We start from the raw sequence: 57142 nt of genomic DNA on the forward strand, positions 1-57142 counted from the left end.
GCTCGCCGACCGCTACCGCGCCGGAGTCGTCCTGGCCTCGCTGATCCTCTGGCTCCGCGAAACCAGTCCGTGATCATTTGTCAGACACTGCCTAGGCCCTTCAGGAGGCCTACTTCAAGGACAGCGGCCGAGGTGCCGACGAGCGTTTCGTCGAGTTCACTGACATCGACTACCTCGACGTCGGTTACTGAGTACAACGCCGAGAGGGCTCGGATGTCCGGAGGAATCGAGCCGAAGCACGATAGCTGACACAAAGGCAGGCTTGTTGTCACCTGCGCGGTGCGGCGCCGGAAGGTCGTTCCCTCAACTCTTGACGACCTCTGTGATCTCCTGGGCGGCCTGGGCGGCCTGGGCGGGGGTGAGGTGCGTGGTGTCGGTGACCTCGGCCTCGGAGTGCAACCGCGGGCGGGCCGCCTCGGCGTAGGGATCGGGGTATTGGAGACGCGACAGCGGCTCCGGGCGACTGCGGGCGCTGCCCGCCGACGGGGCGTTCGAGCGGGTGGGCCGCTCGTGGCTGGGGCCGCCGGCCGCTTTCCGTTACGGCGGCCCGCTGCCTCCTGGATGGGCAGCGTCATTCGTCTGCGCCGCAGCGCCGGGGGACCGCCCGGATACGACAACTCGGCGAACCAACAACACACCGGGCCAGCCGCCGCTCCGTACACCAACATTCCCCTCCAAGCGTTAGATCCCCCCTCCGAGCGTCGGACCGAATCCCAACTGCTCAATGTCGATGAACTCCGCTTTCCACAGACTGTGCTGCAAAACCCGCTCCGATCCGTCTCCCAGGAGATTCTCCCAGTACAGCCGGGCTTTTCTGGCCCCGACATCGTGACCTGAAATTATCTAGACATGAAATCGTGATGGCGTAGATTCGTGTTGCACGCACGACTCCCTTGGGTATAAGGAGATTTCATGCGTTTCAAGCAAGTCGGTGCCACTCTGGTGGGTGCCGCCGCGGTCACCATGCTCGCCGCAGGCCCCGCCCTCGCCGCTACCACCACCTTTGAAGTTTCCTCCGGCCTGGGCACACACTCGGCCCGGGGCAGCTTCACCTGGCTCAATCGCTCCGTTCAGGTCCAAGGAGAGGTGAAGAACATCGGCGGCGCGGGAACACAAGTAGGCTTCGAAGCATGGGCTGGCAGCGTGCTGGTTGACTCCCAAAACCGCCCCACTCAGGGGAAGTTCGCAGTCAATGAGACCGTGCCTTACAACTTCGCCCTCGATGGTTCGGCATATCCGGGGGGTATTACAAAGGTCGGAGTCTGGCTCTACAACGCTCATAATGCCTCGTGGTCAGGCCCCACAGAGTATTTCCGGCCGTAATTGCACATCGTCACGGCGGATCCCATTGGCCCCAGACGTCACAAACGCTGAGGGCCAATGGTCATGGAGCGTCCAGCGCGCGGCGGGCGGGGGAGGCCTGCCCCGCGCCTCACGCCGGCGTTCACCATCGCGGCGCGCTCCATAACGGCGGGAATGCAGGTCCTGCACCCACCCGTCTGGTCACCCGAAAGGGTGGACGACGCCGCGCCCGCATTGACGTCGGGTCCGTCGGCTGAGCTGTGCAGGAGGCAAGCGGCCGGGCGTGCTCCTCCAAGAGGGCGGGCGTTTCTTGTGCCCAGCGTGCGGCGGCCGGCCGGTACTGCCTGCCCCGGCTCCATGACCGGGGCGAGCGGCTCGGTGCGCCTATCAAGGTCAAGCCCACATCGCCGATGGGAGCTTGTCGCATTCCCGCTCACGCGGGTAGATGCATGCCTTCCAGGGCGTGTCCTGTCGATCTGACTGGCTGAGTAAAACCAGGTGCGGCCGGTCGCCGCGATGTTGTGAGATGCGGGACGTGACGATCGTTCTGAACGAGCCCGGCGTCGGTGGGCTGACCGGGGTCGTGGATGCCCTCCGCGTATGGCAGGACGACCGCACGCCGCTGCAACTCCATCCGGGAGACCTCGGCTGGGCCTGGGCGCTGGGCGCGGAGAGGCTGGCCGCGGCCGTCCGCACCTGGAGCGTGGACGGACGGATCATTGCCGTCGGATACCTGGACGACCCTGATGTCCTGCGTCTGACGACCGCGCCGGATCTGCGACCGGACGGCGATCTGGCGCGCCAGCTGCTGGCGGACCTCGATGATCCGGAGCGCGGGGTCCTGCCGCCCGGGAAGGTCGGCCTCGAAATCCCCAACGCCGCCCTGCTCCACGAGGTCCTCTTGGAGGCGAGCTGGATTCTGGACGAGCCGTGGACGCCGCTGCGCCACGACCTCGCCGGGCCGGTGAAGGACTCCGGCCTGCGGATCGAGGTAGCCGGTCCGGAGACTGCGGGGGTGTGGACCGCAGTGCATCGCTCGGCGTGCAGCAGCCCGGCGTTCACCGAGGAGATGTGGCACGTCCTCGCAGCCGGGCCGGTCCATGCCGTCGCCCGCTGCCTGATCGGCTACGACGACCAGGACAACGCGGTGGCTGCGGCGACGGTCTGGTCGGCCGGGCCCGGCAAGCCCGGCCTGCTGGTGCCGGCGGGCGTGCACGCCGACCATCGCGGTCGCGGCTACGGGACAGCGATCAGCGTCGCCGCTGCGGCGGTGCTGCGGCAACTGGGTGCATCAAGCGCACTCGTCAGCACCCCGACCTCGAACGCTGCTGCCGTCGCCGCCTACAGGGCAGCCGGGTACGAGCCGTCGGCCGAACGGCTGGACGTCAGTCGAGCTGCCTGAGAATGATCAGGCGGCGGTATCGGACAGGCTGCGTCGCGTCGCTGACCCTGGCTGGCCCGACCGCCGTTCGAGGAGATGGGGTAGGTCGGGGTTCGATGATGGCTGGATGATTCGCCGTGGTGAGTTGACCGATGCGGCCTGGGCGCGGATCGTGCCGCTCTTGCCGCGCTCCGACTGGCGTAGTGGCCGGTGACGGGATCATCGCCAGGTCATTGACGCGCTCTCGTAATCTCGTCGCGATCGCGCGGTACTGCTTGAGGCGTGCGAAGCATTCGACCACGTTGCGGTCGCGGTAGAGCTCCTTGTCGTAGGCGTGCGGTCGGCCGCCGAGGCGCCCTCGGCGTCGACGGTTGGCTGTTTGGTCGCGGCGCTCAGGGATCGTGACTGCGATGCCCGACGCCGCAGCAGATGCCGGATCACTCGGCTGGAGTAGGCCTTGTCGCCCAGGACTCGGGTCGGTTTCGTGCGTGGGCGGTCGGTGTCGGCTCGCGGAACGCGGAGCCCGTCGAGCACCTGACCGAATACGGTGGCGCCGTTGACGTTGCCGGGCGTGAGCATGATGGACGGCGGCAGTCCGCGGCCATCGACGGCGAGGTGGACGTTGGTGGTCAGCCCGCCTCGGGACCGGCCGAGGGCCTGGCGCGTCTGCGAGCCGACCGGATCTTCCAGTTCGTCCCCGTCCGCAGCCCCCCTTTTACGTGCGCCGGCGCGTGCTGGTGAGCACGGTTGATCGTGGAGTCGACGGCGGCGGTCCACTCCACCCGGCCCTCCGTGTCGTCGCGGACCTGCACATGCTCCAACAGCCTTGCCCACGTGCCGTCCGCCCCCAGCGGGCAAACCGCTCATAGACGGTCTGCCACGGCCCATACCGCTCGGGCAGGTCACGCCACGGAGCCCCGGTCGTCCGCAACCGCCACAGCACTCCATTGACCACCTGCCGGTGATCACGCCACGGCCGACCACGCCCATCCACCTGCGGCAACAAGGGCTCTATCCACTCCCATGCCGCCTCCGTCAACTCACCTCGACCTGCCGCAAGATCAAATTGTCAGACAGGCCTTAGCATGGGCACGCCATCCCCCCGTGCCGTGTCCAGCCGACGAAAGACACCCATGCGCCTCCAGCGGATATCCGCCGCTACCGCGGCCCTCGCCGCGCTCACCACCCTTGCCACCGCCTGCGAGGACTCCCCCAAGCCGGGTCCACCCGCCGCGAGCCCCTCCGTGAGCGCTCGGGGCGCCGCCCCCGCCTCCCCCACGGCTGCCGGCGCCGGCGCCACGCCCGCCACGCTGGCCGGGGCGCAGGCCCACGTACAGCAGTACACGTCCTGCGAAAACCTCAGCACCGACCCGAACGACAGCCGGGTGCCGCTGAGCGGGTTCATCGGCGCCGGGGACTGGGGCATTACGGAGCGCGGCGTCTGCACGGACGATAAGGCGCGGGGCGAGATCGTCCTCTTCCTGACTCCGGACATGAAGGTCTTCCAGCAGGCCGCTAAGGACAACGCCGCGAAGTTGCTCGCCGAGGGCCGGGACAACACCGACCTCGCCAGCCGCACGGTCGTGGGCAAGACCTTCGCCCTGACCGCGCTCAAGACCGCCACCGCCGTGTCCCTGGTCGACCCGCCAAATTCCGATTTGCGCATCCTGAGCTGCAACCCCGACGTCTTCGTCCCGGAGGGGTTCAAGAAGGAGAAGGCCCTGGTCGAGGGCTGCTTCCTCACCGACTACGTCAACAGCCCCGACGGCCAGGGCAGCCCCCACCGCGGGGCCGTCCGCGACCCCTCCACCGAGGGAGCCGCGAAGCCGGGCCAGCCGTCCACTGGCAGCCGGGGCCTGCCGAGCGCCGGCAGCATCGCCGAGCTGACGAAGCTCGTCAGCCCGCACACGGTCGACTGCACGAGCATGAAGGTCACCGACGAGCAGGTACAGTCGATCGACTACATGCCGGTCGTCGACGGCCCCGCGAGCGCTTGGGGCGTCCAGCAGCGAGCGGTCTGCGGCCAGCTCGGCGGGGAGCAGCGTGCGCACAACCTGAACTGGCTGGACACCGTCTCCGACATGAAGACCCTCCAGACCAAGGCCAAGGCGGCGCAGCTGGCCGACCTGAAGGACGACGGGCGCCTCAAGGCCACTGCGAGCAAGCTACTGGTCGGCACGAACATCGCGGTGGAGACCAACAACGCGAACGTCCGCCGCGGGCTGTACCAGCTCCAGTTCCTGTACCTGAACTGCGAGGCCGGCTTCACCGCGCCGGCCGGCTACCGGCTGGAGAAGGCCCAGGTCGAGGGCTGCGTTCTGACCAACTACGAGCGCCCGAGCTGACACACGGCCCTCCGGGGCGTGCGCGGCGCGCCCTGGGGGGTATCGACCGGGGTGTTCCGCCATCCGCGCACCAGAAGCACCAGGAGCACCAGGAGCCGCCATGTCACTTTTCATCCCGGATTCGACGACTCCGTTGTCGTCCGTAGCGGCGTACGACCAGACGGTATGCCACGGCCCATATCGCTCGGGCACACCTACAGAGTTGGGGTAGGCGCCCTCGACGTGGTCGTACGGCACCTCCAGGTACCCGACTGCCATGGATGTGCCTGTTCACACAGACCAGGCCGGTCTCTCGGCCAGCAGGGTCGCGCGCCGGTCTCCGCGTTGATGACGATGAGCCAGCGGCTGTGATGGGGCGTCACCAGGCACCATCAGGAAGATGCCGTCCACCCCGGCTTCGACGATCCTCACCACCAGTACGCCGTTCACCTGTCGGGTTAAGCATTTCGTGGCAAATTTCTGGGCACCCGCCAAGCAGGAGAACGCCTGCCGCCACGTTCCTGCATGCTGGCGAGTGAAGGGAGTTCCATGCCAACTGACACCCGGCGAGCTGCCGTGCTCATCGTCATCGCGCTCACCTGCGTAACGGCCGTGGGCTCCTGCAAGCTCTCGGACTCTGACAGCACCGAACCCAGCACCCGTCTGACGACGCCGCCTGGGATCAGCCCGAGCGATGCGGTTCCCTCTCCACCGGCCCTGCCCCGCGCACCCGAGGAACCGGACCGGAACCCCAGTCACATCCCCGGTGACCTCACGCCCGGCGATCCCCCGCACTCTTCCACCCGTGGCATCCCGGACAACGAGTGAGCGAGAGCGCCGAAACCCGGCAGGCCGGACCAGCGGAACGCCCCGAGGGCTCCTCGACCGGGCTGCTGCGTGTGGTGGTCGCCGAGGCTTCCCTGGTGGCGGCACTGATGTTTTACCTCGGGGCCACATACACCAGCCAGTTCTACCGCTACTTCAACCTGTACTTTTTCTCCCTCGAATTCTCGTTCGCCAATTTGGTGGTCCAGAGCCTGCATCTGCTGCGGCTTCCGGTCCTGCTAGCCATCCTGCTCATCGCGGGCCTGGCCGCAGCTCCGTGGGCACGGGGCCACCTGCCGCAGTCGAGCCGGCGGACCCGCCTGCTACCGCCCCTGCCCGCTGCCAGGTTCCTCGCTCCGCTGCTCATTGCGGCGGGTGTCCTTCTGGTGTTCCTCTGGCGCTGGATCCACCCCTACGCCTGGACGGCGCCCCTCGCCATCGCCGCGGGATTCCTTCTGGGCGCGCCATGGGGGGCCGGGCGCCGCAGTCCGAGCGATGTCCGGCGACGGACCATGTCGGTCTTCGTTGCGGGCGTTTGTGTGTTCTGGGCCCTGACTCAGGTCACCCGGCAGATCGCGCAGGACGACGCGAGAGAGCACGCCCGCAACGTCCATGGATGGACCCGAGTCATGATCCTCAGTTCCAAAAGGCTGAGTCTGCCGGCGCCTGGCACCGTGGAAGAACGACTCCCGGTCAAGGACCTGCTCATGCCGTACCGGTACACCGGCCTCCGGCTCCTCGCCGAAGGGAACGGGCGGTACTACGTGGTGCCGGACGACTGGGAGGTGGAGAACGCCGACCCGATCTACACCATCCGGGAGAGCGACGACCTGTGGATCAGCCTGCGGGCGGCCTGAGGAGAGCGAGGATCTCGACGCACAAGAATGGAGCAGGCGGAAGGTGTGCTCCAGGTCGAAGCGGCGGAGGAACGCCTGCCGGCAGCGGTTTACGTCCTCGGCACTGGCGGCGGTGCGTGACCACCACAGACGCAGCGGCCGGTTCATCCCTCCGCTGGGCAGCCTCTCGACGGCCAGGCGGATCACTGTGCCCTCGATGACCGGCAGGGGCCCGTCGTGCTCCAGCCACGCCGCGCGGCGGATCAGGCGTGCATGGAACCGGTCCCGGGACCGGGCGGTGACGGTGTCGTAGCGGCTGGTAGCAGGTGGTGGCCGCCTGCTCGGTGTCCCACGTGGCGGGGTCGCCGTAGACGAACTCAGCCCTGTGCTTGGGCGGCCGGCCGCCGGCCGGGTTCGCCTCGCGAACTCCGCGCGGCTGGGCGCCGGTCGACGCATTCTGGCCGGTGGGGTGGTGGAGACCGGTCAGCCGGTGGTGCCGTACCTCCTCCTCGACGCAGTCGGCGGGCCGATCGGGCCGGTCTCGGACTGGACCAGGAACCTGATAGTCGGGGACGCCGGCCAGAACACCTGCCGGCCGTACTGCTACGCCCTTCTGACGTGGTTCAGGAACCGGAACCAGGGGAACTCACCGAGACGATCTCCGTCGTCGGGGTGCGCTATGACCTCGGCAACGGCCACGACCTGCTCGGACGCCGACTGCGGGACATCCAGCTCAAGCAGGGCCGCCTCTACGACCAGATGCACGGCGGCCGCGGCCTCCTGCTCGACCGGACCGGCCGGTTCTCCTTGACCGGCTGGGCGGACCGGATCGACCACATCATGGACGCCACCGAGGAACTCGACGCGCCCGCAGTCCTGCTGCGGCCGGATGGCCATGTTGCCTGGGTCGGCGACAACCAGCAGGACCTGCTCAATACAGTGCCCACCTGGTTCGGCGCCCCCACCGGCTGAGCACCCCGCCACGCACGAGGCGGGAGCTGCGGCGCACCAGCGGACAAGCCGACGCGGGCCGCTACCACCAGCGGCCCGCAACGCCGCGTGCCCGGACAGCGCGCAGGAGGAGGCGGAAGTACCGTGAACACCATGGCCCATGGCATAGTCCTGCCCAGCGCACGTCATCTCTTCCACGTCCCAGATGAGGTTGCCTACTTCAACACCGCTAGCCTCGCGCCCACTCTGAACGGCGTGCTCGCCGCGGGCCAAGAGTCCTTGAGCCGCCGGGCAGAGCCATGGGCGATCACCGCATCGGACTGGTTCACCGCCGCCGAGCAACGCCGGAGCCTCTTCGCCCGCCTCATCGGTGCTGAAGCCGACGATGTCGCGCTGGTCTCCGCCACCAGCTACGGCATCGCAACAGCCGCTGCCAACCTCGATGGCCTCCCCGGCCAGCGAGTCCTGGTCCTGGCGGAGGAGTACCCCTCCGGCGTCTACACCTGGCGCCGCTTCGCTGCCCGTACCGGCACGACAGTGCACACCGTTCACCGCGAGCCCGGACAGACCTGGACGGACGCGGTCCTCCGTGACCTCGATGAGACGGCCGCCGTGGTCTCGGTGCCGCAGGTGCACTGGACCGACGGCACCCTGGTGGATTTGCCACCCATCGCACAAGCTGCCCATGACGCCGGAGCAGCCCTGGTCATCGATGCCAGCCAGTCGGCCGGCGCCGTTCCCCTGGATGTCGTCGAACTGAGACCGGACTTCGTGGTCACCGTCGGCTACAAGTGGCTGCTCGGCCCCTTCGGACTGGGCTATCTCTACGTCGCCCCTCACCACCAGGACGGCCTACCGCTGGAGGAGAACTGGATCGCACGCGAAGACGCCCAGGACTTCGCGCGCCTGGTCGACTACCGCGACACATACCAACGCGGAGCGCGCCGTTTCGACATGGGACAGCGCACCGCATTCGAGCTCACACCGATGGCCATCGCCGCCCTCGAACAGCTCGTCGCTTGGACGGTGCCGAACATCGCCGCGACGCTGGAAGCCGTTACCGGACGGATCGCGGCCGCCGCACGCGACCTCGGCCTGCACGTCCCCGAACCACGCGGCCCGCACATGCTCGGCCTGCAAGTCTCCGAACACCGGCGAGCCGGCCTGCTGAACACGCTCAATCAAGCCGGCGTCCACGTAGGAGCCCGCGGATCCGTACTGCGCATCAGCCCGCACCTCCACACCACCGACCACGACATCGAACGACTACTCCAAGCGCTCGAGGCCGGCCCGACCCACGTGCGACCTCGCTCCTGACCGCGGGGCCTCGGCCGGCGCGGTTGACGATTGCCCCCGCACGGCGCGCCCTGTGCGTAAGTGCTTTGTCCGGCGCGAAGAAGCTGTCGGCTTCGCTGGCCACGCTCAAGGGAGTAGTGGGAGTCCCGGGCTGCGCGAGCGCACCCCGGGGCGGGGATGTCAGCCGAACAGTAGGCGTCGGGATGGAAGAAGCTCCGTCCCCCGCCGATGAGCTCGGCGGGGGACGGAGCCGGTGATGTCCCGCGCGGGTGCGTCGGTGCCGTGGGGTCAGGCGGTGATGAACTCGCCCAGCTCGCGTTGGAGTGCGGCCTTGGGCTTGGCGCCGACGATGGTCTTGGCGACCTTTCCGTCCACGTAGACGTTCATCGTCGGGATGGACATGACGCCGTAGGCGGCTGCCGTTTCCGGGTTCTCGTCGATGTTGAGCTTGCCGATCTCGATCATTTCGCCGTGCTAGGCGGCGATGGCCTCCAGCGACGGGTTGAGCCGGCGGCAGGGGCCGCACAGGCCGCCCGAAAGTCGACAAGGACGGGCTTGTCGCTCTGCAGGACGTCCCCGATGAAGGATGCGTCGGTCACGTTTCTTGAGGGCCATGATGCGACCTTCCTTCTACGGCGGTTGCCGCTACCGCGCGTCGGTGAGGCGGCAAGGTACCGCTCGGCGTCCAACGCGGCCTGGCGTCATCTCGCCGCCGAACCGCTCGGCCTGGGCCCGCATGGTCTCCATGAGGACAGGGCCGTAGACGCCCTCGGGGAATCCGGGGAAGTTCTCGACCTCGGTCGTCGTCGTCAGGGAGCCGCCGACAAAGATCGCGCCGCCGAAGACGAGCGGCTTGAGGTTGGCACGGGCCGCGTACGGCGCGGCCGTGCATCCGGCGGGACCGGAGCCTATGACGATGACGTTGTGGTCTCGCTCACGGCGCGGGCTCCGGGGCGATCTCCGCGATCAGGCCCTCGATCAGTACCTTGATCTCGTCACGGATCGGACGGACGGACTCGACGCCCTGGCCTGCCGGGTCTTCCAGCTTCCAGTCCAGGTAGCGCTTGCCCGGGAAGACGGGGCAGGTGTCGCCGCAGCCCATGGTGATGCACACGTCGGAGGCCTTCACCGCGTCGATCGTGAGGATCTTCGGCGTCTCGGCGGACATGTCGATGCCGACCTCGCGCATCGCCTCGACCGCGGCCGGGTTCACGGAGTCGGCGGGCGCCGAACCGGCGGAGCGGACCTCGACACGGTCCCCGGCGAGGTGACTCAGCCACGCGGCGGCCATCTGGGAGCGGCCGGCGTTGTGGACACAGACGAAGAGCACGGAGGGCTTGTCGGACATCAGAGGTCTCTCTTGTCTCACGACGGGGATCAGGCGCCACTGACATCAGCACCCAGTGGCGTCATCCACCACTGATGTGACAGTATCAGCCCATGATGACGTCAGTCGACACTGAAGTGATGCGAGTCCTGGCCGACCCCCTCAGGCTTCAGATCGTGACCCTGCTCTCCCGCGAGACGCTCTGCCTCACCCATCTCGTGGAGGAGACGGGCGCCAAGCAGACCAACCTCTCCAACCACATGAAGGTCCTCAGAGAGGCCGGGGTCGTGGAGACCGAGCCGTGCGGCCGCTTCGTGTACTACAAGCTGCGCCCGGACGTCATCGCCCAGCTCGCCGCCCAGTTCGCCGACCTGGCCGCATCCGCGCGCACCGCCGCCGAGAACAAGAGGGCCTGTCCGTGACCCCCACCCAAACCGTCGCCGCCGAGGATTCCTCGGTCGTGGCGAAGCTCTCCACGCTGGATCGCTTCCTCGCGGTCTGGATCCTGCTCGCCATGGGCCTCGGGCTCGGGCTCGGCCGCCTGATCCCCGGCCTGAACGACGCGCTCGCCAAGGTGGAGATCGGCGGGATCTCCCTGCCCATCGCGGTCGGCCTGCTGATCATGATGTACCCGGTCCTGTCGAAGGTCCGCTACGACAAGCTCGACGCGGTCACCGGCGACCGCAGGCTGATGATCTCCTCGCTGGTCATCAACTGGATCCTCGGACCAGCCCTCATGTTCGCCCTGGCCTGGATCTTCCTGGCGGACCTGCCCGAGTACCGCACCGGCCTGATCATCGTGGGCCTGGCCCGCTGCATCGCCATGGTCATTATCTGGAACGACCTCGCCTGCGGCGACCGCGAGGCCGCCGCCGTCCTGGTCGCCCTGAACTCGGTCTTCCAGGTCGTCGCGTTCGGCGTCCTCGGCTGGTTCTACCTTGACCTGCTTCCCGGCTGGCTCGGCCTCGGCGACGGCGAGCACCTCGACATCTCCATGTGGAAGATCGCCCTCAACGTCGTCATCTTCCTCGGCGTCCCGCTGCTCGCCGGCTTCCTGACCCGCCGGATCGGCGAGAAGAGGCTCGGCCGCGAGAGCTACGAGGCGAAGTTCCTGCCGAAGATCGGCCCCTGGGCCCTGTACGGACTGCTGTTCACGATCGTCATCCTCTTCGCCCTCCAGGGCAAGACCATCACCTCCCAGCCCCTGGACGTCGCCCGCATCGCGCTCCCGCTGCTCGTCTACTTCGCCGTGATGTGGTTCGGCACCTTCGCCCTCGGCAAGACGATCGGCCTGCCGTACGACCGCACCACCACCCTCGCGTTCACCGCCGCCGGCAACAATTTCGAGCTGGCCATTGCGGTGGCCATCGCCACCTTCGGCGTCACCAGCGGCCAGGCCCTCTCCGGCGTCGTAGGTCCCCTCATCGAGGTCCCCGTCCTCGTCGCCCTCGTCCACGTGTCGCTGGCCTGGCGCAGAAAGTTCACGGAGCAGCAGCTCACCTCATGACACATCGCACCGACGTGGTGGTGATCGGCGGCGGCCAGTCCGGGCTCGCCACCGGCCACCACATGCGCCGCCTGGGCATCGAGCACGTCATCCTCGACGCCCAGGCGGGCCTGGCGGCGCCTGGCAGCACACCTGGGACTCCCTCCACCTCTTCTCCCCGGCCGCGTACTCCTCGCTGCCGGGCCGATTGATGCCCGCTCAGGAAGGCGAGGTCTATCCCGACGCGGCCCACGTGGTCTCGTACCTCGCCGACTACGAGAAGCGGTACGACCTTCCCGTGCGGCGGGGCGTGCGGGTCTCCGCCGTCCACCGCGACGGGCCGTACCTCCGGGTCGAGACCGATCGGGAACTCCGGGGCCCAGATCGCCGCTCGGTGACTGGCGGGCCCGGGCCGTCGTCAGCGCGACGGGAACCCGGACCCGGTCCTTCCTGCCCCGCCGTCCCCGGGCGGCGTGCGTACACCGGCCGCCGGCTCCACACCGTCCAGTACAAGAGCCCCGGCGAGTTCGCCGGGCAGCGGGTGGTGGGCGGCAGGAACTCCGGGGCCCAGATCGCCGTTGAATTGGCGCCCGCCTCCGAGCTGACGTGGGGTACCCAGCGCCCGCCCCGCTACGTCGCCGACGACATCGACGGCCGTGCCCTCTTCCACGCGGCGACCGCCCGCCGGCGCGCCCTCGACGCCGGTCGCACGGACACCGGCGGCGTCGCGTCTCTCGGCGACATCGTGGCGGTGCCTCCGGTCCGGGCAGCCCGTGATACCGGGCTCCTGGACGTGAAGCCGATGTTCAGCCGCCTCACCGCGACCGGGGTGGCATGGGCAGACGGCACCCGCGCCGTGGCCGACGCCGTCATCCGGTGCACCGGCTTCCGCCCCGCCCTCGCCCCGTTCGTCACCCTGCGCCCGCGAGGCAGCCGCGGCCACATCGCCACGGACGGCACCCGCGCCGTCGATGAGCCGCGCCTGCACCTGCTCGGCTACGGCGACTGGACCGGCCCGCCCGCCGCCACCCTCATCGGCGTGGGCCGCCCCGCCCGCGACGCCGCCCGCCAGACAAGCGAACTCCTGCGCTGACCGGCTTTCCCTCTACGCGGACACCGTGGCGCCGTCCACCCAGGGGGCCAGGGCGGTGAAGGCGGCGAGCTGATCGAAAGCTTCGTGCTCCGACAGCTCCGGGAGTCCGTCCTCATGGCTGTTCGGGTTCCGAGTGCCCGCGTAGCGGGCTTCGGCAAAAGCCATCGCGCCACGGTGGACGCTGCGGAAGGTGTCGCTGCCGTCGTCCACCATGAGCCTCAGACGGGGCTGACCGGGCTTCGGGTCGTCGTTGTAGAAGACGCTCTGGAACAAAGGGACGCTGGAGCGCCATTCCGGCAGAACCCGTTCGAGTATCCACTCCACGCACTGGGCGCTGGCGATGACCTCCGGCTGCGTGCCTCGGTTTCTGAGGCGGGAGACGGTCATCGCCCCCGGCTCATGAGCGGGGAGATGGGTCTCCGACAAGCGGAGGAACTCGGCCAGTTGAATCCGCGCCCACGCGACGTTGATGGTCACGCACGCATCATCGTGCCCACCTCCGACAACCGGAGCCGAACGCTCACGGCACCGGTCAGTCGAGCCGTGGGCTGCGGCGCTCCAGCAGGACCACGTCACGCCACTGGCCGTGGTGGCGCCCGATGCGTTCGCGGGTGCCGATGGTCCGGAACCCTGCTCGCCGGTGCAGGGCCAGGCTGGCGGTGTTCTCGGGGAAGATCCCGGACTGGATCGTCCAGATCCCCGCCGCCTCGGTCGAGGCGATCAACGCGTCCAACAGTGTCCGGGCGACGCCACGGCCGCGGGCGCCGGGGTGGACGTAGACGGAGTGCTCGACGACGCCCGCGTAGGCGCACCGGTCGGAGACTTTGGTGGCGGCGACCCAGCCAAGGACCTTGCCGTCGCTGTCGAGGGCGGCGAAGCGGTGCTCGGGCGTCTTCGCGGCGTCGAACCCGTTCCAGGTCGGGGCGGTGGTCTCGAAGGTGGCGTTGCCCTCGTCGATCCCGGCCTGGTAGATCGCCAGCACCTCGTCCGCATGGGCTTCGGTGAGCGGCGTGATGGTGATGCTCATGCGGCGGCCGCGCGGGTCAGCAGCCGGCCCATCGCCGCGAGGACCGCCGGCTCGACTCGGTAGTACACCCAGGTGCCGCGCCGCTCGGAGGACAGCAGCCCCGCCTCGCGCAGTTTTTTGAGGTGGTGGGAGACGGTGGGCTGGGAGACGCCGACGTCGGAGATGTCGCACACGCACGCCTCGCCGCCCTCGTGGGAGGCGACGGCGGAGAACAGCCGCAGGCGCACCGGGTCGCCGAGCGCCTTGAACATGAGGGCGGTCCGCTCGGCCTCCTCGGCCGTCAGCGGACGCTCCGTCAGGGGCGGGCAGCAGGGTGCGACGGCCTCGGACTCCAGCAGCGGCAGAACCTTCACGTTCGACATACGTCTATGTTGACACATGTCGAAGCAGCGGGCGGGGGTGCGAGGGCATCAGCGGGCCCCGCGTGGGCGGTCACCTGCCGGGCGGCGCGTTCGGCGTCCTGGCCCATGCCGCGCAGCGAGTTCGAGGAGGAACCGCGCTGCCACTTCAGCCCGACGAAGTGCAGGTCCGGGTGGCGCGAGGAGCGCCCGCCCCGATGCACCGGCCGGTCCTCGGCGTCGAGGACGCCGTCGAGAGTGGCGAGGTGCGGCAGGTCGGGGCGGTATCCGGTGGCAAGGATGATCGCGTCCAGCGTCTCCGCCGTCCCGTCGGGCCAGGTGACCCTCTCGCCGTCCAGGCTCTGGAGCATGGGGCGGCGGTCCGGGGTGCCGGCATCGAGGGCGGCGCGGTAGCGGCCGTCGTGGAGGACAGGCCGGCCGGGCGGGGTGCGGAGCAGGCTGCCCGGCGGTGCGGTGTCCAGGCCGGTTCGGGTCAGCCGGAAGTGCAGGTCGCGGCCCAGGAGGTGCTGGCGGGCGAAACGCACCGGCGCCCGGGTCGCCGGCGTCGTACGGCTCACCCGGGCGGGTTCGGCCGCGATCTGCACCGCGGAGTTTCCTGCCCCTGCCACCACAACACGCGGCCCGTTAACTGTGCGGGATTCCGGTAGTCGGCCGCGTGCAGCACCTGGCCGGTGAAGGATTCCCAGTTACGTCCACGGGCTCCACACCCACCCCTGATTTGATGAATGTCTATGTTGACGCCCATCGAAGCAAGTGGCATGCTGGCAACACAAGGCATCGACGGATGTCGAAACAAGCAAGGAGCCTGCCGTGAACGCGCCTGCCACCACCGCCGATCTGCCCACCGTGGTCATCGGCGCCGGACCCGTCGGCCTGGCCGCCGCCGCCCACCTCACCGCCCGCGGCCTGACCCCGCTGGTCCTCGAAGCAGGCCCCCGCGCGGGTACCGCCACCCGCGACTGGGCCCACGTACGCCTCTTCTCCACCTGGTCCGAGGTCGTCGACCCGGTGGCGGCGAAGCTCCTCGCCCCCACCGGCTGGATCGCGCCCGACGGTGCGACCTACCCCTCAGGCGGCGACTGGGCCGAGCTCTACCTCCAGCCCCTCGCAGACGTCCTCGGGGACCGCGTCCGGTACGGCGCCACCGTCACCGGCGTCTCCCGCGCCGGCCGCGACCGTGTCGTCGACGCCGACCGCGAGAGCCAGCCCTTCACCGTCCGTGTCGTCAACGCCGACGGCAGTGAGGAGCGGCTCCTGGCACGCGCCGTCATCGACGCCTCCGGCACCTGGTCCACCCCCAGCCCGATCGGCGGCGACGGCCTCCCGGCGCTGGGCGAGCAGGCTGCCTCCGACCGGATCTCCTACCGGATCCCCGACCTCACGGACCCCAACGGCCGCGCCCGGTACGCGGGCAAGCGCACCGCGGTCATCGGCTCCGGCGCCTCCGCCTTCACCGCCCTTGCCTACCTCGCCGACCTCGCCGAGGCCAAGGACGGCACCGGCACGCACGCCACGTGGATCCTGCGCCGAGGGATCTCCGGCTCCACCTTCGGCGGCGGCAGCGCCGACCAGCTCCCCGCCCGCGGCGCCCTCGGCCTCGCCGCCAAGGCCGCCGTCGACGACGGGCACGCCGACGCCGTCACCGGCTTCCGCACCGCCGCCGTCGAACGCGACACCGACGGCCGCCTGGTCCTGGTCGCCGAAGACGGACGCCACCTGGACCCGGTCGACGAGGTCATCGTCCTCACCGGCCTGCGCCCCGACCTGTCCTTCGTCAACGAGCTGCGCCTGGGCCTGGACGAGCGCCTCCAGGCCCCGGTCGAGCTCGCTCCGCTGATCGATCCCAACCAGCACTCCTGCGGCACCGTCTACCCGCACGGCGTGAACGAGCTCTCCCACCCGGAGAAGGACGTCTACCTCGTCGGCATGAAGTCCTACGGCCGCGCCCCGACCTTCCTGGCCATGACCGGCTACGAGCAGGTCCGCTCCATCGCCGCCCACCTCGCCGGCGACCGGGAAGCCGCCGAGCGCGTCGAACTCACCCTCCCCGAGACCGGAGTCTGCGGCGGCGCCGGCCTGTTCGAGGAGCCTCAGGCCGCCGAGGAGGCCGGTGGCGGCTGCTGCGCGGCCCCCACCACCCTGAACATCGGCGCCCCGCCTTCCGGCGGCTGCTGACCCACGGTGCCCAACATCCAGGCCGGCGTGGCCGTGACCGGGACGGGGGTCCGGTCACGGCCACGCGCCGCACTGCCCGCCCTGTGCGCCACGCGGATCACCAGCTGGGGCATCGTCCACTACGCCTTCCCCGTCCCGAACAGCCATCACCGCCGACACCGGCTGGTCCCCGCCACCACCGCAGCCCTCACCCGCTGGGGCGGGTTCGGGTTCAGCGGGCCTCGATGGTGCGGGCTTCCTCGATGCTGTGGGTGACGGGAAAGAGGGGGAGGGCTTGGGTGAGTTCGAGGACTCGTTGCAGGGAGTTGGGCAGGGGGCCGACGAGGATCAGGTCACTGCCGCGGCGGAGGCGGAACATCTCGTTGAGCATGGAGGAGTCGGCGAAGGTGATGCGGCTGACGTCCAGGACGATCCGTCGGATCGCGGGGTCGGTGAGGGCGGCGGTGCCGGCTTCGTGGACGGGGCCCAGGGTTCGCTGGTCGAATTCGCCGGTGCAGACGATGACGCGTACCGCGTCGTTCTGGTCGGGCAGGGGGAGGACTTGCTGGTGTCCTCGCTCGTGTGTGTCGTTGTGGCTGGTGTGGCCGTGGATGCCGGCTTGTTTGAGGGTGTGGACGATGGCCCAGGCGAGGTCGTCGGGGTTCGGCTTGTTCGGGTGGACCGCGGCGAGGTACGAGGTGATCCGGGCGGCGATCGCCTCGGCTGCTTCTGCGTCGCTCATGTGCCCTGCTGTCTTGTGCGGTGCCCGAACCTGAGGAGCCGGGGGAGGGGCGGGTCCGGGGTCAGGTCAGGCGTTGGAGGGTGGTGATGGTCTTTCCGCCGTCGGGGCGGGGGGTGATGTCGACGTGGTCGGTCAGGCGTTGAATGAGGGGCCAGCCGTATCCGCCGGGACGGCCCCGAGCGGTGGGGTGGGGGACGGGGTGGCGGGGGTTCGCGTCGCTGACGGTCAAACGAAGTGTGTCGCCCGTGAGGGTGGCGTGGAAGGCGGTGATGCCGCCGCCGTGGCGGATCGCGTTGGTGACGAGCTCCGAGGTGACCAGGAGCGCGTCGACGGCCGCGACGCCATCGAGGTCGCTGCCTGCGGCCCGGAGCAGCTCGGTGACCTGGCGGCGGGCCGTCGCCGAAGTGGTCGCGGCCGGCTGGGCACCGTGATTCGGCTTGGGGCCTGGGGCGGGGTTGGCTGCCGCGGGCGGGTTCATGTCGTTGCGCCTGCCCTGGAGTGAGGGATCGCACACCAAACCGGTTGTGGTGTGGTGGTCAGCATGTCATCGCCTGCTGCACGTTGTCGGCCCACCGGAAGACAGGCCCGGTACTGGTGACCTCGAACAACCGGTTGACGGCGGCCTGTACGGGCCCGGCGAGGACCAAAGTGGTCCCGGCCGTCGTATGGGCGCGGCGGGCGGTGAGGAGGACGTGGAGGGCGGAGGAGTCCGCGAAGGTCACCATCGACAGGTCGACCACGGTGCGGGAACAGCTACTGTCCGCGGCGGCCGCGGTCAGGGCGTCGGTGAGGGCGGGGCTGCTGTCATCATCCAGGTCACCGCGCGCGCGGATCACGGTCACACCATCGGGCGTGATCTCGCTGACCACCGCGGTGTCTGTGTCGTCTCTGTCTCCGATCATGTTGCCCATCCTCGTACACACCCCTGCGCGGCCGCCCATGCCGGTCGCCCCTACGGAAGTCAGCGGCCGAGGCTCCCGGGCGGTTGTGCGGCCTGGCAGCAGTCGCCTCGAAGGCCGATGGCCCTGTCGGCCGACGTGACGGCTCTCACTTCCTCCTTCCCTCAGGCGTGAAGGAGCTGTGTGGGCGGGGTGCGTGCCGGGTGTGGGAAGGTGCTGTGAGGGGTGGGCGGTTGCCAGCAGGGCGACCGATGGAGGATGGTTGCCCGGAGGCAACCAATCCCCGAGAGCCTATGAGGTGAGGGGTTCGCACAGCGGGCCCTCAACGATTTGCCGAATCCCACTCAGGAAGCCGCCGCCGCAGTGCGCGTGCCGTGGAGTGAGGCCCCCTACCCCGTGCTCGTCGCCGACGCCCGGGCAACTGTGGTGTTCGCCAACGAGGTCGCCGGTCTGCTGTTTCCCGATGCCCGCCCCGGCGCCCCGATGCCGGACGCTGTGCCCGCGTGGCTGTCCGATGCCCACGCCCGCTGCCTGCTCCCTCCGCCCGCCGAACCGTCGGCTGCCGGGGGCGCGATCGATGCGCTGGTGGAGGGCCCGGTCGGGGACCGCTGCTACGAAGCGCATCCGACGGTCCGTGAGGACGGGACGGTGGTGTGGTGGCTGATCGACGACACCGACCACCGCCTGGCCCGCGAGGCGCTGCGAATCGAGCGGGAACGCACCGCGTTCCTCGCGCAGGCTTCGAACCTGCTGCTCTCCTCACTGAACCTGGAACGGTGCATGGACGTGACCGCGCAGATGGCCGCCGAGCACCTGGCCGACGCCGCTCTGGTCATCTCCCCTGCCCACGGCCATGACCTGCCGATCGTGTCCTGCCTGCGCGGCGGGACGCCGGTCTCCTCGCGGGTGACCGCGCTCGTCGAGGACGTACCCGGACTGGCCGAGGCCCTGCAGGGGTTCCCGCCGGTACCGTCCCGCTGGATCGATCCCGCGAACGCTCCGCCCTGGCTGATCCCCGACGGATTTGGTGTTGTCGGCTCGATAGTGATCACCCCGCTGCCCGGGCACGGCATCCCCGCCGGCGCCCTGGTCCTGCTGCGCCGCGCGGGCGGTGACGGCTTCAGCGAGGAGGAAGAGGTCTTCGCCCGCTTGTTCGCGGCCCGCGCCGGAGCGGCGATGTCGGCGGCGCGGCTGTACGCGGAGCAGGCGTCGATAAGCGAAACGTTGATGCGCGACCTGCTCCCGCCCTTCCTGCACCAGGTGTCGGGGGTCGAGTACGCGGGCGGCTACCGGGCCTCGCGGGATCACGAGCGGATCGGCGGGGACTTCTACGACGTCCACCCCGCCGCCGTCGAGGGCGACGCCTCCCTCGTCGTCCTTGGGGACGTGTGCGGCAAGGGACTGGAAGCGGCGGTGATGACGGGCAAGATCCGCAACACCCTCCACGCCCTGCTCCCCATGGCCGATGACCACCAGCGGATGCTGAACCTGCTCAACACCGCGCTCCTCAGCACCCACAACGCCCGCTTCGCGACCATGGTCCTCGCCTCCGCGGTCCGCGAGGGCAGCGCGGTGAAGCTGCGGCTGACCAGCGCCGGCCACCCCGCGCCGCTGATCGTGCGCGGGAATGGAACCGTTGAGGAGTCGGCGACGCAGGGCACGCTGGTGGGAGCCCTGCCGACCGTGACCGCCGAGACGGCCGAGGTGACGCTCGCGCCGGGCGAGACATGCGTCCTGTACACGGACGGGATCACCGAGGCCCGCGGCGGCCCGTTGGGCGACGCCATGTTCGGGGAGACCCGACTCCAGCGGGTTCTCGCCGAGTGCGCCGGGATGTCGGCGGAAGTGGTGGTGGAACGCGTGCAGATGCTCGCCTCCGAGTGGGTCGGCACCGGCGCTCACGACGACATGGCCGTCGTGGTGATCACCGCACCGAAGACCAACCACCTCAGCGCGGTGGACGGGCACACGAGAGGCAGGTTCACGGCGTGAGCACGCAAGAGACCACCGGCAGTCCGCTCATACCCTTGATGAACAGTATGTGGGCGGCGGTCCTGACCGGTGACGAACGGGCCGCGACGGCCGTGGTCCGCGCGGCCCTGGACGACGGAACTGACCCCGAGAACCTCCTGCTGGATGTCATTGCCCGGGTGCAGAGCCGGGTCGGTGAGGAGTGGGCCGCCAACAGGATCACCGTCGCGCAGGAGCATGCCGCGACCGCGATCAACGAGCGTGCCATCGCCGTCGTCGCCGAACACGGAGCCTCCCGCACCGAGCCGTCACGAGGGCGGGTTCTGGTGGCGTGCGTGGACGGCGAATGGCACGGCCTGCCGGCGCGCCTGGTGACCGAGGTTCTGAGACTGCGCGGATGGCACGTGGACTACCTGGGCGCCCACGTCCCCACCCCGCACCTCATCGCGCACATCCACCGCACCGGTCCGGATGTCGTCGCCCTCTCCAGCTCCATTCCGACCCGGTTGCCGACCGCGCACGCCACCATCACCGCCTGCCAGGCCGCGGGTACCCCCGTCCTCGTGGGAGGCGCCGCCTTCGGCCCGGACGGCCGGTACGCACGCCTCCTCGGCGCCGACGCCTGGGCGCCCGACGCGCGTGCGGCCGCCGACCGACTGGAGAGCCACCCGCTGCTGCGGCCGCAGCCCGACCACCAGCCGATCGACGACCTGCCGCACCTGGCCGACCAGGAGTACACGATGGTCGCCCGGAGCCGTCCTCAGCTCGTACGGACGGTATTCACCGGCCTGGAGGACAAGTACCCGGCCATGCGCGGCTACGACGAGGCACAGCGCGAGCGGACCGCGGAGGACTTGGCGCACATCGTGGAGTTCCTCGGCGTCGCCCTCTACACCGGCGACGAAGCCCTGTTCTCGCGCTTCCTCCTGTGGACCGCGGGCATCCTCGAAGCCCGCGGCGTTCCCGCGCGGAGCCTGCCTCCCGCCCTGGACGTCCTGGGCCGGGAGCTGAAGGACTTCCCCCGCGCGACCGACATCCTCCACCAGGCGACCATGCGGTTGACCACCGCGCCGGTGGCCGTGGGCGGCGCCCGCTGACCCCGATACCGGGGCCGCTGCGCCTGACCCGTAACGGGCGTGTCCGCCGTCGACTCCAGCGGTTTGTCCGTCCCGTTGATGGCCCGTCCGGGTCGCGGACGCCGCCGGGGTACGGCTGCGTCTGCGCAATCGGTCTCCGGAGCTGGAGCGGATGCTCAGGGTCACGGGCACCTTGGACCACTTCACCCGCCACAACAAGAACAGCCGGCCGGTGTCTGCCACCGGCAGACGCCGGACGGCGGCCCGCAAGACTCCGCCGCGACCGCCGCCGGCCGGCCGAGGACCACCACCTGACCCACACCCGCGGGGCCACACCCCGCACAAGGGAACACGCATGCACACACCGGCCCCCGGGCCCCACAACACCGACCTCACGCGATCGGTCGGCGAAATCGCCGAACTCCTCGACGTCCTCTACCAAAACACCCGCCACGCCACCGCGACGTCGCCCGTGTCCGCGACGCAACTTCGCCTGATGTGCCTCGTCGACCGCCGGCCGGGCCTGCGCATGCGGACCCTTGCCCAACTCCTCGGTGCGGCCGGCCCCTCCATCACCCGGCTCTGCGACCGCCTCGAAGCCGCCGGATACCTACGACGCCACCCCTGCCCCAGCGACGGCCGCGAAATCACCCTGCGCCTCACCACTGCCGGCCAACAGCACCTCGCCGAGATACGCGAAGCCCGCGAACGACGCCTCGCCCTCGCCCTCGAAGCGATGACCGTCACAAGTCGCCACGCGCTCGCACAAGGCATCGAAGGCCTCCGTCACGGCATCACCGCCACCGCCGGACTCCCCGCGCGGGAGAACCGGCCCGCCGCCTGACGGCGGTGTGGGCGTCCCGTCGGGGTCCAGTCCGTGGGGCCACAGCTCGTTGACGGAGAGCGGATGTTCTGTGAGGGACGGATCAGGCGTCAGCGGGCGTCAAGGTGGGCCACGTCTGCGGCCCTTCGTGCGGCTGCCCCTGCTCTGTCGGGATTGCCTGTCACCTGCCACCGCCGCATCAGAGCGCCCCGGGCGTCGGGGTGTTCGCGCCCTTCGAGTCGGGCGCACGCGTCAACGCGGCGAGTTCCCGCTCATCCTCCGGGCTGCACGAAGATGCGCGGCGAGTCCGGCCCGGCCGCGTCCGTCCTGAACCCGGTGGGAGCGGGGCCGGCCGCCGCAGCGCGGGAGCCGACGGCCGGTGGCAAGGCGCACCGCCGTCGCCCGTCGACCTCTCGGGTGCGCACAACGGATCGGCGCCGGTGCCACGATGCCTGGCGAAAAGCCGGGCCGTGCGGTGAAGCGGCCGCACAGCGACGAGAGGGAAGACCGTGACGCCTCATCAGGTGGTCGTCGAAGCAGTTCAGCCGATCCCGGGGCAGTCCGGGCTGCCCGTGGACACGCTGGACGCCGTGCCCGGCCGGGCCCCTTCCGCGACGGGGCGGCCCGACGCGGAGCTCCTGATCGACGCCTCCGTGCTGTTGGCGGACGCGGCGCTCACCGCGAAGCGGGCGGGCGCGGATCTGACGGGCGCGCTGAGCAGCTGGCGGTTCGGCCTGGCCTGCCTGCGCCGCCCCGGGTGGGCATTCGGTACGGCGCTGTCGTGCGCCAAGGCGCTGACCAGCCCTTCGGGGCTCGGGTTCGGTCCGAACGGTGGAGTCGTCGGCGAGCTGGCCCGGATGGCGGGGAGCGTGACCTACCGCCGCCCGGCCGCGGTGGCCATGGCCGTGGATGCCTTCGCGCTGAGGATCGAGGCGGCGGTGGTCGAGCACCCGAACCTGGACTCCGTACTGGCGAGGCGGCTCACCGACGCCATGGTGAAGGGGGACCGCTGGGAGGCACTGCGGGCCCTGCACGCGCTGGTCGAGCGGCTGGGCTTGACCCGTGCCCTGACGACCGTCAGCCCCGTGGTCATGGAGCTCCTGGGGCTGCTGGGACTACTCGACGAGAACCCGGTCAACGACGGCTTCTCGTGGGTGACCCTCGCCGGCGGCGTACCGACCACGGATCCCTTCTTCGGACTGCCCAGTTCGGTGCTCGGATTCCTCAATCCCGGTTCCGGACGCGCGGAGCGGATCGAGCCCGACTCCATCCTGGCGAAGGCCCTGCGCACGTCCTGCAACGACATCGTCAGCTACATCAACGACATCGGCACGCTCGGCAATCACGGTCTGGTGCTGCTGCGGCGCGTCGCGTGTACCGACGGCCACGTCAGGTACGTGCTCCTGCTGCCCGGTACCAGCTTCGGGCTCCCGAGCAACAGCACTCCGCAGGACCTGATCGGCGCCTTCGACGGGTGCCTGCGCTCTGACACGACCTACACGCGCGCCGCGCGGAAGCTTCTGCGCCGGGCGGGGGTGCCGGCAGGGTCCGAGGTGATGTTCGTCGGACACAGCTTGGGCGGCCTGACGGCAATGAACCTGGCGATGGACGTGGACCTGGCATCGACCTTCCGGATCACTCACGTGGTCACGCTGGGCTCTCCCATCGACAACAAGCGCCCGGCCGACCACACCACACAGGTGATCAGCCTGGTCAACAAGCACGACGTGATCCCCATGCTCGACGGACGCGGCCCCGCCTCTCCCCACGACGTCCCCGCGGACTGGGTCGAACTGACCTGGCTGGACGAGTCGTACGACTACCCGCTGTCGCACGCCCCGCAGGCGTACTCCGACACCCTGCGCGGGGAGATGGCGCACCACCGGGACCGGGTGAACGAACTGATCGCGGCCTACGACGGCGAAATCGTGGGGAACCAGCCGTACATGCTCCGCGACAAGTGACCGCGTGACCACGAGGGAGACCAACCGATGACCACCCTGTACGACGTTCCGGCCACTGCTGCCTCGCGACCCGAGACGGCTCGGCCTCTGGAGAACCTCCTGTTCAGCGCCGCACTGGTGACCCGCAGCCTGCCGTGGGCGGACCTGCCCGCGCGGACGCTGGGTCTGGACGCGCTCACCAGCGCCGGGCTCACGCACCGGCTGATGACACACCTGCGAGGCCGCCGGGACGGGCGGCCGGTGCGGCTCCGTACGGCCTTCGGCACTTTGCTCGTGCCGCTGACCCGCGCGGACGCGGAGGGCCTGCTGGCCCGTGCCGACGGAGCCGGTGCGCTGGGAACCGCGTCCGCTCTCGCCGCCGACGGGCGCCGCCGCGGCCTCTCGCCGCACGGGGTCCCGGCGGGCGCGTGGGATGCGCCGACGCAGGAGGAACTCGCCGGGCTGACGGCCCCGGTGGGCGAGCACCTGCGTGCGGTGCTCACTGCCCGGCGTGCGGACGGCGCCCTGGACGGCCACCACTGGCACACCAGCATGCTGCGGCTCAGCCGACACGTCGTACTGGGGGCCGGCGCGGCCGCGGACACCCTGCTGAGCGAGATGGTCAGGGCTGCGACGGGCGCCGTGGGCAGCCGTGCGTACGAGGAGCGGGCGACGGCCCTGCGGCGGCGGCTCGCCCCATACCTGGCCGACCCCGAGCCGGGCTCCCTGGCCGGCCGGCTGCCGGCCCGATCCCAGGGCGCGCCGGAAACATACCTGGCCGTCGCGCACGCACTGGCCCTGGTGTCGACGGCCACCAGCGTGTCGGCGCTCCAGGCGCTGGCCCTGCTCGCCGCGGGCGCCGCCACGGGCGCCGTGCCGTCGCCGGAAGCCGCCGTGGACCTTGCCCTGGAGCACTACCCTCCGCTGCCCGCCCTGGTGTACCCGGTCCAAGCACCGCTCGACGCGGACGCACCGGCGATCGCTCCGGGGGACGAAATCCTCTACGACCGCGCGATGTTGGGGCGACGGACACCGGGGGAGCCCACCGATCCGGCGTGGGACCTGTGCGGCAGCCCGTCCGGCTGCGCCACCGCGCGCTTCGCCGCGCTCGTGGGCCGGGAAGTCGTCCGCGTTGCCACTGCCGGGGCGCGCCCCGTCCTCCTCGCGCCGCGGTTGGCCCTGGACCGCCTGCCGGGCAGCCTCGGTCCGGGGTCCGTCACCGTCGCCCTCGTCGGGGCCGACGATCCCACCGTGACAACGGAAGCGTACGGAGACCTGCTCCCGGCGTACGGGGCACGGGGACGGGTCGGCGCGGACCGGCTGGACCACCACGCGGAGCGGCTCTCCGCCTGCGCCGCGGATCCCGGCTGGAACGGGAGCGGAACCGGCGAACGGTTCCGGATGGCCCTCCTCGCGCATGCCGACCGGTGCACGAACGCGGCCGCCGACGTACGGCGGGCCGCCAGGTGGTTCTCGGGCTGACCCCACCCGGGTGAGCGCCGCTCGTCCGACTGCCCTCGAACGGACGACTTCCTCCGCGCCGCCGCGATCACCCCGTGATCAGCAGCGCCCACGGACGTTGAACCGGCAGAACCCGTCCCGTTGACATCCCGCCGGTGACGCGCGATGCGAGAGTGAGGTCCCACCATGAGGGACAGTGTGGTCGAGATGATCAAAGCGGCCGGAGCGGAACTCGACTCCGCCAAGCGGCTGCTCGGCGAAGCCGGCGAGGTGGCGTGGGACCGCCTCCTCGACTGGCTGGTGGACGACTACTTCCGGGTGGTCGCGCTCGGCCTGGAGAACATCCCGGCCGAGGGCCCCGCCGTGATCGCCGTCAACCACTCCGGTGCCTGGGGCCTGGACGCGTTCGTACTGGACAAGGTCCTGGGCAGGGCCCTGGACCGGCGCGTACGCTTCCTCGCGGCCCCCTTCGTATTCCGCACACCCATCCTGGGGCGGCACGCGCGCCGCAACGGCGCGCTCCCGATCGGCCCGACGGCCGGCGTCGACCACCTCAACGCGGGACGGCTCGTCGGGATGTACCCGGAAGGCGTCGCCGGTCTGGAGAAACCGTTCACCGAGCGGTACCGCCTGCGGCCCTTCCACCCGGGCTTCGCGGTCGCCGCCATCCGCTCGGGAGCTCCCGTGGTCCCGGTCGGGATCGTCGGGGCGGAGGAGGCGTGCCCCAAGCTCGGCGAGGTGCCGACCCTCGCCCGGCTCCTCGGCGTGCCGTACTTCCCGCTCACCACCCCGTTCCCGTTGCCGTCCAACTGGACCATCACCGTCGGGGAGCCGATCCCGGCGCCGGCGCGACCCGAGGGCCTGGTCGCCCGTCGGGAGGCCGCCCGACTGCTCAGCGAGACCACGCGCGGCGCCGTCCAGGAGCTGGTCGACCGCGAACTGGCCGATCGGGAGAACCTGTTCGACTGACCTTTCCGCCGGTGCTCGCTACGCCGACACACGCGTGCCGCCGCGAGGACGAGGGTCGCCGCACCACCTCCACATCGACTTCGAGGCGGGCGCCGTGCGGGATGACGCTGGTCCGGCCAGCATCCTGAGAGCGCACTCATCAAGGGCGCCCGGGCCGCCTCCCGTCGCCCGCTCTCCGTCAAGATCCGAACGGAGGGGACCCTCACCTTGGCTCCAACTGCCCCTTGTGCCGGATCTCTTGACATCAATGTTTCAAAAGATTTACGTTCCCTAACGCTTGAGAGCGCTCTCGAAAGCGCTCTTCCCCCCCCTGTGATCGAGGTGCTGTGTCGTGCGAGCCTCCCTCTCCAGACCTGCAGCGGCTACGTTCCTGGCGATCGCCCTGACCGCCGTCGGCCTGGGTTCCGCCGCTTCTCCCGCGTCCGCCGCCACCATCCCCGCGGGTTCGGGCAGTTACACCGACATCCGACCTGCCGGCAGGTCCGGTCCTACGACGAACACCGGTGCTCCCGTCACACCGAAACTCACCGAGGCGGCGCGGGACAAGCCGGTTCCGACCAACGACTGGTGGACCTCGCTCGCCTATCAGCGCTATGGGGACAATCCGTACTCCACTCCTATGTACGGTCACCCCCTCACGTATCAGGCCAAGGCTTCTGGGCTGGAGGTCGGCTACCCGACGACGCCCGCGATCGTCGGTGACGGCCGGCAGTACGAGTACGCCCACAAGGCCGATCTGACCGTCGGTCTCACCGGTCTGAACTCTCCCGACACCAAGGCCGACGCCTGGTCGGACTGGACGGTCACCCCGTACTGGGCGGACGGCTCCCGTACCTTCCGGGCCACCATCGGACACGGCATGCCGTTCGTGTACGCCAAGGGCTCCGGCGGTGACGCCCGCATCACGACCGCCTCCATGCCCACCGTCTTCGCGGACGACGGCAACGTCCTCGGCATCACGGTCGCCGGTCATCACTACGCCCTCTTCGCCCCGACCGGTGCCGACTGGAACGTGTCCGGAACCGCGATCACCGCCGGACTCGCGGGCAAGGACTACTTCTCGCTCGCCGTCCTGCCCTCCACGGACGCGCTGGCGACCTACCGCAAGTACGCGTTCAGCTTCGTCACCGGCTCCCAGGTGGCCTGGCAGAGCGTCGGCGGCGTCGTCCGGGCGACCTACACCCTGACCACGGAGGCCAAGGAGGGCACCGAGCGCGGTACGCTCCAGGCCCTCTACCGCCACCAGTGGCTGCACACCACCGATGCGCTGACCCCGTACACCTACGTCTCACCGCGCGGCACCATGAAGGTGCGCGAGTCCGTTTCCTTCGCCACCAGCCAGAAGAACAACGGCGTGGTGCCCGCCCTGCCCGCCTCCAGTGGGGTCGACCGGGCCCGGCTGACCGGCTACCTCAACGAGGTTGCCAACGCCGCCGATCCGTTCTCCGGGGCCACCGACACCTACTGGACCGGTAAGGCACTCGGTCGCCTCGCCCAGCTGGTGCCCGTGGCCGACCAGATCGGTCAGACCGCGACCCGCGACAAGCTCCTCGGCCTGATGAAGGGTCGGCTCCAGGAGTGGTTCACGGCGGGTGGGCCGAGCGAGTTCAGCTACGACAAGGACTGGAAGACCCTCATCGGGTACCCGGCCTCGTACGGCAGTGACGCCGAACTCAACGACCATCATTTCCACTACAGCTACTACGTCTACGCGGCGGCGATCGTCGCCCAGTACGATTCGGCCTGGGCAGCGGACTCGGCTTGGGGATCCATGATCAAGCACCTGATCCGAGACGCGGCCAACCCGAGCCGCACCGATTCGGCGTACCCCTTCCTGCGTGGTTTCGACGTGTACGCGGGCCACAGCTGGGCCTCCGGCCACCAGGGCTTCGCGGCGGGAAACAACCAGGAGTCCTCCTCGGAGTCCATCAACCTCAGCGCCGGCCTCGTCCTCTGGGGCGCGGCGACCGGCGACACCTCGCTGCGCGACCTCGGTAGCTACTTGCTGACGACGGAGTCCGAGGCCATCACCCAGTACTGGTTCGACGCGAACGAACAGGTCTTCCCCGCCCCGTACAAGTACGGCACGGTCGGCATGGTCTGGGGCAGCGGTGCCTCCTACTCCACCTGGTGGACCGCCAACCCGGAGGAGATCCACGGCATCAACGTCCTCCCCGTGACCGGAGGATCACTCCACCTGGCCCGTGAGAAGGCCGCCATCACCCGGAACATCGCCGAGATGGAACGCGAGAACGGCGGCCCGGCCCAGCAGTGGCGCGACCTGCTCTGGGAGTTCGAAGCACTGACCGATCCGGCTGCGGCCAAGGCCAAGTGGGACGGTGCGAACGGCGACTACACCCCCGAGGAGGGTGAGTCCAAAGCCCACACCTACCACTGGATCAACACCCTCAACACCCTTGGCGCACCGGCGATGACAGTCAGCGCCGACCTGCCCACTGCCGCCGTCTTCGCCAAGAACGGAACCCGCACCTACACCGCGCACAACCACGGCTCCACCACTCGCACGGTGACCTTCTCCGACGGCAAGACCCTCTCGGTACCGGCCCGCTCGACGGCTACGGGCACCGGCCCCGACACCGGAAACCCGGACCCGGAGGAGCCGGAGGAGCCGGGGCCGTCCACCGGCAACACCTTCCGCCTCAAGACCGGCGGCATCCTCACCGCCGCCGCCACCGACCCGGCCGGCACGGACAGCGTGGCCTCGGCCGACGGCGTGAACCGGGACGGCACTCCGTACAAGCCGACCGTCTACGAGGCGAAGCAGCTCAACGGCCCGCTCGCCCCCGGGGCGGCCACCTCGTTCCGCCTCCGGGTGGACGCGGGCACCAGGGTGGCGCTCGCTCCGCAGGTCCGGGTCAGCTACGACCTCACCGGTGACGGTACCTTCGAGCGCACCGAAACCTACCGCTACTTCGCGACCGACCCGGTCGCCGGTTGGGAGGAGTACACGCAGGCAGTTGGCGTGCAGGCCATCACCGGCAGCCTGGGTGAACTCAAGAACGGCACCGTCCGCCTGGAGATCTGGAACGCACTGGGCAACGGCCCGTCCCAGGTGCAGACGGGCACCGACGCGGCCGTGTTGAAGATCCCCTATGTGTGAGCCTGTTGGCGTGTGATCCACCGGGTGGATGAACAAGACATGGAGGCACGAACGGTGCGGCGGGTCTCTGGCTCCTCGGGGCGGGGACCCGCCGCACCCGTACGTCAGGGTCCAGGCTCAGCTTGTCGTTCAACCCGTGACCTCGAACGGTGTTTCGTCCTTGGTCCCTCACCTGGGGATTCACCGGACGTGAGGTCGGCCTCCGCCTGATTCTGTGCTCCGACCAAGGAGTGCACGTGAATCAGCCGGAGGCCGTGCAGATGAGTCTGCTGGGTGGGAAGCCGGAGGGTGAGGCGTTTGAGACGCTGTCACGTCCGGGCGGAGCTGTACGCGTCGATGACGGGACGGGCGGACCCCCTGTTCGAGCTGGCGGACGCGCTGTTGTGCAGTGACGGTCCGGTTCGGACGCTGGTTGATCTCGCGCTCGCTCCCGAACACCGCCGTGGACACCGAGCTCTCTACGGTGCTCTCAACCGGGGCCGCCTGGATGTGTCCCGGCTGCGGCGGTCCCTGGCCGGGACGCCGTTGCCGAAGGCGGCAGATGGCCGTCTTGTCCTGGCCGTCGACGTCAGTCCGTGGCTGCGGCCGGACGCCGCGACCTCACCGGACCGCTCGTTCTGCCATACCTACGGGCGGGGGAAGAACGAGCACCGGATGATCCCCGGCTGGCCCTACTCGTTCGTCGCCGCGCTGGAGACCGGCCGCACCTCCTGGACCGCGATCCTGGACACCGTCCGCCTCGCCCCGGGCGCGGACGTCGCTGCCGTCACCATCGCCCAGGTCCGCGAAGTAGTCGAGCGCCTGATCGCCGCCGGCCACTGGGCTCCGGGTGACCACGACATCCTGGTCGTGCTGGACGCCGGATACGACGCGCCCCGCATCGCCCACTTCCTGAACGATCTGCCCGTTGAAGTCCTTGGACGGACACGCTCCGTCCGCGTGATGCGTCGGCCGACCCCGCCCCGTGTCCATGACCCCAAGGGCGGACGACCGCCCAAGCACGGAGGCGAGTTCGTCTTCGGCGACCCTGCCACCTGGGGCGCCGAGCAGGCGGTCACCGTCACGGACACCCGACGCTACGGCAGAGCGACAGCGCGGGCTTGGGACCGTCCCCACTCGCGGCTGACCCGCAGGGCCGCCTGGCTCGGCCACGACGGTGAACTGCCCGTGATCTCTGGCTCCGTCATCCGACTCGAAGTCGAGCACCTGCCATCCGGCGGCGCCCCGAAGCCGATCTGGCTGTGGTGTCACGAGTGGACGCCACCACAGCGGACGTGGACCGCTGCCGGCACGCTTTCCTGCGGCGGTTCGACATCGAGCACACCGTCCGAATGATCAAACAGACCATGGGCTGGACGAAGCCGAAGGTTCGCGAACCGGAGGCCGGCCGACCGATGGACCTGGCTGGTCATCGCGGCACACACCCAGCTCCGTCTCGCGCGCCCGCTCGCCCTCGACCTACGAAGGCCCTGGGAGCGACCGGCCGACCCGAACAAGCTGGCCCCGGCCCGAGTCCGCCGCGGGTTCCGGAACCCCCCAGCGCGGCTGCCCTCGCCAGCCGCTGTTCCCAAACCCTCCAGCCCAGGCCCCGGTCGGCCGCCCGGCTCGAAGAACCAACAGCCGCCAACACGCCACGACGTTGGTCTCGAACTCGTCACCGGGCAGCCCTACCGTCGGCCCGCCCACCACAAGACAGGCACCAAACCCCGGAGGGTCAGCTGAACAGTCAGGTCAAGGCGTCGACGGCCGAGCAGCAACGGCATCGATCCCAGACGCACGCAGCTTGCGAGCCAGGAACTCCATCTCGGGCATCGTGCCTGAGTGGGTTCCCGCAACGACCTCGCTCAGCACGGACTTGACGTCAGCCAGACCAATACCGAGTTCTGCCCGCAGAACGCGCATGATCGCAGCGTTCCTTGCCGAGGGATCTACCTGAAGGTGCGCTGGTCCACACTCGGAGAGCAGTTGGCTCCGCAGTGCGGCTGGCAGGTCATCACCGCACGAAGCCACCGCAACCCCGCAGGCTGGACACCTGGACGCCGTGTCCCAGCGCAAGGAGCCGCTCACAAGGGCTTGGACACCCCAGCATTCCAACTCCGCACCACAGTCCTGGCACCCAGCCGAGTACCTGATGGACTCAACGACCGTCTGTTCCATCCCCACCCCTTCAAGGAGATGAGGTTAAACGACAAGCTCAGAACCTGTTCCGGATCCACTGAGCCGGTCCGAGTCGGCAGCCGACACATAGGCCGGAGCGCTCCTGAACACCCTGCCGCTGATCAATGATCAATGATCAATGATCTTGGTCCTGGAGCCCATTTGGCCGTGGACGGTTCGCCGTGACTGCGGCCGCATCCGTTGCTCCCGGACTCACCACGTCGAGGCCGGCCTTGAACGACAAGGTCAGGACGAGGCCCGGCGGACCAGCGTGGTCGGCGTGATCACCGAGTCCGGTGCCACGCCGTTCCCCGTACGGTCGAGGATGCGCAGCAGCAGCCGGGCCATCAGTCGCCCCTGGCCCTCGATGTCCTGGCGGACGGTGGTCAGCGGCGGGTCGGTCTCCTTGGCCACCGGATCCATGTCGTCGAACCCGACGATCGCCACCTGCTCCGGCACCGTGATCCCGCGCTCGCGCAGGACCCGCAGTGCCCCCGACGCCATCAGGTCGTTCGCGATGAACACCGCGTCCAGGTCGGGCCGCCGTTCCAGCAGCTCCGCCATCGCCCGGGCCCCGCTCTCCACGGTGAAGGCGCCCTCGGCGACGAGCGTCGGATCCATGTCCATCAGCACGTCCCGGTAGCCATCGAGGCGGTCCATCGCCGAGGTCTGGTCGGGCGGCCCGCCGATGTGCGCGATGCGCTCCCGCCCGAGGTCGCGCAGGTGCTGCACGGCCAACCGGGCCCCACCGCGGTTGTCGGCGTCGACGTACGGAACGGCCCGTTCACCGGCATCGGCGGTCCAGCCGGGCCGGCCCCCGAACACGGTCGGAACGCCCGCTCGCCGTGTGATCGCGGGCAGTGGGTCGTCCGTGTGCAGGGAGAAGGCGAGCGCACCGTCCACGTGCCCGCCGGACAGGTACCTGGTGATCCGGTCGAAGTCCGCCGGCCCCTCCACCAACAGCAGTACGAGCTGGGTGTCGTGGGCGGTCAGCTCCTTGCTGATCCCCCGGATCTGCTGGGAGAAGAAGGGGTCCGAGAAGATCCGCGCCTCCGGCTCCGCGATGACGACGGCCACCGCGCCCGTCCGCCGCGTCACCAACGTCCGGGCCGCGTGATTGGGGACGTAGCCGAGCTCCTCGATCGCCCGAACCACCTTGTCAACCAGCGGTTTACGGACCCCGTCACCCCCGTTGACGACCCGCGAGGCGGTGGCCCGGGAGACCCCCGCACGTGCCGCGACGGCTTCCAGAGTGGGGCGGGACCCGGGGGACTGCTCGGGCAAGGCGGTCGCTCCTCGTCGGCGGGGGCGGCGATGCACACGGTGGTGCGGACTTGTGCCGCCGCCGGATCGCGTACAGCCTAGCGCCGGGACGGACCGACGACTGAGAGCCTTCCGGATGGAGTTCCAGCTCACCGGGCCGGGCCCTGCCGGGCGAACGGGCCCGGCACGCCGCAACGAAGTCGGCATGGGACGGAGGGGGCCGTCCGGCGGTAGAGGGCCAATGCCTTCTCCGGCGGGTCGAGGTAGAGGCCGACCACCACCGCCGGCGGGCGGGCGGCTCCCCGCGAGGATGGTTTCCACCGCTTCGGGTGGTGGGACCGTACGGTCTGGTGAGGAAGCACTGACGAGGGAGACGGTGGGGGAGGCGCCGACGGTGGTGATGCGGTCCGAGGCGGGCGGCGTGGCAGGTTGGTGTGTTTGGAGTCCCGGGCCGAGCCGGCCCGCAATCCTGTGAACGGTGTCCCGGAGCGGGTGCGTCCCGTAGCGGTGACGATCTTCAGTGGCAGGCTTCCACACCGGGTTCCCGCAGCGAGGCCGGTTCCCGGCGATGGCTGAAACAGACCCCAGTGGCATGCGGCCGGTCCGCCGCGGCCGTTCCACTCGGGAGGTGAGGGGCGCTGGCGCCCCTCAGGAGGGTCGATACCACTGATGACGACGTATCCGTCTGCGCCGCCGAGGCCGCCGGACCCGTCCGTACCGGCCCCGTTGCCGCCGCGCTGTCCGGACCGGGCACCGGTGCCCTTCTCGAAGCCGACCCCGCCGCCTCCACCGCCCCCGCCGCCGACCTCGGCCACCACGGAGTCCGCCTTCTTTCCGCTGGTCGCCACGTAGACGACCGACCTGCCGCCGCCTTCCGCGCCGCCGCCGGCTGCGGGCTCGTTGCCGTCCCCGCCGCGCCGACCGGCGCCCCCGCCGCCTCCCACCCGTACACCGATTTCTCCGACGTTCCCGTCGTGTTCGATGGTGCACACCGCGATCCCGGCCGCGCCGCCGCCACCTTTCGGCCGGGCGGGCCGCTACCCCGCCTGCTTGATGCAGGTCCGGTCCCTCGCCGGCAGCTTGCCGGTGGCCAGGTACCGGTTGACCTGCTCGTCCACGCACGCGTTGCCGTAGCGCCCGAAGAGGGCGTGTCGATTGGCACCCTCGAGGGTGACCATCCTGGAGCTCGGCAGCTGCTTGTGCAGCTCGACGCTTCCCTTGTACGTCGTACGCGGGTCACCGGTGGCGGCGACGATCAGTGCAGGGGCATCGCGCCGCACCCGGGTGGGCTCTTCGCGCGGCGAGTCCCAGAAGGCGCACGGGTTGATGTTGTTGGTCAGAGCGCCGAACAGCGGGTGCGCGGTGCGGTTGCGCTCGATGTCCCGCCAGTAGAGCTCGGGATCGCGCGCGGCGGCCACGTCCCCGCAGATGACGGCGGACTGCGCGCCGGTGGGCTCGCCCTCACCGCGCAGCACGTACCGGAGCTCCGGGACGAGCATCGGCGGCACCGTCGTCGGCCGGCCCTCCGCGGCTTTGGCCAGTACGGAAAGCAGCTCGCCGAACGACGCCCGCGCCGGGGCGGTGTCGTCCGCGATGCCCGAGAAGAGGAGGAGCGGCACCTGGCTGTCGTCGATCCGGAAGGCATCGGCGCCGGCGCCGATGGTCAGCGGACCGCGTGCGGTCGCCGCGACGATGCGGTCGACGGCGGCGAGCACCTCGGCGCGGCTGCGGCCGAGGCCGTAGGTGTCGTGGTGCTCGGCGGCCCAGGCGGCCCAGTCGGACAGCGCCTTCTCGTTCTCGCGCTCGGTGCCCTTCAGGAGCCGGGGGCGGTAGTCGCTCGGGTTGATCGCCCCGTCCAGCACCATCCGGTCGTGGCGGCCGGGGAACATCTGCGTGTAGACCGTGCCCAGGTAGGTGCCGTACGAGTAGCCCAGGAAGGAGATCTTCCGCTCGCCGAGCGCGCTGCGGATGACGTCCATGTCGCGGGCCGTGTTGCGGGTGGTGATGTGGGGGAGCACCGCGGCGTCGGTGGCCCGGCACTTGTCGGCCAGGCTCTTCTGCAGGGCGACCTGGCGCTCGAAGCCCGCCCGGCCGGTGCCGGCGGACAGCCAGGTCATGCCGACGGGCAAACCGCAGTCCAGCGCGGTGCTGCGCCCGATGAAGCGCGGGTCGAAGCCGACGATGTCGTAGCGCGCGCCGACCTCCTTCATCGACGTGCGGGCCTGCGGCGGGGACTGGAGCGCGGGACCGCCCGGACCGCCGTTGTTGAGGAGGATCGCGCCGATGCGGTGGCGGGTGTCGGTGGCCTTGAGTCGGGAGATCGCCACGGTGATCGTGCGCCCCTGGGGGTCGGCGTAGTCCAGGGGCACGGTCACGTCCGCGCACTGCACGCCTGCCTGGTCCAGATCACGGCCGGTGGTGTCGTCGGGGCCCTTGACGCAGCTGCCCCAGCCGAGGTGCTGGCGGTAGTACCGGTCCAGTCCGGCCCCGGAGCTGTCCTGGGCGGGGGTCTCGGCGGCCGTGGCCAGGGCGGGGGAGGACGTGAGGCAGGCGGCGAGGGTGAGGCCCACGGCCAAGGCGCGGCGTGCGGTGGGGCTGACAGTGGTCACGGGGTCTCCTTGAGCGTCGTCCGCTTCGTGTGATCGCATGCCCCGAGGCTAGGAACCCGCCCTGGTACGGCACATCGCCCCAGGGCACGAGGACCCAGGTCCCGTCCGCCCCTGGTCCGGGACCTGCGGCCCGGTCCGGTCTCCTCCTCCGGGAGGAGACCGTCGGCGGGGCTGCGCTGAGGGCCCGTCCCGGCCACGCGCCTGCCGCAAGGGGAGATCGCCGCACTGGCATGCTGTCAGGAGGTCTTCGCCTCCAGAATCGAGACGACCCTGTGTCTGCTTCCCAGATCTTCTTGCTCCTCGCATCGGTCTTCACCGCCGCGGGGTCGGTCATCGGCCTCGTCGCCTCTCTCAAAATCCGACGCGTCCGGTTCCTGCTGAGGGAGGGCAGTACCGCGCGGGGCGTGGTGACCCGTCTTGAGGAGACCCGGATCGCGCCGGCCTCGGATGCCGGTAGCACCACCCGGAGCGTCGGAACCACCGTGTACTACCCGGTCATCGCTTGGAGCACGGGCGACGGCCGCGCGATGGAAACCAGGACGAACATCGCTCGACCCAAGGACACGACCCTCCCCGTCGGTGCCCGCGTCGAGGTCCGATACGACGAGGCAGACCCGTCACGGTGGACCCTCCAGGCCGAGGGCACCGCCTTTTGGTGGCTGTTCAGCGCACTGGGCGCGCTGTTCATCGCGATCGGGCTGGGGTTCGCCCTGGGGAGCCTGTCGTAAGGGGCCTTGAGGTGCGAAACGTTCGCGAAACACCCGGGTCCGTACCCCTGGAGTCATGAAGCATCTCTACGGCTCAAGACCAGCGACTGAGGCTTTGAGGGTGGGTCGGTGGGCTCGCCCTCGAGCCATTGGATGTCGGCCGGCTGCCCGCGCGCGTGATGGCCAGAGCGAGTCCCGACGCCTTGTCATCCGACCTCGACGCTCCGAGATCTCCGAGTCAGGCTCAGGCGCCGCAGAATTCGGCTTCGACGAGCCGCTGTTCGTGGATGTTCCAGTCGCCGTTGAAGTTCAGCGACAGCACGTGTTCTCCGTCTGCCGTCGCCATGGTCTGCGAGATGGAGCCCTGAATGCCGCCGTTGTGCCCCCATACCTCGGTACCGCACGACAACGTCAGCCTCATCAGTCCCAGGCCGTAGGAGAAGGTCGGCATGTTCTTGATCGAGACGGTCGTCATCATCTCCTTCAGCTGAGGCTCCTCCAGGAGCCGACCGGAGAACAGGGCTCGGTAGAACCGGTTGAGGTCTTGGGTGTTGGAAATCATCTCTCCGGCGGCGCCCGCGAAGGAGGGGTTGAGTTCGGTGACGTCGTAGATCGCGCTGTTCGGCTCTCCCGGCCCGGCGAGTTCCCCGGTCAGCTTCGAGTAGGCGCGTCCGCTGGGTCCGGGTACGCGGGCGCGGGTGCCCGGCAGACTGGTGGAGTCCAGGTGTAGGGGGTTCAGGACGCGCTGCTCGATCTCGTGGGCGTAGGAGTGGCCGGTTGCCTTTTGGATCACCATGGAGGCGATGACGTAGTTGGTGTCGGAGTAGCTCCAGTCGTCGCCGGGGGCAAAGGTGGGCCGGTGTGTCATGGCGAACCGGACGATCTGGCGCGGAGTCCACGTGTCGTAGCGGTGCTTGAGGAAGTCGGTGCCGAACTCCTTGCGCTTGAAGTCCTCGTCGTCGGTGTAGCTGTAGATGCCGCTGGTGTGGTTGAGGACCTGCCGTAGCTTGATCTTGCTGCCGTCGTGCCCGTTGCCCTGCACCATGCCCGGCAGCCAGTGGTCCACCGTGTCGTCCAGGCTCAGCTTCCCTTCCCCCTCCAACTGGAGCATCACCGTGGCCACGAAAGTCTTGGTGATCGAGCCGACCCGGAAGCGGTCATCGGCCTGCGGCTTGCGGCCGGTTGCGAGATCTGCTGTGCCCGCGTGTGCCGCCCAGGTGTCGTGCCCCTGCTCGGCGAGCACGATGCCCCCGGGCGCCCCGTCCCGGACGACCGAGTCCAGGGCCGCCCGGGTGGCCGCGTGGCCGCCTCGTGCCGACGAAGCGTCCGCGGCGCCGGCAGCCGACGCCGGCAGGGCGAGACCGGCGCTCATCACGACCGTGGCGACCGCCCCGACGACAGCGACCCGCAAGCTGCGCTCCCCGCGGCCGCGGCCACCCGTCGTGGACGTACGCGACCCGTTGGCTGCGTGTCCGTGCTCGTACACGAAGAACTCCTGTCGTTGGTGGGTGACGACCTGATCTGAACCCAGTATTTTCGATCAAGGTCCCGACCCGGGATACCGCCAACCACCCGCTTGAAGGTGGGGTTACCCCCCGTCAGCTGGGTGGACGACCGGGGTTTGGCTCTGTTCACGGGGTGTGGAGGAGTCGCGCGGGGTGCCGGGCACGACCATCTGCCCGATCTCGATGACCTGGTCGTTGACGGAGTTCAGCCAGGAGATGCCCTTCTTCTTCGCCACGTCGGCACTGACGCTGGTCGGCGGACGGCACGTGGGACGGGGTCCTGCGTGCCGTCCAGGGCGAAGCCGACCTCGCCGGCCGGATCGACTGGAGCATGGTCAGCGTCGATTCAACGTCCTGCCGTGCCCGCCAGCACGCTGCCGGCGCCCGCAAGAGGAAGCCACACGTCCCGAAAAAAGGGACAACGCCCCGGCACCACCACCCCGACGAAGGACTCGGACGGCCCCGGGGCGGCCTGACCTGCAAGATCCACCTCGCGGGAGAAAGCGGATGCCGACCGATGGCCTTCCTGGTCACGCCCCGCCGGTGGGGCGACGCACCGCAGATGATCGCGGTCCTCGAAGGCGTAAGCGTTCCCCGTCCGCAGGGCGGTCACCCCCGCACCCGGCCGGACCACCTCGGCGGCCACAAGGCATACAGCTCACGCCGAAACCGCCGTTACCTGCGAAGACGCCGGATCAAGCACACCATTCCCGAGCCGAAGGGCCGGCGAGCCAACCGCAAACGTCGCGGCAGCAAAAGCGGCCGGCCCGCCGGCTTCGACAGCGAGATCTACAAACGCCGCAACGAGGCCGAGCGCACGATCAACCGGCTCAAGAACTCCCGGGCCGTCGCCACCCCCTACGACAAGGGGGCCTACGTCTACCACGGCACCGTCACCACCGCAGCGATCCGGCTCTGGCTCCGCCCGTGAGACGCGCCCTGCACTTGGCTGCGCCATGAACTCCTGGCCACCAGCAGTGTCGTCCCATACAGTGCTGAAGGCATGACGGCACTTGCATCCTTCACCTTCGTGCGCCACATCGACGGGCTCCGCTACCACTTCGAACGCGACGGCGAGCACAACGGCCGCCCCGCCTACCGCCGAACGGACGGGAGCGTGTGGTGCGTCTGGTCGCCGACCGACGGCTGGCACTGCGAGATCGCTGACGGCCTCGTCACTGCCCATCCCCTCAACAGCCACGCTGACGAACCCGAGCCCCCTGCCACCGTCTGGCGCAGCTTCAAGAACGACCGCTCCTACCTCTACGACCTCCGGACCCGCGCCCCTGAAGCATGATCCGCCGGACAGTGCCTGGCCCTCGCGCCATCGTGTTGGGGTGCGACGACTGCGTTGGCAGCCAAGGTCTCTACCTACCTTGTAGGCGTGGTGTCGTCAGTGTGAGTCCGGTTCCGGTGAGGCAACCATCGATGATGTCGCCGCGGTTTTGGATCTGGCGGAGGCCTCGTCTGAGCTGGTGCATGAGGTGGTCGGGGTCGGTGAAGGCGGTGTTCGCCTGGCTGGTCCGGCGGAGGATGGACCAGATTCCTTCCACCGGGTTGAGGTCGGGTGCGTAGGGCGGCAGGCGGTGGGCACTGATCCAGTCGTGTGCGTCGATGAAGGCCCCCATGCGGCGGTCCTTGTGGACGTTGAGGTTGTCCCATACGAGGACGATCGGTCCGCCGATCTGTTGGTGGGTGGCGATGAGTAGGTCGCGGTACTCGGTCCAGGCGAAGCTCTTGCGGTCGCCGCTCTCGTGGTCGGCATGCCGTTTGGGCCGGTAGATCAGGCGGGAGCGTTCGCCGGGTTTGTAGCAGCACAGGGCTGCTATCGAGAAGCGGCGCTGGGAACGGCCGCGGACCCGGATGACCGGCGTGGATCCGCGCCTGCCCCACGTGCGGGAGGTCGGCGGCGTCATCGAGAATCCTGCCTCGTCCTCGAAGACGATCCAGGCCCCGAGCGCCACCGCGGTGGTTCCAGGCGCGGCCACACCTCCCGCACCCAGCCGGCCACCGCCGCCTCGTCCCGCTCGACGGCGCGTCGGGCCGGAACCTGATGGCTCCAGCCGTGCCTTCGCAGCATCTGGGAGATGCCCGACAGCGTCATGGACTTGTGGAACCGCCGGCCGATCAGCGTCTTGATCCGGGACAGCGTCCATCTCTGATCAGACCAGCCATGCGCGACCGGACCCTTCGCCAGCTCCTCCTCGAGCACGGCGAACAGCGTGTCACTCAGCTTCGTACGGGACGCCGGGCCTTGGGAACGGACCCCGTCCTGGCCGGCCTCAACCCAAGCACGACGCCACCGCTGAACCGATCGGACGCTGACTCGTAACTCCTTCGCGGTCTCCGTACTGCCCCGACCTTCGGCGAACATCGCAACGATCACCGATCGTCAGCCCCTACGACAAGACAACTTCAAGGTCAGTAATGGAGATGACGTCGCAGTGGTGGAGGAGTCGGTCGAGGATGGCGGTGGCGAGGACCTCGTCGCCAAACACCTGTCCCCATTCACTGAAGGTCTTCCTCTGGGTGTTGGCGTGCGCTGCGGACGATGTGGGACCAGGTGCCTGCGGTGCCGCCGTGTTGTTGGGCGAGTTGGCCGGCGAGTCGGACTGCGGGGGTTTCGGGGTTGGCCGTGATCGCCGCACGGGCTTGGTCGAGTCGGGGGTCGCCGTCGTAGGGGTAGCGGCGGTCCGTTTTGGGTGTGCCGGTGGGGCGGCCGCCTCCGCGTTCGCGGTGTTCGGCGTAGGTCCAGATGTCGCCGCGTCGGTACTTTCGTTTGATGGTGCCTTTGTCGGTGATTCGCTCTTCGACTGGTTGGGGCCAGTGTTTCGGTGGGGCGGAGGGGTAGCTCGTGATGCTGGTGGGGGCCATGCCGAGGACGCGGGCGGCGTCGGAGAGTGAGATGAGGTCCTCGGCGTTGCCGCTGCGGTCGACGGTTGTGCGCCAGCGTTGGTTGGCTGTGTAGGCCTGGTACCAGGTGTCCCAGGTGGTGGGGTTCCAGTACATGGTGTTGCCGATGGTCTTGTCGGGGTCGGGGTGTTGGTTGGTTTTCCGCTCCCGCCAGAATCGTGCGAGGGTGCTGAGGCCCAGGCCGGTACGGGCCTGGAGGTCCTCGCGGCTTTCCAGTCCGGTGACGTCGGTGTGGTGCTGGTACCACTGGTGCCAGTCGTCGGCGTCCCAGACGAGTGCGCGGTCGATGGTGCAGGCGGGTTCGGGGTGGGCGTTGTGGTCGCGTTCGCGGTACAGCCTCTCCAGGTGCGAGATGCTGATCCGGTAGGTGTCGGCGAGTTCCCTCCTGTTCAGTACGCGGCGTCCGTCCAGGGTGGTCATGGGGGTGTCCTCCGTGATCTGTGCATCGCGCGGCAGGGCCTCGTCCGTCATCGTCGGCTCCGCCTCCTCACGGTGGTTGTTGTGGCCGGCGTGCTCGGGCGGGAGCATCCCGCCGGGCTCGATCGGCTTCGTGGCCGGCGCGGTGTCGTTGTCCTCGATCTTCGATGCCTGGCGCGGAGCGTCGTGCGCCCGCTCGTCGGCGAGCGGGATGGACCTGCTACCCCCGGTGCCGGGAACGGGTCGTCCTGAAAGCGGCTGGTCAGAGCGGGTCGGTTCCGGTCGAATGGCCGGCGTGGAGCGTCGCGAGGTCGTCGAGGGCTGAGGTCGTGTCGCGCTCCGCGTCGTCTACCATCGTGTGTAGTGCCTTCCTGGATATGGGCTTGTTGAAGGGCCTGGGGCCAGGGAGACACAGGACGGCCGGTACTACTGCTATTGGACCGGCCGTCCGCCTGATCTTCCGCGGGTCATGCGGCTGCGCGAACGAGTTTCAACCTCTCGATTTCGCTAATCCTGCCTTATTTTTCGTCTGGGTCCAGTCGGTCATCCGGTGCGCGGCGGCAGACCGTGCGCCAGCCGGCGACTTCCCAGGGCGGCACGGACCGTCTCGGGGGAGAGGGCGTCGAGTGCGGACCGCCGCTGCGCGGCCGTACTGTGCGGAAGCGCCGTGGGCACCACCACCCGGCGCCGCGCATCGCCCACCTGCTCGGCGACCTGCCGGCGCAGGTCCTGGGCCGGCTCCGCTCGGAATGGGTGATGCGTCGGCCAGCGCCGAGCCGTGCGGAGTTCGCCGCGGCGAACCCGGCCGGGGCCGGCCGCCCAAGCACGGCGGGGAGTTCGTCTTCGGCGACCCCGCCACCTGGGGCAACGAGCAGGCGGTCACCACGACCGTGGCCCGCCGCTACGGCACAGCCGTCGCCCGGGCCTGGGACCGGCTTCACCCGAGGCTGACCCGCCGGGCGGCCTGGCTGGAGCACGACGGACCGCTGCCGGTCATTGAGGGCACCGTGATCCACCTGGCCGTCGAGAAGCTGCCCCGCAGCGGGGTGAACCGCCCGGTCTGGCTGTGGTGGTCACGCACCGGCGTCGCCCCGACCGACGTGGACCGCTGCTGGCAGGCGTTCCTCCGGCGTTTCGACCTAAGACGTCATCTCATTTGGCCAGTCGGCGGTAGCAGATGGGGGTGCGGGCGAGGCTGGTGAAGGCGAGGAAGTGCTCGGCTTTGCGGTCGTAGCGGCGGTGGAGTCGTCGGCAGCCGGCGAGCCAGGACATGGTCCTTTCGACGACCCATCTGTGGCGGCCGAGCCGTTGTGAGGTCTCGATGCCTCTGCGGGCGATGCGGTGCTTGATGCCGCGTCCGCGTAACCATCGTCGCAGGTGGGCGTAGTCGTAGCCGTTGTCCGCGTGGAGCTTGCCGGGCTTGCGTCGTCGGCGTGCGCGGCGTGAGCGGATGGGGGGTATGCCGCGGACGAGGGGCTCGAGGGCCTGGCTGTCGTGCAGGTTGGCGCCGGAGATTGCGACGGACAGGGGCAGACCGGTCCGCTCGGTGATCAAGTGGCTCTTCGAGCCGTACTTGCCCCGATCGACAGGATTCGGACCTGTCAGATCCCCCTTTTCAAGGCCCTCATGTTCACCGAGTCGATCGCGCAGCGGGACCAGTCGAGCTCACCGCGGGCGCCGAGTTCGTTGAGGACCAGTCGGTGGAGCTTGGCCCAGACCCGGGCCTTGCTCCACTCGGAGAACCGTCGGTGGGCTGTCGCCCCCGAGGGGCCGAACGACGCCGTGGGCAGCTGCTGCCAGGTACAACCCGACGTGGCCACGAACACGATCGCGGCCAGTACTTCACGGTCACCGTACCGGCGCCGCCCACCGCCCTGAGGCCGCGACGGCGCCTCCGGCACCACCCGCTGGAACAGCACCCACAACTCGTCCGGCACCAGCCGCTCAACGATCCCCACCAGGACCAACAGCCTACCCGCGAACGCCAAATGAGATGATTTCTTGTTGATCAGGGTGAAGGTGCCGAGCAGCAGCTGGATCGCGGTCATCGGTCCTCCTCCCGGGAGCTGGCCCTGACGGACACCGAGGGACTGGAGGCGGGAGCGGATGGTGCATCGGATGCTCGACATGATCCCGCTGCTGCGGCGCCGCGAGGACGTCAGCGGAGAGTCCGTCATGCCGTGGGACGACCGCAACGAACGTGTCGTGCGGGTACGCACGCACTGAACCGGTGGTCGGATACGTCCACATGCCAAGACTGGTACGGACCACGGTGCCCGGAGTGGCCTTGGGTGGGCTCCGTCAGGCTGTTGGAATGATCACGCGAAGTACGCGCGGCAAGTGAATCGGGAGAACCTTTTGAAAGCCCCAGCACTGAGCGCAGGCCGTAGGCCGTCCGGATCGGCTGAAACGACCCGCTTCTGCGCCGTCGCGGCAGCGGTCGACCCCGCTGCCCTCGGCGCGCTGCTCGACGAGCGGCGTCGGCAACTGGCGCGACGGCCCGACGTCGAGGACGTGTTCGCGCGCGCGGCCGAGGTAGCGCGGGTCTACGCCCGGTGGTTCGAGGCGCAGGGCCACACCTGTCCGCTGCCCGGCCAGATCGCCGCGGCCCGGAGCAAGGGCCTGCCCTCGATCATGCCGACCATCGACACGCTGCTGTACGCGGAGCTGACCACCGGCGTACTGATGGGCGCCCAGGACGCAGACGCCATCGACGGCGAACTGCGCTTCGACTGGGCGCGCGAGGGCGAGTCCTTCACCGGGTTCCGCTCCACCGTCACCTGTGTCCGCGACGAGCCCGTGGTACGGGACGCGACGGCGATCGTGGCCTCGGTGCTCCAAGGCCCCGATCGCCGCACCAGCGTCACCAAGAGCTCCCGGCACCTGGTCTACACGGTGTACGACGCCCCCGGGCTGCCCGTCGAGGCGTTCGACGCGGGGGTGGGCGTGCTGCGCGAACTCCTCACGGCGGCCGGCTCCGAGCCCGAGGTACTGGAGGTGCTCCTGTGACCGGTTTCAGCGCGGCCGAGTGCGAGCGGCTCTCCCAGGACCCGCTGCCCAGCCGCCACCAGCGCCGCATCCTCATATCCGCCGGCCCGGACGGCGCCGGACCGGCCGGCCTCCAGCGGGCCGCGGCCCGCTGGCAGCGCCAGTACGTCGGCGGGGTCTACGTCCGCGTACCGGGCGACGCCGCCCGACAGAGCGCCACCGTCGCCGAGTTCACGGCCGCCGGGTGCACCCTGCAGGCCATCCACTTCTACCGGCCCGCGGACGTTCCCACGCTGTCCTTACTGGCAGGGCGCATCGACGCGCTGCCCCTGGACGCGGAGTTCGACCCGCTCCGGGCGGCGGAGCTGGTGCTGCTCGGAGCGACCGACGTGGTCGGCCCCTACCCGCAGCGGGACATGGACGCGGCACGTTCCGCGGCCGCGTACGTCAACAGCCGGCTCGGCGAGGACGCCCTGGCGCTACCCCTGTTGACCCGGGTGCCGGGAACCATGGTCACGGCCGGGGGGCCGGAGGGGCCCGCGGCCCCGGGCCGGGCCGCGCTGGAGGACCACTTCGCCGACTCGGCGCGGGCCCTGGCGGCCGAGGCCGAGAGCCGGCTGGAGGTCTTCGACGCACTGGACCACCTGCCGGGCGGCGGGGACGCCCTGTCCTTCTCGGCGGCCCTCGCCGACGAATGACCGGGCGCACCACCGACCACACCGTTTGAAGCGTCACCAGCGATCCGGGGGGAACCGAGATGCGCACCATGACCACCGCCACCACTACGACGACCCTGCGCGCCGTACTCGAATTCGACGTGGCCGACTACGTCCGCCACGCCCGCGCCGAGGGCCGCGACCACCTCGACCCCGAACTGCGCGCCTGGATGGCCGAGGCCTACGAGGACATCGTCGTCCTTCTCGCCCTGGACCGCGACCGGCTCACCCGCCAGGAGCGGGCCGTGCTCCGCTTCGCCGAGCTCGTCTTCCAGGCGGAATGGAAACTGGCTCTCCCCGGCGGCGAGAGCCCCCAGGAGGTCGCCGCCCGCGGCGGCGGCCCTTTGGACCGGCGCGGTAAGCGCTACCAGCCCTACGGCAACGTCCGTTTTCTCAACCACGTCCTCGGCACCCGCGCCCACGCCCCCGACGGCGCCGTCGAGCGGGCCTGCTGGCAGGCGATCCGCGCCACCGCCGCAGGCTGGCGGGCGTACGAACAGCGCACCGTCGAGGGCACCGAGAAGTGGGCCCAGGACGCCCTGCCCAGCGCCGCGCAGCTCACGGAGCGCATTGCACGGCTCGGCTCGCTGGTCTCGCTGACCGCCGGGCGCGCTCCCGCGCTGCGGCCCGCCTCCGCCGAACCGCCCCGCCACTGGCAGGATTACCTGCTCCCGCACGGCCGCGCCGACATCCTGGAGCACCTGGCCGTCCTCCCGCAAACCACCCAGCACGACGAGGTCACCTTCATACGGGTGATCCACCTCGTCGAGGCCACCACCTGGGGCGTGCTCGCCCGGGTGATGTCCGCCGCCGAATGGCTGCGTGCCGGGCAGTGGGAATACGCCACCGAGTGCCTGGAACGCGCCGCGACCATGGCCGCCGCGCAGACCGAGGCGCTGCTCGTGATGCGCAGGACCATGCCCGTCGAGCACTTCCACGGCTTCCGGGAGGCCACCGGCGACGCCAGCGCCGTTCAGGCCTTTCCCACCCAGCTGCTCCACATCCACCTGCTCGGAGTACACCCCGAGAAGGTCGAGGCACTCGGCGAGGCCACCGAGAACTCCTACGTACTGATGCACCAGAACCCGGACTTCGAGCCGTTGCGGGACCTGCTGCGCTGGGTGCCCGACGAGGAGTCCGGACAGCGGGTACTGGACGCGGCCTACCGCCTCGACCAGGAACTCTTCGCCTGGCGGAAGGTCCACTACGGGGTGGCGTTGCGCTACCTCTCACCGGAGGCCACGGGCTCGGGCGGCACCTCCGGCGCCCCGTACCTGCGCGGTTTCTACCAGGACCGGCTGTTCGACGCCGACCGCACGCTGCTGCCGCAGCACCGCGCGGCGGGGACGGCCGTGCTCGACCCCTGGATCCGGGCCCGCTCCGCGCTGTCCCCCTTCAACTGACCGGAAGGGAACCACCGTTCGGCCGGGGAGGCGTATCGTGCGGGATCACTCCTCGTACGCCTCCCCGATGCGCCGGATCGCCTCCGAGATGCTCGACCGCCCCAAGGCCGTGTACCCGAGGACCAGACCGGGCAGGGCGGTGCCCGGCCGGTCGTAGAACACGCGGCTGCCCTTGACCAGGACGGACCGCCGCAGCGCCCGGGCCACCAGCCGCTCCTCGTCCGCGCTCTCCGGCAGCGTCGCGAACACGTGCAGCCCGGCGACCGGACCCACCAGCGTCGCGGCCGGCAGGTACCGCTCCACGGCCTGCATCAGGGCCCCGTGCTGCGCCCGGTAGCGCGTCCGCATCCTGCGCAGGTGACCGTCGAGCAGGCCGCTGCGCAGGAAGTCCGCGAACGCCAGCTGCATCAGTCCGTCGCCGCCCAGGTCTCGCCTGACCCGGACCATTTCCATCAGCCGCGTCAGCTCGGGCGGCAGCACCAGCCACCCCAGCCGCAGACCGGGCGCGAGGAGCTTGCTCGCCGTACCGGCGTAGATGACCCGCTCGGGGCTCACGGGCTGCATCGCGAGGTGGCGGCCTCGGTGGTCCAGCCACAGCCCGCCGTCGTAGTCGTCCTCGATGATCCAGCCGCCGGTGTCCTGCGCCCAGCGCACCAGCTCCTGCTTGCGCTGCTGGGACATGGGGATGCCCAGGGGGAACTGGTGCGAGGGCGTGACCAGCACGGCCCGCACCCCGCTGGCGTAGAGCGGTTCGATCTCCACGCCCTCCGCCCCCACCGGCACCGCCACCGTCCGGATGCCGTTCTCCTCGATGAACTGGCGCTGCCGGTCGTGGCTCGGGTCCTCGACCGCCAGCCGGTCCACGCCCAGTTCGACCAGGGCCGCGCAGATCAGCCCCAGACCGTGCGCGAACCCGCCCGTCACCATGGTGTTGTCGGGGTGCCCCAGCACACCGCGCACCCGGCCGAGGTAGGAGATCAGCTCCGTGCGCAGCTGGTCGACACCGAGCAGCGGCGGATAGCCGAGCCCCTGATAGCGGGCCGACTCCACCGCCCGCTGGTAGGAACTCGTCCACTCGCGGTGCGGGAAGGTCGCCGCGTTCGGCGTACCCGGCAGCAGGTTGAACCGGGCCGGGGGCACCGCCCGGTCCACCAGCACCACCGGCTTCCTGATCCGGTTGTCGGCATGGGCCGCCACCCGCGTCCCCGACCCGCGCACCGACTCCAGCAGCCCCTCCCCGGTGAGCTTCTCGTACGCCTCCACCACCACGCTCCGGGACACCTGGAGGTCCTGGGCGAGTTGACGGCTGGACGGCAGCCGGGAATGGGGCGCCAGCCGGCCCTGTTCCACCTGGCGGCGCAGCTGGTCCGCGATCTGGGCGCCCAGTGGCTCGGGTCCGTCACGACGGACCTCTAGTACGACGTGCCACGTCATGGAATCCCCCTGCTCAAGCGTGTGTTGCGTCAGCCGCGAACTTACAGGTGGATTGCGATTGGTCCGGTTCCGAGCCGTTCAACTGGTCTGGTGTGCTGTTACCCGGATTCGCAGACTGTGTTCTTGTGACAGCCCGCGAACTGACGACGACCTGGCCGGACCTGCTCCATTCCCTGGTGGACGGGCGGGACCTGCCGGTGGCCGAAACCTCCTGGGCCAGGGAACAGGTGATGACCGGCGGGGTGACCTCCGACCAACTGGCTTCGCTGCGCGTCGCGTCGCGGGGCAAGGGCGGCCGCCGAGGTGCGCGGCTTCGTGGACGCGATGCGCGCCCACGCCGTGCCCCCTGGACGTGCGGCCCCACCGTCGACGTGGTCGGCACCGGCGGCGACCGTGCCCGTACGGTCAACATCTCCACCATGGTCGAAGTCGTGGCCGCCGCGGCCGGGGCGCGCGTCGTCAAGCACGGCAACCGGGCCGCGCAGGCCGCCGTATGGGACCCACGGGTGGCCGGTCTCCCCTTCACCGAGTGGATCGGGGGTCGGCTGGAACGGGCTGCCGAGGCCGTCGACTCCGGCGCGGCCACCACCCTGACCGGGCGCTGGGCCGAGGTCTCGGCCAAGTTCGCGCCCTGACCCTGCGACCCCGTTCCCGAACCTGTAGCCGTTCCTCCGCTTGCTCTGCGCTCCGCGTACGCCGCGACGACCGATCGTCGCACGGCCCGCGGCGCGCAGCCGTCCCCGAACCGAACCGAAAGGTGCCCCGATGTCTTCCCCGTCGCCGTTCCCGCCCTCGTCGGACGCCCCCGGCCCCGACGTCCGTCCGCTGCTGATCCTGATCAGCCCCATGGACCACGAGACCCGCGGCCACCTGCTGGAATCCGTGGCGCACGAGCACCGGATCTGGCTGTTCTCCGACCGGGAGCCCGGCTGGGAGGCCCCGTTCATCACCGGGCACACCCTCGTCGACACCCTGGACGCCGAGGGCATGACCCGCCACGCCGGTCCCGTCGACGCGGACGCGATCCTGTGCTGGGACGAGACGCGCATCCTGCCGGCTGCCCGGGTGGCCCGAGCCCTCGGTCTGCCCGGGCTCACCCCGGAGGCGGTACTGACCTGTCGCGACAAGCACCTGACCCGTCTCGCGGTGGCCGCGGCCGGCGGCCCCCAGGCCCGCTCCACCGCAGTGTCCACGCTGGACGAGGCGTACGCGGCGGCCGCTCGGACGGGCTACCCCGTCGTGGTCAAGCCACGCGCGCTGGTCGGCAGCACGGGCACCCGGATGGCCCGGACGCCCGAGGAACTCGCCGCGATCTTCCCCGGCATCCGCGGGACCACCATGGTCGAGGTACGGGAGCGCTTCGAGCAGCCCGTCCTCGTGGAGGAGTACCTCGACGGCCCCGAGATCAGCGTCGACGCCCTGATCTGGGACGGTGAGGTCACCCCGCTCTTCGTGGCCCGCAAGGAGCTGAGCCCGCCGCCCAACTTCGAAGAGGTGGGCCACGGCGTCGACGCCGCCGACCCGCTGCTCGCCGACCCCGAACTGCTGCGGGCGCTGACCACCGTGCACGCCGCCGTCGGCATCACCCGCGGCTGGACGCACTCGGAGTGGCGCCTCACCGCCGGCGGCCCGGCCCTGGTCGAGGTCAACGCGCGCAGCGGCGGCGACTTCATCTCCTACCTGGGTCTGCTGGCCACCGGATGGAACGCCGGCCTCGCCGCCGCCTCCCTGGCCCTGGGCAAGCACCCCGAACAGGGCGCCGCCCGGCACGGCGCAGCCGCCGTCCGCTTCCTCTACCCCGAGGTGGAGACCGTCGTGGGCCGGGTCACCATCGACCGGGACCGGCTCCCCGCCGCCATCGAGATCGCCCGGGTCGTCGCCCGGCCCGGTCACGTCCTGGAACTCCCGCCCGCCTCGCACACCGGCCGCTACGCCATGCTGGTGGCCGCCGCCGACACGGCGGACGCCTGCCGGGCGGCCCTGGACGCGGCCGAGGACGCCGTACGCCTCGAAGCGGCTGCCCCGGTCACCGCAGCGCGATGAGCGTGGACGAGGGCACGCGGAACGCCGCCGGGATGGAAGCGGTGGGCATCGCGCGCACCTGGCGCGAAGCCCCCCTGCCCGTCAAGGCGGTGATCGCCGGGATCATGGTGAACCGCCTGGGCGGCTTCCTCCAGGTGTTCCTGGTGCTCTACATGGTGGCGGGCGGCTTTCCCGTGGTGCGGGCGGGCTTCGCCCTCGCCGCACACGGCGCCGGCGCGGTCGCCGGGATCCTCCTGGGCGGCTGGCTCGTCGCCCGGATCGGCGTCCGGGCCTCGATCGTCTCCTCGATGACCATCAACGCCGTCCTCACCGCAGCCCTGCTGTATGCCCACTCCTACCCGGTACTGCTGCTGCTCGCCGCGGGCACCGGCGCGGCGAGCCAGGTCTACCGGCCCGCCTCCGCGGAGCTGGTCAGCCGCCTGACCAGCGAGCAGCGCCGCGTGATGGTCTTCGCCATGTACCGGCTCGCCACCAACGTCGGCACCACCGCCGCCCCGCTGATCGGCGCGCTGCTCGTCGCCCACTCGTACGCCCTGCTCTTCTGGGCGGAGGCGGCAGCGGCCCTGGGCGTCGCCGTGCTCGCGCAGCGGCTGCTCCCGCGCGACCGGCCCCCGCGCTGTACGGCCGCCCCGTCGGCGCGGCCGCGGGGGACCGGCACCACCGGATACCGGGCCGTGCTGCGCGACCGGGGTTTCGTCCTGTTCCTGCTGGCCATCCTGGGCTTCTCCGCCGTCTACACCCAATACCTGTCGACGCTGCCGCTCGCCGTGCGCGCCCACGGCTTCGACGTCTTCGTCTACGGCGTGCTCGTCGCGGTCAACGGGGCCATCGTCATCCTCTGTGAGCTGCTGGTCACCCGGCAGGTACAGCGCTGGCCCGCCCGAGTGACGAGTATCGCCGGGATCCTGGCCGTCGGCGCGGGCCTGACGGCCTACGCCCTGCCGCTGGGCCTCGCCGGACTGGTGCTCGCCACCGTGGTGTGGTCCGTCGGCGAGATCATCGGCTCCCCGACGATGACCGCCTACCCCGCGCTGGCCGCGGCGCCGGAGAACCGCAGCCAGTACCTCGGCGCCTCGCAGGCGATGTTCGGCGTCGGCTCCGCCGTGGGTCCCGCCGCCGGGGTCGCCGCGTGGGCCTTGATGGGCGACGCCGTCTGGCTGCTGTGCGGGGCCGTCGCGGTGCTCGCGGCGCTCGCCGCCCACTTCGGGATGCCGGCCTCGCCGCGCCGTACATCCCCCTCGGACAAGGAGAGTTGAGAGAACGTGTCACCGGTTCCCCGCAGAAGTTTCCTCACGGCGACCTCAGGAACGGCCCTGACCGGAGCGCTGCTCCTCGACGGGTTCGCCGCCCCGCCCGCCCGGGCCGAGGCGCCGTCGCCCGATCCCGTACCGCCGGCCCCGGCCGCCGCGGAGGCCGGCGAGCACGTGTCCCTGCGCTTCACGGACGCCACCAACGGCGCCGCTACCGCGACCGCCGGCGGGGACCGGGTCGTCGCCGAGGTGCAGGGCGTCCTGTGGGCGGTGCCCCGGGACGGCTCGGCCGCCACCGCGCTGACCCCGCCGGACCTGGAGCCGAACCGGCCGGTCTTCTCGCCCGACGGCCGCCAGGTCGCCATGAGCGCCTACCGGGACGGGGCTTTCCACATCTGGCTGATGCGGGCGGACGGTTCCGGTCTGCGCAGGCTCACCGACGGCCCCTGGGACGACCGGGCGCCCGCCTGGTCCCCGGACGGCCGCACCCTCGCCTTCTGCTCCGAGCGCGGCGGCGACCCCGTCGCCGGCGCCCCGTACCGCATCTGGACCGTGTCCGTGCGCGACGGCGCCCTGACGCAGGTGACCGGCCTTCCCGGCCAGGACGGGCCCGGACAGGACCACCCGTGGGAGGACTTCGACCCGGCCTGGACCGCCGACGGCTCCCGGCTGCTGTTCGTCCGCGCGGGCTGGACCGCTCCCGTGCTGACGGCCCGTACGCTCGTGTCCGCCGCGGCCGACGGGAGCGCGGCGCGCGTCGAACACACCGCCGCCGAGGGCAACCTGCTGGCTCCCGCCGTCTCCCCGGCGGGGCGCACCGTGTGGCTGCGGAGCACACCGGGGCCACCGAAGACCGAGGCGATGGCCCTGTTCGTGGACGGCCGTCAGGTGGCGCTGGACGCCGAACTCGCGCCCGCCCCGCCGCGCTGGATCGACGACGAGCAACTGCTGCTGACCGTCGGCGGCCGCTTTCGGGTGATCCGCCCGCACCGCGACGACCGGGGGCACGAGATCGCCCTCGACGCAACCCTCCGGGTCCGCCGGCCCCGCTACACGGTCAAGGAGTACGCGCTGGAGGCCGAGACCTCCCGCCCGGTGCGCGGCATCCACCAGCCGAGTCTGTCCCCGGACGGGCGCGGCATCACCTTCGCCGCGCTGAACGCGCTGTGGGTGGTGGGCGTCTCCGGCGGCTCCCCGCGCAAGATTCTGCAGAGCCCGCCCACCGCCTACGTCCAGGGCCCGGTGTGGTCCCCTGACGGCCGCGCGCTGATCTGGACCGACGACCGGGACGGGCTGGGCGCGGTGCGCCGCCGCGAGCTCGACGGGGGAGCGGAGAGCGTCCTCGCCCCCGGCGGCCGTGTCCACGGGGTGCCCTCGCCGGACGGGACCCGGCTGGCCTGCCTGGACATGGCGGGCAACCTGCTGGTGCGGGAGCTTTCGACCGGCGCCGAGCGGGTGCTGGCCACCCCGCTGGGTGGCGGCGGGCTCCCGGGCCGGCCGAGCTGGTCGCCCGACGGCCGCTACCTCGCCCTCTGCGACCGCAACCGGCTCAACTTCCGCTTCCGCGAGGGCCACAACCTCATCCGTGTCGTCGACACGCACACCGGCGCGGCCCGCCTGTACGGCCTGGCCCCGCACGTGTCCCTGTCCGACCGGTACGCCTCGGGGCCCGTCTGGTCCCCGGACGGGCGGGCGATGGCCTGCGTCAGCGAGTCCGCGCTGTGGCTGCTTCCGGTGGGCCCCGACGGCGCCCCTGCGGGCGAGGCCCGCCTCCTGACGGAGGAGCCGGCCGACCACCCGTCCTGGTCGGGGGACTCCCGGACGCTGCTCTACCAGTCCAGCGGCCGGCTGCGACTGCTCGGCATCGACGCCGCGGGCGCGCCCGCCGGAGCCCCGCGCACCGTGCCGGTGTCGCTGACTTACAGGCGTCCCACCCCTGTCGACACGGTGGTGCACGCCGGACTGCTGTGGGACGGCACCGGATCCGCGCCGCGCGCCGACGTGGACGTGCTCATCAGCGGCGGCCGGATCACCGCCGTCGAACCGCACCGTCCGGGCCGCGCCGCCGTCCGTACCGTGGACGCCTCCGCGCGTACGGTCCTGCCCGGCCTGTGGGACTCGCACGTGCACCCCTGGCAGTACACCTACGGCGCCCGCCAGGGCGCCCTCCAACTCGCGTACGGCATCACCACGGCCGTCTCCCTCGGAGGCTTCGCCTACGAACAGGCTCGGCTGCGCGAAGACATCGCCGCGGGCCTGCTGGCGGCGCCCCGGCTGCTGGCCACGGGGGAACTGCTCGACGGCTCGCGCGTGGGCTACAGCATGGGCCGCGCGCACCGCACCGACGAGGGCTTCGCCCGCTCCCTGGCCCGCGCGGACGCGCTGGACTGGGACTTCGTCAAGACGTACGTGCGCGCCCCCTACCGGCAGATGGCCGCTGCCGCCCGCCACGCGCACGAGCGGCTGGGCGTGCTGAGCGGTACGCACCTGTGCGCCGCCGGGATCCAGTCCGGGATGGACCTCACCACGCACCTGTTGTCGACCGACCGCGCCGAGTACGGGCACGGCGCGAGCGCCGAGGGCCACACCCACCAGGACACCCTGGAGATCTACAACCGAGGCCGCTTCGACCTGATCGCCACCCCGTTCACCGCGATGGCGCTGATCGGCGCGCACCCGGAGGTGGCGCAGGACCCGCGGGTGACGGCGATGATGCCGCCTTGGGACGTCTCCGTCGTCCAGGGGCTGGCCTCCCGGCCGCCGACGGACGGTGAACTGGCCGTACTGGAACGCGAGGTCGACGCCTACCGGCGGGTGGCGCGCGGAGGCGGCCGGCTGGTGCTGGGCACCGACGCGCCGCTGTCCCCGGTCGGGCTGCACCTGCACATGGCCATGCGAGCCCTGCACCGGTACGGGCTCTCGCCGGCCGAGGTGCTGACCACGGCCACCCTGTCGCCCGCCCGGGTCTTCGGGGCGGACCGGCACCTGGGCACGGTCGAGCGGGGGAAGCTGGCGGACCTCACGCTGGTCGACGGTGACCCCTTCGAGGACTTCGCCTCCCTCATCCGTACGGTCGGTGTCGTACGGGGCGGGGTCCTGCACGAACGGGCCGCGCTGGAAGGGGCCTTCGGTGGTCCGCGGGCGAGCCGGGCGGCCGCCCCTGCGGCGCCTACGGGCGGCTGGGCGGCGGTCACCGAGCAAATGGTCAAGGACGGCTGCTGCGAGGACCACCGCGTGAAATGACGGCGCCCATGCCGAGCACCGGGCCCCGGACCCTGATCGAGATCCGCTCCCTGATCGACGCGCTCGACGGGGAGCTGGTCGACCTCCTCGCCCGGCGCCCGCGGCTGGTGCGGGCGGCGGCGGGCTTCAGGGCCGACGGACGGGCCGTACGCGCCCCCGACCGCGCGGAGCGGGTGATTGCGGCCGCCCGGGCCGGGCCGGGTCTGCGGGGCTGGCCCCGGAGGTCGCGGACGCTGCGCCGGCATGGCTTCACGCCGCAGCGTCACGCCCGCCGCTCCTACCGGCAGCAGGACGCACAGGTGCGGGCCTGGCTGGAGGAGGCGTACCCGGCGATCGCCGCACGGGCCCGCCGGGAGAAGGCCGAGCTGGTGAGGGCTGATCAGTGCGGCCTGCGCTCCGACACCCCGCCCCCAGAGGCGACCGGGAGATCCCCTTGCCTCTCACCAGGACGCGTCTGACCAGCGAAGAGCTGGACTACCACGAGACGCACGACGCGACCGACACGGTCACCGCCCGCACATGGATCGACGCCTTCGACCTCTGCGTCGCCAGCGGTCTGGTGCGGGACTGGGAACGGGCGATCGGCCTGCTCCTGCGTAACGACCTCGCTCCCGCACTGCGCGACAACCTGCCCCACGCCGGCCGGGACTCCGTCTCCGAACCGGACGACCTCGCGCACATGGACGCCTCGTGCGGCTACCTGACCCCGGCCCGGGGTCACCTGCCCCGCGACTGGCCGCAGGTGACGCTGACGAAGCCTTCGACGGACGAGCGACTGGACGCTGCCCTTGCCCTGGACGCCGCCCACGCGGTGGGTCCCGACCAGCGCCTGCTGCGCGTCCTGCTCGCCGACGATCAGAGCGCTTTCGAGCGGGCCTCGAACGAACGACCGGCGCAGCACCGTGCCGGTGCCGGTGCCGGTGAGAATCCCGCGCCCGGAACGCTGCTTCCCTTGGGCGCGATCACCTTGGTCGCACTCGCCGTGCAGGTTCATGGCTGGGACCTGCAGACCAGGTCCGCCTACCTGCCGACCTCGCTCCTGAAGCCGCCTGCCCCTGTCGGCTCAGCTCCTGACCCGGCACGCCGATCAGACGGGTCGTCGCCCGGCCGCCGAGCTACCGCGGGTCCACTTCCGCGTCGACGTACCCGAACTCGCGTGCCCCTGCGTCGCCGGCGCTCGAACGCCCGCGTCGTCGAACGCAAGATGTCCAACTTCGGCGTCAAGCGCACCGCACACCAGCTCTTGCCGCAGCCCACACGCGACCCAGCCGAAGCCGTGGCCATCGCCCCGCACAAGACGGCCCCGATCAACCCACCAGTGAAGGTCCCACGCGTCTGGGATTCCTAAGCCGCTGGTATTGAGGCTAGGCAACACAGTTGCGTCAGGCTTCGAGGCGGGCTCGGGCCTCCCTGGCTGTCCGGCGCTTGAGAGTGCGCCTCTCGTCTTCGGTCAGGCCGCCGCACACACCCATGTCCTGGCCCTCGGCGAGGGCCCACTGCAGGCATTCACTCAGGACCGGGCATCCTCGGCATACCGCCTTCGCCTCCTCGATCTGGAGCAGGGCCGGGCCGCTGGTGCCGATGGGGAAGAACAGGTCCGGGTCTGCCTGTCGGCAGGCGGCTTGGTGGCGCCAGTCCATCGTCGTGCCTCCGTTCGCATTGCCGGGTTGGTTCTCTGACCGCCTGGCCGATATCGCCGGCTCTATGCAGAGCATCGGCCGCGTCTTCTCTTCCTCCTCCCTTTTTCTCAACTGTTCTCAACGGCCGGCTATGGCTTCGTTTGGTGCGGGCGTGAGGGGTAGACGGGACGCATGTTCAGGCATCGACGTGTGCGTACGGCTGTTGTACTCGTGATCAGCTGGGTGGTGTTGGCAGCTGTCGAGCGCTGGGGCGAGGACGCGTCCTGGTCGAAGGCCGTGCTCAGCGGGCTGCTGTGGGCGGTCGTGGTGACCGGCGTCTGGTGGTTCGCCGAATGGACGCAGGCGAGCCGGCCCCGCGGCATGCGCCGGTCGGAGCTCCGCCGAGCGAAGGTGGATAAGGGGCGCTAGACCGCGCCGGGGGCGGGGTCGGCCAAGGCCAGGAGCTGCGACACCGTCACGCAGGTGCAGCCCCGGGCGCGGAATTCAACGTGCCAGTACTGCAGCCTGGCGAGTGGATACGACGGCCGGGCAGTGACGTGCCCACCGCCTGGGATGCGGGCTGCCGTCGCGCGGGTGACGTGGGCTGTGACCCCGGCGCCGTGACGAGTGCGTCCCTTTTGCGAGCCGCTACGCAACTCGCGGCAATAGTCACCCGCACGGAGGCACACCACGGACGACGCGGCACCCTGCTGGAGTTCGCCGATGGAGGACCCTTGAGCCTCGGATCCTTGAGCCTCGCCAATTTGAAGTCACAGGTCAAAGGCTTGTGTGATCGGCTCTAGGGGTGCTCGCGCTGGTCGTGGCCGACAGTCGGCGGAGCAGATCGTCTGGAGCCGTACGAGCTGATCGAGGTACCACGACCTGGTACTCCATGAGGTTCCCCTCGTAGCGTGGAGTCCGTGACAGCAGGGGATGTTGGTTGTCATGGCGGAGAAGCGTCGCAAGTTCACGGCGGAGTTTCGTGAGGGGGCGGTACGGATCGTGACGGAGACCGGGAAGCCGGTCCCCGAGGTCGCGGAGGACCTGGGGATCAACGAGACGACCCTGGCGGGCTGGGTCTCGCGGGCCAAGCGGGCGGATAGGGCCACGCCGGAGGACAAGGACGCGTTGATCGCCCGGCTGACGGCGGAGAACGCGGCGTTGAAGAAGGAGAACAAGGATCTGGGGATGGAGCGCGATGTCCTCAAACGCCGCATGGTCGTGCGGGTGAAGTAGCTGCGGCGGACCCGGCCGTCGTGGCTGGGTTGATCAGCAACAACAGGACCGAGCACGGCGTTCCGCACACCGAGCGTTTTCAGTGGGCGTTGAGTCCGCTTCTGGTAGCGGCCTCGTCCGGGTTGGGTGAGGAAGTCTTGGCGGGTGAGTCGTCCGAGACGGCTGCGGGTGATTTGCCCTGGTCGGCGGGGTTGCGGCGGACGACCTCGACGTCGATGTCCAGCAGTGCGCCGTGGATGATGACCGCTTCCTTGAAGCCCTGGTCGACCAGGG

Annotated in this window: 44 protein-coding genes and 12 pseudogenes (1 of these 56 cut by a window edge); 34 read left to right on the forward strand and 22 right to left on the reverse strand. The window is 70.4% G+C overall.

Features of this window, described 5'->3' with window-relative positions:
• Window positions 1–912: 912 nt before the first annotated feature.
• Window positions 913–1323 carry a hypothetical protein gene (locus tag ACZ4XJ_RS30990; protein ID WP_468498096.1) on the forward strand — a complete coding sequence of 137 codons (411 nt, stop codon included), beginning with the start codon at window positions 913–915 and terminating at the stop codon, window positions 1321–1323.
• A 514-nt stretch (window positions 1324–1837) separates the two neighbouring features.
• Window positions 1838–2704: a GNAT family N-acetyltransferase gene (locus ACZ4XJ_RS30995; RefSeq protein WP_468498097.1), complete on the forward strand. Its 867-nt coding sequence runs from the start codon at window positions 1838–1840 to the stop codon at window positions 2702–2704.
• A gap of 229 nt (window positions 2705–2933) precedes the next feature.
• Here ACZ4XJ_RS30995 and ACZ4XJ_RS31000 read toward each other — a convergent pair.
• A pseudogene (locus ACZ4XJ_RS31000) lies at window positions 2934–3722 on the reverse strand (IS5 family transposase); the annotation flags it as partial.
• A 94-nt stretch (window positions 3723–3816) separates the two neighbouring features.
• On the opposite strand from ACZ4XJ_RS31000, the gene ACZ4XJ_RS31005 reads away from it, so the two are divergent.
• The 4 genes and pseudogenes from ACZ4XJ_RS31005 to ACZ4XJ_RS31020 all read left to right on the forward strand — a co-directional run bounded on the left by ACZ4XJ_RS31005 (window position 3817) and on the right by ACZ4XJ_RS31020 (window position 8936).
• On the forward strand, window positions 3817–5028 hold the full coding sequence (locus ACZ4XJ_RS31005; protein ID WP_468498098.1) for a hypothetical protein: 1212 nt from the start codon (window positions 3817–3819) through the stop codon (window positions 5026–5028).
• Between the two features lie 803 nt (window positions 5029–5831).
• Window positions 5832–6689 (forward strand): hypothetical protein, encoded by an 858-nt coding sequence (locus ACZ4XJ_RS31010; protein WP_468498099.1) that lies wholly within the window; start codon window positions 5832–5834, stop codon window positions 6687–6689.
• Window positions 6690–7313: 624 nt separating this feature from the next.
• Window positions 7314–7640: pseudogene (locus ACZ4XJ_RS31015) on the forward strand (aromatic-ring hydroxylase C-terminal domain-containing protein); the annotation flags it as partial.
• 132 nt (window positions 7641–7772) lie between these two features.
• Window positions 7773–8936 carry an aminotransferase class V-fold PLP-dependent enzyme gene (locus ACZ4XJ_RS31020; protein WP_468498171.1) on the forward strand — a complete coding sequence of 388 codons (1164 nt, stop codon included), beginning with the start codon at window positions 7773–7775 and terminating at the stop codon, window positions 8934–8936.
• 267 nt (window positions 8937–9203) lie between these two features.
• On the opposite strand, the pseudogene trxA reads toward ACZ4XJ_RS31020, so the two are convergent.
• The 3 genes and pseudogenes from trxA to ACZ4XJ_RS31035 all read right to left on the reverse strand — a co-directional run bounded on the left by trxA (window position 9204) and on the right by ACZ4XJ_RS31035 (window position 10263).
• Window positions 9204–9514 (reverse strand): annotated as a pseudogene (gene trxA, locus ACZ4XJ_RS31025) (thioredoxin).
• 103 nt (window positions 9515–9617) lie between these two features.
• Window positions 9618–9833, reverse strand: a pseudogene (locus ACZ4XJ_RS31030) (NAD(P)/FAD-dependent oxidoreductase); the annotation flags it as partial.
• 16 nt (window positions 9834–9849) lie between these two features.
• Window positions 9850–10263: an arsenate reductase ArsC gene (locus ACZ4XJ_RS31035; RefSeq protein ID WP_468498100.1), complete on the reverse strand. Its 414-nt coding sequence runs from the start codon at window positions 10261–10263 to the stop codon at window positions 9850–9852.
• 92 nt (window positions 10264–10355) lie between these two features.
• On the opposite strand from ACZ4XJ_RS31035, the gene ACZ4XJ_RS31040 reads away from it, so the two are divergent.
• From ACZ4XJ_RS31040 to ACZ4XJ_RS31050, 3 genes and pseudogenes are all read left to right on the forward strand, one after another.
• Window positions 10356–10664 (forward strand): ArsR/SmtB family transcription factor, encoded by a 309-nt coding sequence (locus ACZ4XJ_RS31040; RefSeq protein ID WP_468498101.1) that lies wholly within the window; start codon window positions 10356–10358, stop codon window positions 10662–10664.
• The gene (gene arsB, locus ACZ4XJ_RS31045) at window positions 10655–11749 is read left to right on the forward strand and encodes an ACR3 family arsenite efflux transporter (RefSeq protein ID WP_468498172.1); all 1095 of its coding nucleotides are present in this window, start codon (window positions 10655–10657) and stop codon (window positions 11747–11749) included. Before ACZ4XJ_RS31040 ends, arsB begins: the two co-directional genes overlap by 10 nt.
• Window positions 11746–12821: pseudogene (locus ACZ4XJ_RS31050) on the forward strand (ArsO family NAD(P)H-dependent flavin-containing monooxygenase). The gene arsB and the pseudogene ACZ4XJ_RS31050 overlap by 4 nt, the downstream one beginning before the upstream one ends.
• Window positions 12822–12833: 12 nt before the next feature.
• On the opposite strand, the gene ACZ4XJ_RS31055 reads toward ACZ4XJ_RS31050, so the two are convergent.
• Genes ACZ4XJ_RS31055 through ACZ4XJ_RS31070 form a run of 4 tightly spaced genes read right to left on the reverse strand, consistent with a single transcriptional unit; the run spans window position 12834 to window position 14791 of the window.
• On the reverse strand, window positions 12834–13298 hold the full coding sequence (locus ACZ4XJ_RS31055; protein WP_468498102.1) for a TIGR02391 family protein: 465 nt from the start codon (window positions 13296–13298) through the stop codon (window positions 12834–12836).
• Between the two features lie 55 nt (window positions 13299–13353).
• Entirely contained in the window at window positions 13354–13848 is a 495-nt protein-coding gene (locus ACZ4XJ_RS31060) for a GNAT family N-acetyltransferase (protein ID WP_468498103.1), read from the reverse strand.
• A complete protein-coding gene (locus tag ACZ4XJ_RS31065) occupies window positions 13845–14210 on the reverse strand; it encodes an ArsR/SmtB family transcription factor (RefSeq protein WP_468498104.1) in 366 nt (121 codons plus the stop codon). Before ACZ4XJ_RS31065 ends, ACZ4XJ_RS31060 begins: the two co-directional genes overlap by 4 nt.
• Complete coding sequence (locus ACZ4XJ_RS31070) at window positions 14198–14791, reverse strand: NAD(P)/FAD-dependent oxidoreductase (protein WP_468498105.1); 594 nt, start codon at window positions 14789–14791, stop codon at window positions 14198–14200. The genes ACZ4XJ_RS31065 and ACZ4XJ_RS31070 overlap by 13 nt, the downstream gene beginning before the upstream one ends.
• Before the next feature lie 226 nt (window positions 14792–15017).
• Here ACZ4XJ_RS31070 and ACZ4XJ_RS31075 point away from each other — a divergent pair, with 226 nt between their 5' ends.
• Window positions 15018–16382 (forward strand): NAD(P)-binding domain-containing protein, encoded by a 1365-nt coding sequence (locus tag ACZ4XJ_RS31075; RefSeq protein ID WP_468498106.1) that lies wholly within the window; start codon window positions 15018–15020, stop codon window positions 16380–16382.
• Between the two features lie 6 nt (window positions 16383–16388).
• Window positions 16389–16584, forward strand: a pseudogene (locus ACZ4XJ_RS31080) (MFS transporter); the annotation flags it as partial.
• A gap of 9 nt (window positions 16585–16593) precedes the next feature.
• Here ACZ4XJ_RS31080 and ACZ4XJ_RS31085 read toward each other — a convergent pair.
• The 3 genes from ACZ4XJ_RS31085 to ACZ4XJ_RS31095 all read right to left on the reverse strand — a co-directional run bounded on the left by ACZ4XJ_RS31085 (window position 16594) and on the right by ACZ4XJ_RS31095 (window position 18005).
• Window positions 16594–17103, reverse strand: coding sequence for an STAS domain-containing protein (locus tag ACZ4XJ_RS31085; RefSeq protein WP_468498107.1), 510 nt, complete (start codon window positions 17101–17103; stop codon window positions 16594–16596).
• Window positions 17104–17164: 61 nt separating this feature from the next.
• Window positions 17165–17617 carry an ATP-binding protein gene (locus ACZ4XJ_RS31090; RefSeq protein ID WP_362877578.1) on the reverse strand — a complete coding sequence of 151 codons (453 nt, stop codon included), beginning with the start codon at window positions 17615–17617 and terminating at the stop codon, window positions 17165–17167.
• Window positions 17618–17639: 22 nt separating this feature from the next.
• Entirely contained in the window at window positions 17640–18005 is a 366-nt protein-coding gene (locus ACZ4XJ_RS31095) for an STAS domain-containing protein (RefSeq protein ID WP_362877579.1), read from the reverse strand.
• Between the two features lie 423 nt (window positions 18006–18428).
• Between ACZ4XJ_RS31095 and ACZ4XJ_RS31100 the strand changes: the two genes are divergently transcribed.
• The 8 genes and pseudogenes from ACZ4XJ_RS31100 (at window position 18429) to ACZ4XJ_RS31135 (ending at window position 31088) form a co-directional block, all read left to right on the forward strand.
• Entirely contained in the window at window positions 18429–19994 is a 1566-nt protein-coding gene (locus ACZ4XJ_RS31100) for a PP2C family protein-serine/threonine phosphatase (RefSeq protein ID WP_468498173.1), read from the forward strand.
• 38 nt (window positions 19995–20032) lie between these two features.
• Window positions 20033–21070, forward strand: coding sequence for a cobalamin B12-binding domain-containing protein (locus ACZ4XJ_RS31105; RefSeq protein ID WP_468498108.1), 1038 nt, complete (start codon window positions 20033–20035; stop codon window positions 21068–21070).
• A gap of 334 nt (window positions 21071–21404) precedes the next feature.
• Window positions 21405–21893: a MarR family winged helix-turn-helix transcriptional regulator gene (locus ACZ4XJ_RS31110; protein ID WP_362877581.1), complete on the forward strand. Its 489-nt coding sequence runs from the start codon at window positions 21405–21407 to the stop codon at window positions 21891–21893.
• 488 nt (window positions 21894–22381) lie between these two features.
• Window positions 22382–23836 (forward strand): lipase family protein, encoded by a 1455-nt coding sequence (locus ACZ4XJ_RS31115; protein ID WP_468498109.1) that lies wholly within the window; start codon window positions 22382–22384, stop codon window positions 23834–23836.
• 27 nt (window positions 23837–23863) lie between these two features.
• Entirely contained in the window at window positions 23864–25297 is a 1434-nt protein-coding gene (locus tag ACZ4XJ_RS31120; protein ID WP_468498110.1) for a cytochrome P450 family protein, read from the forward strand.
• Between the two features lie 165 nt (window positions 25298–25462).
• Entirely contained in the window at window positions 25463–26245 is a 783-nt protein-coding gene (locus ACZ4XJ_RS31125) for a lysophospholipid acyltransferase family protein (RefSeq protein ID WP_362877584.1), read from the forward strand.
• A 331-nt stretch (window positions 26246–26576) separates the two neighbouring features.
• Window positions 26577–29366: a glycosyl hydrolase gene (locus ACZ4XJ_RS31130; protein WP_468498111.1), complete on the forward strand. Its 2790-nt coding sequence runs from the start codon at window positions 26577–26579 to the stop codon at window positions 29364–29366.
• Between the two features lie 260 nt (window positions 29367–29626).
• Window positions 29627–31088, forward strand: a pseudogene (locus ACZ4XJ_RS31135) (NF041680 family putative transposase).
• 681 nt (window positions 31089–31769) lie between these two features.
• On the opposite strand, the gene ACZ4XJ_RS31140 reads toward ACZ4XJ_RS31135, so the two are convergent.
• A complete protein-coding gene (locus ACZ4XJ_RS31140) occupies window positions 31770–32807 on the reverse strand; it encodes a LacI family DNA-binding transcriptional regulator (RefSeq protein ID WP_468498112.1) in 1038 nt (345 codons plus the stop codon).
• Window positions 32808–33823: 1016 nt separating this feature from the next.
• Window positions 33824–35395 (reverse strand): alpha/beta hydrolase, encoded by a 1572-nt coding sequence (locus tag ACZ4XJ_RS31145; RefSeq protein ID WP_468498113.1) that lies wholly within the window; start codon window positions 35393–35395, stop codon window positions 33824–33826.
• Window positions 35396–35667: 272 nt separating this feature from the next.
• On the opposite strand from ACZ4XJ_RS31145, the gene ACZ4XJ_RS31150 reads away from it, so the two are divergent.
• Window positions 35668–36123 carry a DUF3592 domain-containing protein gene (locus ACZ4XJ_RS31150; RefSeq protein WP_468498114.1) on the forward strand — a complete coding sequence of 152 codons (456 nt, stop codon included), beginning with the start codon at window positions 35668–35670 and terminating at the stop codon, window positions 36121–36123.
• 223 nt (window positions 36124–36346) lie between these two features.
• On the opposite strand, the gene ACZ4XJ_RS31155 is transcribed toward ACZ4XJ_RS31150, so the two are convergent.
• Window positions 36347–37474, reverse strand: coding sequence for a serine hydrolase domain-containing protein (locus tag ACZ4XJ_RS31155; protein ID WP_468498174.1), 1128 nt, complete (start codon window positions 37472–37474; stop codon window positions 36347–36349).
• A gap of 216 nt (window positions 37475–37690) precedes the next feature.
• The gene (locus ACZ4XJ_RS31160; RefSeq protein ID WP_468498181.1) at window positions 37691–37843 is read right to left on the reverse strand and encodes a hypothetical protein; all 153 of its coding nucleotides are present in this window, start codon (window positions 37841–37843) and stop codon (window positions 37691–37693) included.
• An 11-nt stretch (window positions 37844–37854) separates the two neighbouring features.
• Between ACZ4XJ_RS31160 and ACZ4XJ_RS31165 the strand changes: the two are divergent.
• Window positions 37855–38538 (forward strand): annotated as a pseudogene (locus ACZ4XJ_RS31165) (IS5 family transposase); the annotation flags it as partial.
• A gap of 72 nt (window positions 38539–38610) precedes the next feature.
• Window positions 38611–38904, forward strand: coding sequence for a hypothetical protein (locus tag ACZ4XJ_RS31170; RefSeq protein ID WP_468498115.1), 294 nt, complete (start codon window positions 38611–38613; stop codon window positions 38902–38904).
• A 70-nt stretch (window positions 38905–38974) separates the two neighbouring features.
• Here ACZ4XJ_RS31170 and ACZ4XJ_RS31175 read toward each other — a convergent pair.
• The 3 genes and pseudogenes from ACZ4XJ_RS31175 to ACZ4XJ_RS31185 all read right to left on the reverse strand — a co-directional run.
• Window positions 38975–39981 (reverse strand): annotated as a pseudogene (locus ACZ4XJ_RS31175) (IS630 family transposase); the annotation flags it as partial.
• 52 nt (window positions 39982–40033) lie between these two features.
• Window positions 40034–40138 (reverse strand): annotated as a pseudogene (locus tag ACZ4XJ_RS31180) (ATP-binding protein); the annotation flags it as partial.
• The gene (locus tag ACZ4XJ_RS31185; protein ID WP_468498116.1) at window positions 40116–41048 is read right to left on the reverse strand and encodes a hypothetical protein; all 933 of its coding nucleotides are present in this window, start codon (window positions 41046–41048) and stop codon (window positions 40116–40118) included. The gene ACZ4XJ_RS31185 and the pseudogene ACZ4XJ_RS31180, both read right to left, overlap by 23 nt.
• 567 nt (window positions 41049–41615) lie before the next feature.
• On the opposite strand from ACZ4XJ_RS31185, the pseudogene ACZ4XJ_RS31190 reads away from it, so the two are divergent.
• A pseudogene (locus ACZ4XJ_RS31190) lies at window positions 41616–42079 on the forward strand (transposase); the annotation flags it as partial.
• Between the two features lie 10 nt (window positions 42080–42089).
• Here the strand turns inward: ACZ4XJ_RS31190 and ACZ4XJ_RS31195 are convergent.
• Window positions 42090–42889, reverse strand: a protein-coding gene (locus tag ACZ4XJ_RS31195) for an IS5 family transposase (RefSeq protein WP_468498175.1) whose coding sequence is annotated in 2 segments (ribosomal slippage) — window positions 42090–42550 and window positions 42550–42889 — 801 coding nt in all. Because the reading frame shifts where the segments join, the coding sequence is not laid out codon by codon here.
• A gap of 406 nt (window positions 42890–43295) precedes the next feature.
• On the opposite strand from ACZ4XJ_RS31195, the gene ACZ4XJ_RS31200 reads away from it, so the two are divergent.
• The 3 genes from ACZ4XJ_RS31200 to ACZ4XJ_RS31210 are packed head-to-tail and all read left to right on the forward strand — an operon-like array spanning window position 43296 to window position 46044.
• A complete protein-coding gene (locus tag ACZ4XJ_RS31200) occupies window positions 43296–43946 on the forward strand; it encodes a phenylalanine--tRNA ligase beta subunit-related protein (protein WP_362877592.1) in 651 nt (216 codons plus the stop codon).
• Entirely contained in the window at window positions 43943–44623 is a 681-nt protein-coding gene (locus ACZ4XJ_RS31205) for a hypothetical protein (protein ID WP_362877593.1), read from the forward strand. The genes ACZ4XJ_RS31200 and ACZ4XJ_RS31205 overlap by 4 nt, the downstream gene beginning before the upstream one ends.
• A gap of 59 nt (window positions 44624–44682) precedes the next feature.
• A complete protein-coding gene (locus ACZ4XJ_RS31210; protein ID WP_362877594.1) occupies window positions 44683–46044 on the forward strand; it encodes a hypothetical protein in 1362 nt (453 codons plus the stop codon).
• A 45-nt stretch (window positions 46045–46089) separates the two neighbouring features.
• On the opposite strand, the gene pdxR is transcribed toward ACZ4XJ_RS31210, so the two are convergent.
• Window positions 46090–47478, reverse strand: coding sequence for a MocR-like pyridoxine biosynthesis transcription factor PdxR (pdxR, locus tag ACZ4XJ_RS31215; protein ID WP_362877595.1), 1389 nt, complete (start codon window positions 47476–47478; stop codon window positions 46090–46092).
• A 125-nt stretch (window positions 47479–47603) separates the two neighbouring features.
• Between pdxR and ACZ4XJ_RS31220 the strand changes: the two genes are divergently transcribed.
• The 6 genes from ACZ4XJ_RS31220 (at window position 47604) to ACZ4XJ_RS31245 (ending at window position 55362) form a co-directional block, all read left to right on the forward strand.
• Window positions 47604–48113, forward strand: a complete 510-nt coding sequence (locus ACZ4XJ_RS31220) for a hypothetical protein (RefSeq protein WP_468498117.1) — start codon at window positions 47604–47606, stop codon at window positions 48111–48113.
• 130 nt (window positions 48114–48243) lie between these two features.
• Entirely contained in the window at window positions 48244–49521 is a 1278-nt protein-coding gene (locus ACZ4XJ_RS31225; RefSeq protein ID WP_468498118.1) for an ATP-grasp domain-containing protein, read from the forward strand.
• Window positions 49518–50777, forward strand: a complete 1260-nt coding sequence (locus ACZ4XJ_RS31230; protein ID WP_468498119.1) for an MFS transporter — start codon at window positions 49518–49520, stop codon at window positions 50775–50777. The genes ACZ4XJ_RS31225 and ACZ4XJ_RS31230 overlap by 4 nt, the downstream gene beginning before the upstream one ends.
• A 6-nt stretch (window positions 50778–50783) precedes the next feature.
• A complete protein-coding gene (locus tag ACZ4XJ_RS31235; RefSeq protein WP_362877599.1) occupies window positions 50784–54014 on the forward strand; it encodes an amidohydrolase family protein in 3231 nt (1076 codons plus the stop codon).
• Between the two features lie 8 nt (window positions 54015–54022).
• On the forward strand, window positions 54023–54472 hold the full coding sequence (locus tag ACZ4XJ_RS31240; RefSeq protein WP_468498120.1) for a chorismate mutase: 450 nt from the start codon (window positions 54023–54025) through the stop codon (window positions 54470–54472).
• Window positions 54448–55362, forward strand: a complete 915-nt coding sequence (locus ACZ4XJ_RS31245; RefSeq protein WP_468498121.1) for an Imm49 family immunity protein — start codon at window positions 54448–54450, stop codon at window positions 55360–55362. The genes ACZ4XJ_RS31240 and ACZ4XJ_RS31245 overlap by 25 nt, the downstream gene beginning before the upstream one ends.
• Window positions 55363–55396: 34 nt before the next feature.
• Here the strand turns inward: ACZ4XJ_RS31245 and ACZ4XJ_RS31250 are convergent, their stop codons facing one another.
• Window positions 55397–55654 carry a WhiB family transcriptional regulator gene (locus ACZ4XJ_RS31250; protein WP_362877602.1) on the reverse strand — a complete coding sequence of 86 codons (258 nt, stop codon included), beginning with the start codon at window positions 55652–55654 and terminating at the stop codon, window positions 55397–55399.
• A gap of 189 nt (window positions 55655–55843) precedes the next feature.
• Here ACZ4XJ_RS31250 and ACZ4XJ_RS31255 point away from each other — a divergent pair, with 189 nt between their 5' ends.
• Both ACZ4XJ_RS31255 and ACZ4XJ_RS31260 read left to right on the forward strand, forming a co-directional pair.
• Window positions 55844–56062 carry a hypothetical protein gene (locus ACZ4XJ_RS31255; RefSeq protein WP_468498122.1) on the forward strand — a complete coding sequence of 73 codons (219 nt, stop codon included), beginning with the start codon at window positions 55844–55846 and terminating at the stop codon, window positions 56060–56062.
• Window positions 56063–56578: 516 nt separating this feature from the next.
• Entirely contained in the window at window positions 56579–56869 is a 291-nt protein-coding gene (locus ACZ4XJ_RS31260) for a transposase (protein ID WP_468498123.1), read from the forward strand.
• 172 nt (window positions 56870–57041) lie between these two features.
• Here the strand turns inward: ACZ4XJ_RS31260 and ACZ4XJ_RS31265 are convergent.
• A pseudogene (locus tag ACZ4XJ_RS31265) lies at window positions 57042–57142 on the reverse strand (IS5/IS1182 family transposase) (its annotated part continues 104 nt past the right edge of the window); the annotation flags it as partial.

Source organism: Streptomyces sp. NPDC029836 (assembly GCF_055574495.1).

Bases quoted from the DNA above. Each gene is read 5' to 3' on its own strand.
- ACZ4XJ_RS30990 (WP_468498096.1), top strand. From the start codon at position 913: ATGCGTTTCAAGCAAGTCGGTGCCACTCTGGTGGGTGCCGCCGCGGTC.
- ACZ4XJ_RS31225 (WP_468498118.1), top strand. From the start codon at position 48,244: ATGTCTTCCCCGTCGCCGTTCCCGCCCTCGTCGGACGCCCCCGGCCCC.
- ACZ4XJ_RS31170 (WP_468498115.1), top strand. From the start codon at position 38,611: ATGACGGCACTTGCATCCTTCACCTTCGTGCGCCACATCGACGGGCTC.
- pdxR (WP_362877595.1), bottom strand. From the start codon at position 47,478: ATGACGTGGCACGTCGTACTAGAGGTCCGTCGTGACGGACCCGAGCCA.
- ACZ4XJ_RS31005 (WP_468498098.1), top strand. From the start codon at position 3,817: ATGCGCCTCCAGCGGATATCCGCCGCTACCGCGGCCCTCGCCGCGCTC.
- ACZ4XJ_RS31110 (WP_362877581.1), top strand. From the start codon at position 21,405: ATGCACACACCGGCCCCCGGGCCCCACAACACCGACCTCACGCGATCG.
- ACZ4XJ_RS31035 (WP_468498100.1), bottom strand. From the start codon at position 10,263: ATGTCCGACAAGCCCTCCGTGCTCTTCGTCTGTGTCCACAACGCCGGC.
- ACZ4XJ_RS31155 (WP_468498174.1), bottom strand. From the start codon at position 37,474: ATGAGCGCCGGTCTCGCCCTGCCGGCGTCGGCTGCCGGCGCCGCGGAC.
- ACZ4XJ_RS31230 (WP_468498119.1), top strand. From the start codon at position 49,518: ATGAGCGTGGACGAGGGCACGCGGAACGCCGCCGGGATGGAAGCGGTG.
- ACZ4XJ_RS31125 (WP_362877584.1), top strand. From the start codon at position 25,463: ATGAGGGACAGTGTGGTCGAGATGATCAAAGCGGCCGGAGCGGAACTC.
- ACZ4XJ_RS31105 (WP_468498108.1), top strand. From the start codon at position 20,033: ATGAACAGTATGTGGGCGGCGGTCCTGACCGGTGACGAACGGGCCGCG.
- ACZ4XJ_RS31240 (WP_468498120.1), top strand. From the start codon at position 54,023: ATGCCGAGCACCGGGCCCCGGACCCTGATCGAGATCCGCTCCCTGATC.
- ACZ4XJ_RS31250 (WP_362877602.1), bottom strand. From the start codon at position 55,654: ATGGACTGGCGCCACCAAGCCGCCTGCCGACAGGCAGACCCGGACCTG.
- ACZ4XJ_RS31060 (WP_468498103.1), bottom strand. From the start codon at position 13,848: ATGAGCATCACCATCACGCCGCTCACCGAAGCCCATGCGGACGAGGTG.
- ACZ4XJ_RS31120 (WP_468498110.1), top strand. From the start codon at position 23,864: ATGACCACCCTGTACGACGTTCCGGCCACTGCTGCCTCGCGACCCGAG.
- ACZ4XJ_RS31210 (WP_362877594.1), top strand. From the start codon at position 44,683: ATGCGCACCATGACCACCGCCACCACTACGACGACCCTGCGCGCCGTA.
- ACZ4XJ_RS31065 (WP_468498104.1), bottom strand. From the start codon at position 14,210: ATGTCGAACGTGAAGGTTCTGCCGCTGCTGGAGTCCGAGGCCGTCGCA.
- ACZ4XJ_RS31260 (WP_468498123.1), top strand. From the start codon at position 56,579: ATGGCGGAGAAGCGTCGCAAGTTCACGGCGGAGTTTCGTGAGGGGGCG.
- ACZ4XJ_RS31020 (WP_468498171.1), top strand. From the start codon at position 7,773: ATGGCCCATGGCATAGTCCTGCCCAGCGCACGTCATCTCTTCCACGTC.
- ACZ4XJ_RS31040 (WP_468498101.1), top strand. From the start codon at position 10,356: ATGATGACGTCAGTCGACACTGAAGTGATGCGAGTCCTGGCCGACCCC.
- ACZ4XJ_RS31095 (WP_362877579.1), bottom strand. From the start codon at position 18,005: ATGATCGGAGACAGAGACGACACAGACACCGCGGTGGTCAGCGAGATC.
- ACZ4XJ_RS31085 (WP_468498107.1), bottom strand. From the start codon at position 17,103: ATGAGCGACGCAGAAGCAGCCGAGGCGATCGCCGCCCGGATCACCTCG.
- ACZ4XJ_RS31185 (WP_468498116.1), bottom strand. From the start codon at position 41,048: ATGCTCCCGCCCGAGCACGCCGGCCACAACAACCACCGTGAGGAGGCG.